This window comes from Sphingomonas hominis, assembly GCF_013328205.1.
Lineage (GTDB): Bacteria > Pseudomonadota > Alphaproteobacteria > Sphingomonadales > Sphingomonadaceae > Sphingomonas > Sphingomonas hominis.
The window spans coordinates 1-40,575 of the sequence record NZ_JABULH010000012.1 but is presented as its reverse complement, the minus strand read 5'-3'; the positions used below and the strand labels follow the sequence as shown (position 1 = coordinate 40,575).

Sequence of the window (40,575 nt, the reverse complement as noted above, 5' to 3'; positions counted from 1 at the left end):
CGCATCATCCACTTCACCGGCTTCGTCCATCTCGCCGCTGCCATGATCTGGCTACGATGAATGTCGATCCGGCCTAGGCTTCCCGCCCGTCGTATACTGCCGTGGGACCAGCCCGATCCACGCTGCCAGGTCTCTGCCGGAGCGGAAACGACGGGCGTCATCGACCGCCGCGACGAGGGCTGTCGCGATTACCGGTCCAATCCCTGGCATGGCCATGAGCCTACGGCACGACGCGTTCTCCTTGCATATGGCAACGAGCTTTGCGTCAACGCGGGAGATGCGACGATCGACATCCCGCAGCTCATCGCTCAACTCGTCGAACAAGTCGCGCGCGAGCGGCGGCAGGTCCGAGGCCGCTATCGTCTCCTCGGCTCCGGAGGTGAAGCGCTTGGCCCCCTTCGGCAACACGATGCCGTACTCCGCCATAAGGCCGCGCATGTGGTTGATAAGCGAGGTCCGCGCGTGCACCAGCCGGTCCCGCACGCAGTGTATCGACTGTAAGCTTTGCTGATCGGCCGTTTTGACCGGCACGAACCGCATTGTCGGGCGGCTGGCCGCGTCCCAGATCGCCTCAGCGTCAACGGCGTCGTTTTTGGATCCACGGACGAAGGGACGCACGAAGTAGGCGTTGATGAGTCGAACCTCCCGGCCAGCCGACTGAAACAGCCGCCCCCAATGATGCGAACTGGCGCACGCCTCCATGGCCACAATCTCGGGGTTGAGCTCCTCGACGAGGCTCGGGAGCTTGGCTCGGCTCACCTTACGCGACACGATGACGCCGTCCGCATCGACGCCGTGGACGTGAAACGACAGCTTGCCGATGTCGATCGCCAGCATGAACAGTGACATGGTCCTCTCTCCTTCCGCGTTGCTCGGCCAAAACGACCGAAGTGGCGGGAGGCGTCCATCTCATAAGGCGCTGTTCATCCTGGAGCCGAACCGGACCAGCCAGGCGCTGGCGCGCAAGCGGGTAGATGTCTGCGAGTATCCCGATGGGCGGATCGAGATCCGGCATGACGGGGAGGCTTTGCCCTATCGCGTGTTCGACAAGATGCAGCGGGTGAACCAGGCAGCGGTGGTCGACAACAAGCATCTCGACGCGGCGCTGGCGATGGCGCGGCTCCTGCAGGAAACGGCACCACACCACCGCAAGCGGAACAACAACGAGCCGGCGCGGACCGCCCAGACTGGCGGCATGTTCGCCGCCTCGGCTGCTCCGACTGCATCGAAGGTGGATCGCCGCACGCTCTGCACGCCGAAACTGAAGCGCGGACCGCGCCTTTCCGACACGGAACTCGCCTCGCGTGGACTGGCCGAATACGCAGGCCGAGTTCGGACCACGCCCCCCCCCCCAGGAACCTGCCTCACTCCCTACTGTTCTGGCGTAACCGAGCCCGCTGCTGGCGCAGCGGGTCCGTAGCCCTCTCAGAACTCACCGCATCAGCGGTGTCAGTTCTATCTGGCAACGAATGTGTCTTTTCTAACCGGCAGCAACAGGGATTAGATGACGACACTATCCCGACGGATTGGTCAGAAGCATAGGTTTTCCGATGTCAAAGATGGCACCGATATACCGTCGATCACGCTAAGCCGGAACGATCAAGATGCCTGCTTTGATACCCATCGAGTCTTACTTGCACCTCGACTTGATCGCGTCTCCTGCGACAACCGAACTTGTATCGCGTTCGACGCGGATCGGCATGGCTGCGGTCTCGACGATCGTCTTGTTGGCGTAGGTCGCCAGGATCAGTGGCTGTACCTGGTAGGCGATCTCGACGAACATCACGGGTTGCTCCGCATCGGCGGTGATCCGTCCGCCACTCGGTCCCATGCCGGTCACCGATTTGCCATGCTCTCCGTCATTTTCTTCCCCCCACGAAGATTTATGTACCAGAGCGCCGCGGCACCGTTGCCAATGGAGCCATTGCCCACCCTCCTTGTTGGCCTCGAGCGACGTCAAGATGACGCGGGCCCTGTCGGGCAGGTTCAGCTCCGGTTGCTGGATATCGGCGCTGATCAGAGCGTCGTTTATCTCATCCTCCGTAACCCGCTCAGGACCTGTCATGCCCATGTTGCCGATGCGACCCGCGTTGTCGGCGATCAGCAAGGCCGCCTGACTGACACGCTGGCGTTGCAAGGCTATATTCGCCAGCTCCAACAGGCCGAGAATGGCCAGCAGGAGCAACGGCACGATCAGTGCGAACTCGATCATCGCGACACCGCGCTGCTCTTGTGTCACCCGCGAGATGAGACGACCGCTCATCGGCAGGTCCGCTCGGGCCGGGTTGCCTGTTGATCGAACGGCTGATTACGCAGGGCGGTCTTGGCCTGCAACTTGGCCGATCTGGTCCAGCCCAGCAGGTTCGCGCTCAAGAGGCGCTCATAATCGATCGAGGCGGTGAAGACCACGATGTCTCGTGCTCCTCCATCACTGCCTTCTATTCCCGCGTCACCCCAGACGCCATTGTTGTTCAAATCCTCGTACACTTCTTTGGCGTCACATATGCCGTTGCCATTCGCATCCTTGAACGGCTCCTTACCGGTCATGGCCCCCGTATAGTCCCGGTAGACCTTTCGCGAGAACGTGACCTCCGCGTTGGGCGCCAGCGTATGTACCGCGTCCACGACCCGCTTTTGCAGAAAGGCGCGCTGCTCGTCCGAACTGGCTGTTTCCATCGTGCGCGATCGGCCGACCCTCTGCATCTCGCCTTCGAGCATCGCTTTCACGTAGCTCGTGTAGCCGAGCTCCAGACCGCCGACGACGATAAACAGGAACAACGGCGCGACCAGCGCGAATTCCAGCGCGCTGACGCCCCGCTCCGCGCTCGCGAGGGTCCCGAGCCAGCTACGCACGCGCTCCCCGATGGTCCGCGAGTACGCGATCACTTGATAAGCCTCAGCTGCGAGATGCGCGCGGCGATGTTGCTGAACGCGTCCTGCAGCTGGGCCGCATTCTTCGCCTCGAACGCGTGACCGGAATTCGCGCAATCCGACAACAGCGGCGTCAGCGACGTACCGAACGCGATCACCCACACGGTGACGCCCTTGGCCTTGGCGATGGAGCACAGGCCTGACAGTCGCTGTTCGACGATGGCGTTCTGCTCCACCGCGGTCGGCAGGCGGTTGGCCGGTGTCCGACGCCGGTCGAGCGCCGACAGGCCGTAGGCGTCATAGTCACCGATGTTCGTTTCCGTCTGTCCGTCGGTCATGAAGATCAGGTGACGCGCGACCTTGCCCGTGGATGGCGCCTGGTTCTCGTTCGCGAAGATCCCCTGCGCGGAAAGAAGGCGCAATCCCCACAGGAACCCGATGTCATGGTAGGTGAGACCCGCCGGCTTCAGCGCGTTCATGTAGGTCTGCAGCGTTCCCGCATCGATCGACTGGAGCTTTCGCGCGTAGGTGGGGCAGGCGCCGCGAAGCCCCAGACTGTCGTTGGGTGTCGCGTAGTTCGAGGAGGTATTGACCACCACGGTCGGCGACCCCCACGACGAGTCCGGCATGGTGGTGAGACTGGTCTGCTTGCGCGCGTACACCAGGCCGGGAAGCGCGGGTCGCCACTGCGTCGCCGGATTGCCCGCCCGCGGCAAGGCGTCGACGTCGAGGTCGGATTCGGCTGTCGCGGCAGCGGGTGTGTTTCCGCCGCTCGTCTGGCGCTCCTCGATGCAGGCGTTGCTTTTATCCCATTTGATCTCCCGCACCTTGTTGTCGTTCGCGACCATGGCGTTGAACGTGCCCCCGACGACCGCGCCGTCTGACCCTGTCGCTTTCAGGGCAACGAGACCGTATTCGACCGGTTTGTATTTCCACCAAGTGCGATTGGAATAGGACACGGATCCCGCATTCTTGTTCGGTGTCTGCGTGACCGTCTGCTCGTCGACGTAGTCGTTGTACGTCGTCTCCGTGACCGTACAAACGCTGTTCGACAGCGACGCGGAATAACTGACACCCTTGGTGGTGCGGGTTTCGGTCCAGACGCGCTTGCCATCGGCGTCGGTGGTGACGGGTCCCTTCTCCGTCTTTGAGCTGCTGGTGCCCTGGGGAGCGACGCAATTCTCGGGCGGGATCGTGTACGTCCTCGACGATTTGCTGCCGCTGACCTGTCTCCAGCTGGACCATGACGTGTTGTAGTCGGCGGCCTTGCTCTCGACCTGCTCGGTGCGGTCGTACTCGCGCGACTGGTAGGTCCAGCGATCGGCGATCCAGTCGGGCCGCAGAAGCGTTCCGACGTTCACGGTGGAGGCGTACGGGACGAAGCCGTAGCGGACCCGCGTCTGCGGCCCCCGCGCATTCTCCAGAATGGCGTGAAAGCCGACAACCGAATTGCGCAACGCCTGTATACGGCTGACGCTGTCGCCGGCGTTCGTTTCCGACATGGACAAGGTGGTATCGAGCACGAACATCACGTCGGAGTTCGGCAGTTCCAGTTTGGCGTCGCAGGTCGCCGTGATCAGCTTGTCGCCGTAACCGAACATTTGCATGATGGCCATCGGCAGGGACACGCTCGCCGCGCCCTTGACCACCAGATCGCTGCCGACCTCATAGTCGATCTTCGATCCCGATGTCCCGTAGCGGCCGGGGTCGAAATTGGCGGTGAAATACCGGTCCGCCACTGCTTTTGAACTATTGTCCCAGGTGCGGTTGCCCATTGCGGCCCGCCCCGACATGACCGACGCGTCGCATGCCTGCTGGAGGCGCGTGCGGACCATGTACATTCGCGTCAGGTCGAGTGCGCCGCCCAGAAGCCCGAATAACGGGATAAGACTGGCGGCTCCGATCAGGAGAACATTGCCGCGACGATCCCGCCCGAATGCTCTCGCAACGTTGCCGGCGACCGCGATCTTGCGCGGTAATCGGCGATAGATTGGGGAACCCTAGGCTTTGGACATTGGCTTGTCCTAAGGCAACGTAGGTTAAGATAATCTGCTATAAATTACGCCAATTACGTACAATCGGGATCAATGCCGATTGAATATTGCGCGTGACCCGCCGCTGATTCACCAGACACTGGTACCAATCGCTTCGGCGTTTCTCCGCGCGCAACACCGTGATGATCAGCCATGTCACGGCCGATCTGGGGGGTCGGGTGCTGCTTCATATACCCACCCCATAGTAGAATAACACCAGTTCTACCGCCTAAAATTACCAGCAACCAAAATCGATAACATAGGTTGATGCGTCCGAACCGGCTGTGTTGCGCAACCGTAACGGAGTTGATGGTGACGCACGCCCCTATCCCCGCCCGCTCGCCGCGATGTGGCTCGTGTCCGCGGGCGGGAAGTGGCGCGTGCGTTCGTCCGGTGGAGGAACAGGCATGAACAAGAACGAACTGCACGGCGGTGCGCGCTACCTGGGCGGCAAGGTCGAGAAGGCGGTCGGCGACGCGGTCGACAGCCGTGAGTGGCAGGTCGACGGCGTGGTCGATCAGGTCGCGGGCGGGGCGGAGAACCTCTACGGTCGCGCGCGCTCGGTCGCCGAGGACGCGATCGACGCCGCACCGGGATTCGTCGACGAGGCAAAGGAGCGGTTCGACCAGGCACGCGAGCGGCTGGGCGACGCGGCCGATGACGCCGGCGATCGCGCCCGCGACGTTACCGATCGCGCAACCGACCGCGCCCGCGACCTCGCCGATCGTGCCGGCGACGCGGCTGCGCGCGGCACCCGCAAGGCAAACGCGGCGGTGTCGGACAATCCCGCGTCGTGGGCGGTGCTCGCGGCAGTCGGCGCCGGCATCGGTGGCTACCTGCTAGGCTGGCTGATCCACGGCGATCGCGCCTGAACGCATGGCCGCGTCACTGACTTCCCTGCGCGAGACCGCCGATCTGCGCCACCTGCGCCAGATCATCGCGGGGCTCGACGAGGGCGTGATCCTGATCGATCCCGACCAGACGTTGCTGTGGGCGAACGACGCGGCGCTGAAGATGCACGGCGTGTCCGCGCTCGAGGAGCTGGGCCACGACGTCGACGATTATCGTCGGCGTTTCCAGCTGCGCTATCGCAATAACCGCCGTGTCGCGGCCGACGATTACCCGATCGAGCGTGTGGTAGCGGGCGACAGCTTCTCCGAAGTGGTGGTCGAGGTCACGGTCGCTGGCGAGGAAGATCCGCGCTGGGTCCACCAGGTGCGCAGCCTGGTGCTCAACGACCGCGACGAGGACGCGCCGACCTGCGTCGTGCTCGTGATCCAGGACGTGACCGCGCAATATGAGGCGGAGGACCGGTTCGAGCAGTCGTTCAATGCCAATCCCGCGCCCGCGGTGATCTGTCGCCTGTCCGACCTGCGCTTCGTCAAGGTGAACCAGGGCTTCCTCGAGATGACCGGCTTCGCGCGCGACCATGTGCTCAGCCGCACCGTCTACGACATCGACGTGCTGCGCGACGCCGACCGCCGCGACCTCGCCAAGGAACGCTTGGCCGAGGGCACGACGATCCCGCAGATGGAGGCGCGGCTCGATCTGGCGGAGGGCGGCACCAAGCTGGTGATCGTCGCCGGGCAGCCGATCGAGCTCAACGATCAACCATGCATGCTGTTCACCTTCGCCGACCTCGAGCCTAGGCGTAAGGCGGAGGAGGCGCTGCGCCACAGCGAGGAGCGCTTCACCCGCACGTTCCAGATGGCACCCGTCGCGATGGCGATCGGCGCGCGCGACGGGCATCTATTATGCGAGATCAACGCCAGCTTCACCCAGCTGACCGGCTATGCCGCCTCTGCAATCATCGGCCGGTCGCTGAGCGAGGTCGGCTTGTGGGCGGGTAAGGAGACCGGCCGCGAGATCGAGCGCGCGATCGAGGAAGGCAATGGCTTGCGCGGTCACGAGGCGGGGATCGCGACGCGCGAGGGCGGGCATATCGACTGCCTCGTCTCGACCGAGGCGTTCACCCTCAACGGCGACGGATGCCTGCTGTGGGCCTTCCAGGACATCACCCAGCGCAAGGCGACCGAGCTCGAACTGGTCGAGGCGATCGAGGCGGTGATGAAGGACACCAGCTGGTTCAGTCGCTCGATCATGGACAAGCTCGCGCGGTTGCGCGCACCGATGCCCGACGAGCGCGGCGCCTCGCTCGACGATCTCACCCCGCGCGAGCGCGAGGTGCTGGCGCTGATCTGCCGCGGGCTCGACGACAAGAGCATCGCGCGGGCGCTGGGCGTGTCGGGCAACACCGTGCGCAACCACGTCGCGCGCATCTACGCCAAGATCGGCGTCAACCGCCGCACCGCCGCGGCCGCCTGGGCGCGCGCGCGCGGGTTCGACGGCGAACGGCTGTTAGCGGAGGCGAACGCGTGAGCGACGACACACCCGACAAACGCGAGAAATCCGCTCCCCCTGCTTCCGCCCCCGTACGCGAGGCCAAGGGCGCCGCGCAGGAGGCGATCGGCAAGCTGCTCGGCGACGACCAGGCCGTGCGCGACGGCCGCAGTGAGCAACGCGACGCCGCGAAGCAGCGGGACGCCGAGGTGCCGAAGACCCGCGCGCGCGACACCGACACCAACAATCCGAAACAAGAACAGGAGTGAATATGGCGACCAATGTAACGGGGGTTCGGGACGATTACGTCGCGACCGACACCGCGCTCACCGCGCGTTTCGCGCGCGTGTCCTGGGGGGCGATCTTCGCCGGCGTCGTGATCGCGATTGCGGTGCAGGTGGTGCTCGGCATCCTCGGCACGGGCATCGGCCTCTCGATGGTCGATCCGACCGAGGGCACGACGCCGGGCGCGGCAGGCTTCGGCATCGGTGCGGGCATCTACTGGCTGATCACCACCGTGATCGCGCTTGGTGCGGGCGGCTATACCGCCGCGCGCGTGTCGGGTGTGACCGACCGCTTCGACGCGCTGGCCCACGGCCTGGTCGTCTGGGGCGTGACGCTGATCCTGACGATCTATCTGCTGACCTCGGCGGTCGGTGGCATCATCGGTGGCGCGTTCCGCACCGTCGGCAGCGTCGCGAGCGCGGCGGGCTCGACCGTCGGTGCCGCAGCGCGCGTCGCGCCGCAGGCTGCCTCGGTCGCAGGCATCGACCAGAACGACGTCCGCCAGGAAGCGTCCGACTATCTCTCCGACGCGCCCAGCGATCCGGCGCAGATGACGCCCGAGCAGGCGCAGAAGGAAGTCGCGAAGGAACTGCCCGCGCTCGCCCGCGGCGGGGCCGACGGCCAGCGTGCCGAGAACCGCATCGTCGACATCGTCGCCGCACAGCGCAAGATCAGCCGCCCGGAGGCGCAGGCGCAGGTGACCCAGGCCAAGCAGCGCTTCGTCCAGACCAAGAACGAAGCGGTTCAGACCGCCAAGAAGGCTGCCGACGCGGCCGCGGGTGCGGCGTCGAAGACCTCGTTCATCCTCGTGCTCGCGCTGCTGGTCGGTGCCGGTGCGGCCGCCTTTGGCGCCACGACGGCGACGCGGCGCCGCCTGCGCTGAGTGCCCGCGACGGGGCGGCGTACCGGCCCGGCCATACCTTTCATCAAGGAGGTAGTTCCATGAAGAAGATCATCCTAGCGACCGGCCTGACCGCGATGCTGGCGCTCGCCGCATGCAACACCGTCGACGGCGCGGGCCGGGACCTGAAATCGGCCGGCGACGCCGTCTCGGGCGCCTCGGGCAAGGACGGCAAGTAATCCCATTCCACCGCGCGGGAGGTGCAAGCACCCCCGTTCTCCCCCTCTAGCGGGTCCCCGCCTGCGCGGTGGGATCGCGCCCGGATGCCGGTTCACCTGCTCGAACCCGCGTCCGGGCGCGTTTTCTTACGTCATGCGACAGCGCGAGTTATCGAGCAGGACGTTCACCCCCGCACGCGCGACAGAACGCGGGCGGCAACACCGCTCTGCGCCTGCAATCGACGTCCGTAACGAAGCGCCGTCGACGGTGACGACCAGCGCAGCGTGAGCGCGATCCCCGCACCGTCCTCGCCCGCCGCGAACAGGTCCTGCGTCAGCCCGACGCGCAGCGAGTGCGTGGACAGCGCCGCGATCGCCCCATCGAGTTCGCCCGCGGGCAGGTCGACCAGCCCGGCGTCAGCGGCCGCGCGCGCGATGCGACGGTAGATGCCGGTCACACCCTGCCGGGTCAGCGGCGCGCTTCCAATCGTGTAGGTCACCAGCAGCGCTGCACCCTCCGCGTCCTCGTCGCCCCAGCGCGCATCGGCGAGCTCCTTGGACCGTTGCCGACGTCGGTCGACGCCGACACGGCGGAACAGCACGCCCTCGGTAATCGCAGCCTCGGCCAGCCACGCGGCAACGCGGCGCATCGTGTCGGCGGACAACCACGCCCAGGCCCCGATCCCTTCCTGGTCGGTCTTGGAGCGCGGCAGGTGAAGCAACCCGGTGCCGTCCGACTGCGGTCTGAGGTCGGCAACCGCGACGGCGATCAGTTCGCTGACCCGCAGGCCGGCGTCGTAGCCGAGTGACAGCAGCGCTGCATCGCGCAGGCCCTGGGCATCGCCGGTACAGGCGGCGAGCAGCGCCGACAAAGTGAAGCCACCCGCCTCACCGAGCCCGCCGCCAAAGCGGAGCGGGGCGGCCTGGCGTTGCGCCGCGCCCTGGCGCCGGCGGTTGCCGCGCAGCGCGTTGCGGACCATCGGCGCCGACGTCGGCAAGGCGTCGCTGCCGAGGCCGAGCAGCCGGTGCACCGTCGCAAGGCTGGCGATGCGGCGAGATAGCGTTGCGGGCTTCTTGCCGTCGGCTTCGAGCGCGCGCAGGTAGCGCACCAAGTCCTCGGGATCGGCGGGACACGGGCGCCGGTGCTCGCCGGCGCACCAGTCGAGCCAGCAGTCGAGGTCGGCCGCGACCGCAAGCTTGGAGGCGTCGGCCATCGCCTCGAGCGCGGTCTCGACGCCGAGCGCGCTAACCGGGGGCAGGCCGGCGGGTGCGGCGCGGCCGAGCACGGTCAGCAACCGCGCGTCGGGTGTGGCGGCATCGTCGCCGCCGGCGCGCCGCGAGCGGCGCGTCGGCAGCACGGCGTGGGTCCGGACGAGCAGCAGCGTGGTCGGCACGGCTTGTTCGCTGGTGGCCGACATGATGGTGTCACTTGTGTCTTTAGATTCCGGTTGTGGCACGTCGCCGACCGTGAGACTCAAAGGATCTCGCTTGCCCTGATCGGGCGCGCTCGGCGCTGGTGTATTGCTACCTTCGTACACCACCCTGCCCCGCTATCCTGTTCTGAGCAATAACCGCCTTGTTCCTACCATAAGCCACGATTATGGAAAGTGCCTGCACGAAGCGTGGCATAGGGGAGGGGGCGTGTCACGCTTCTGCACGTGTGGCACGGCATCACCGACGTTGAGGGTCGGCAATGATGCGCCTATACTGTCCCCAGCGACACACCGAGCAACAGGCTGCCACCATGACCGTCCAAGTCAACATCACGTCCAACGGCCGCATGAGCCTGCCGGCCGACATCCGCAAGCGGCTTGGGCTCACCGGCGGCGGTGCGGTTTATCTCGACGAGACGGCCGATGGCGTCGTGCTGCGCACCGTGCCGCAGATCGTGGCGCAGGCGCAGGCGCTCGCGCGACGCTACCGCGACGCCCCCGGCGCGAGCGTCGACGATTTCCTTGCCAGCCGCGCCGCGGAGAACGGCGAATGAGGGTCGTGCTCGACGCCTCGGCGCTGCTCGCGCTGCTGCGCGGCGAGGCTGGCGCCAAGAAGGTCGAGGGCGCGCTCGCCGGCGCGCGCATGTCGGTGGTCAACATGGCTGAGGTTGCCTCGCACTACCACAAGCTCGGCATGCCCGACGACGAGGTCGACGCCATGCTGCGCCCACTCCCCGTCGAGCTGGTCCCCGCCGATGCGGCGCTCGCGCGCGAGGCGGGGCGGCTGCGGCGCCACACCGTCGAGGGCGGGCTATCGCTCGGCGATCGCTTCTGCCTCGCGCTCGCCAAGCGCGACGGACTGCCGGCCTGGACCTCCGACCGCAAGTGGAAGGAGATCGCAGCCGCAGCCGAGGTCAAGGTGGTGGTAATTCGCTGAGTGCGAGTGACCACGTATGAAAAGGGGCCGCCTCTCGCGAGACGGCCCTCAATTTCTTGATCGTGGCGCGGATCAGAAGCGCGCGGTCGCACCTGCGTACAGGAAACGCCCGGTGTTCGGGTAGATCGCGCCGTCGCCGTTGCCGGTCTGGTCGTACGGCGGCAGTTCGTTGGTGAGGTTGTCCACACCGAGGTAGAAGGAGAACTGCTTGGTCGCGTTCAGGTTGAGCCGGACGTTGTGGTAGACGATCGGATCGTAATATTTGAATGGCCGCGCATCCGGGTTGAGCGGCGGACGCCCCTGCACCGAGAAGAACGTGTCGTACGACAGCGCCGAGACGATCTGCTTTCCGATGTAACGCGCGTTGTAGTTGATGTCGAAGTTGCGGAAGCGCGCGTTGATCGTCGCTTGCGCCTGCCACGACGGATCGCCCAGCGTGTCGTTGATGCGGTCGTACCGGCTCGGCTCGCTGATGTAGTAGAACGAGCGACGTGTTATCAGGTAGCTGGCCAGACCGCGCACGTTCAGGCCGAAATCCTCGCTGAAGGTGTGCGCGTAGGACACGTCGACGTCGATGCCCTTCGTTTCCAGCTTGGCGAAGTTGAACGGCTGGTTGAGGAACGAGATGCCGTCACCCGCGGTACCGAAGGTGTAGTTGGTGCCTTCGATGTTGCGTGAGTTCTGGCCATTGAACGCGCCGTTCTGGACCGCGTCGGTGCTGGTGCGACGGAATACCGCAGCGCAGAACACGTTGTCGATCCCGACCGGGTCGTCGTAGCAGCGGTTGATGATCGTCTGGCCGGTCAGGCCCGAGATCACGTTCTTCACTCGAATATTGTAGTAATCGACCGTCAGCTTGAACCCGGGCAGGAAGGTCGGGGTAAAGGCGCCACCCACGGTGAAGCTGTAGCCGATTTCCGGTTCGAGGTCCTGGTTGCCCTGGTTGACGCCTGCCGGGGTCGAACCCGGCACGTTGCTCCACGGACGCGTGGTGACGATGCCGTCGGGGTTGGTGAAGGTCAACGTCGTCGGGATCCCCGCGGCCGCGCAGTTGCGACGGCGGTTAGGGTTCGAGTCGATGTTGTTGCCCGCGTTGCTGCCGCCCGGCTGATCGCAGGGGTCACTGATGGTGGCGTAGGTGATCGCACGCGACGCATACAGGTTGCTGAGGTTCGGCGCGCGGATTGAGCGCGAATACGTGCCGCGAAAGCGCAGGTCGCGCACCGGCGCCCAGATCAGGCCCGCGTTCCACGCCGTCACCGACCCGATACGACCGCCGTAATCGGACACGCGGCCCGCACCCTCCGCCGTCAGTTCGTGGATGCCGAACACGTCGCTGAGCAGCGGCAGGCGGATTTCACCGTACGCTTCCTTCACCTCGACCGCGGGGGGCGAGAAGGTGGAAGCCGGGTTCAGGAAGGTCGCACCCGATTGCGTGACCGGATCCTGCGTCGAGTTGGCGTCCTCGCGACGGTACTCGCCACCGATCGAGAAGCCGATCGGACCGCCCGGCAGGCGGAAGAAGCCGCCGGTATCGCCCGCGACGAACGCAGTTGCGTCGATCTGCTCGGCCCACTGATTGCGGGTCGAGGTATACAGCACGTAGTTGAGCGCGCGCTGGTCGTAATTGCGACGGCCGAACAGGTTGAGCGGCACGCAGTTCGGATCGTCGTTGGCCGTGCTCGCGTCGGCGTTGATCGCGCAGACCGCACGACCACCGCTCGGCGTGGTCACGAAACTGGTGCCGGTGTAGCCGGCGGGCGCCGCGACCGCATTGAACGCGTTGTTGTAGTTCTGGATCAGGACGTTGCCGCCGGTACGATAGAAATTCTCGGTCCGGCCGTAATTGCCCGCCACTTCGTAGCGAATGTTGTTCGTGATGTTGCCGTTCACGCCGACCACGCCGCGATAGGTGTCGCGGCGGTGGAACTCGGCACGTGTGCCGAAATCGTTGTTGAAGCGGTCAAGCCCGAAGGTGGTCGCGCCCGGTGCCAGGATCGTCGTCAGCGTCTGCCGCGACTGCGCGGTCAGGAACGGGTTGTTGATGCTGACGGTGCGGCTGAGCGTACCGCCGGTGAAGGTCGGCTGCGTGCTCTGCTGCGTCACGTCGATGCGCGCGAATGAGAATTCGGCGAACGGCTTGAACCCGGCAGAGAAGTTGCCGGTCATGAACACCGAGCCGAGATAGCGATCGACGCCCGGAAGCAGCATCGCGTCCTCAACGCCCGTCGCAGTCAGGCCGCCGAGCACGCCACCACCGATGCCGCGATTGTCGACCAGCCCCTGCGAGGGGTCGTTGCGGATCAGCGTGCCGTCGGGCTGGAAGACGTAGAAATAGGCGAGCGGCGTGCCGAGCGGATTGTTCTGCCCGGTGCAGTTCGCCGCGCGGCGTGCGGCGTTGGTCGCGGTCGCGGCCGGGCAGCTGGTCTGCACCAGGCCGCCGGTCGAGATGTTGGTGAACTTGATCCCGCCATCGACGAATACGGCGTTGGGAATGCCGTCGAAGTTGCGGTTCGGCGCCGTGGTGATCTGCGAGGTGATAAACCCCGGTGTGCCGTTGAACGCGCCGAGATACTCGCGATCAGCGTAGAACAGCGGCTCCGAGTGGCTGTACTCACCCGCGACCGTGATGTTGAGCCGGCCATCGAGGATCGTCTTTCCGACCATACCCGAGGCGAGATAGCTGCCGCGATCGCCGTAGGTCGTGGCACCGCCCTGGACGCGGAAGCGTGCGCCGTCATACTCGCGTCGGGTAGTGATGTTGACGACACCTGCGACCGCATCGGAACCATAGATCGCCGAATTGCCGCCCGTCACCGTATCGATCCGCTCAACGAGGTCGAACGGAATGGTGTTGATGTCGGGGGTGTACTGACCCGGCTGCGAGGTGACGATGCGGCGGTTGTTGAGCAGCGTCAGCGTGCGCGCGGTGCCGAGGCCGCGCAGGTCGAGTGCGTTGATGCCCGCGGTGCCGATCGAGCCGATCGAGTTCGCCTGGGTGAAGGAGCTGCGCAGCTGCGGCAGCTGGCTGATCGCGTCGCCGAGCGAAATGTCGCCGCGCGAGCCGAGCAGTTCGGTCGCGGTGACGGCGGTGATTGGAACCGCGGCGTCGATCGTGTTGCGGACCGGAATGCGCGATCCCGTCACGATAATGTCGGCCGTGCGGCCAGACTCATCCCGCAGCGGCTCGGTCGTGGCGACGCCTTCGTCGTTCGTCTGCGCGACACGCTGGGTCGAGCCATCCGAATTGATGCGGAGACCGTCGGGCGTCACCTGCGCGTCGGGCGTGGTGGCATTGGGTACGGCCGATGGCGACAGCGCGCCACTGTCCGGCAGCGTCTGCGTCGCAGGCGCGGTCTGCGCCCAGGCATTGGCGTGAATGAACAACGTGCCGGCGAGTGCGGAAGCGCCGAGCAGACTGCTGAACGTCATGTACTGATCCCCTTTTGACGACCCTGTCAGGATTCGTTCATCTAACAGAAAGGTTCGAACCGGCCATGACAAGCAGCTTTGTTACCTTGCGCATTGATCCAGCGTAATTTTTTGCGCGATGTTGCAGATATACGACACCATTGTTACGCAATAGCGATATCATAGCTAGCGGGTCGACGAGGCCGATCGAGCAACGCGAGCGTCACCCGTGCGGGTTTCGAAAAGCGACCACGTGCGAGTATAATCGTCGTCATGTATGGTTGTCGACAAAGCGACATAGTGGTGCAAAAGCTAACATAAGCCAGTGTTCGAGTGCCCATGCCCGGAACCACAGCCGCGCTCGTTCGATGACTCGTCCGGCGCCTTTAACCGGCGCCCTCCCCCCAGATCGGACGAACCAGCATGAAGCTCGAAGGTAAGAAGATCGCGATCCTGATCGCGCCGCGCGGCACCGAGGAACCGGAGTTCGCCAAGCCCAAGGCGGCGGTCGAAGAAGCCGGTGGTCAGGTCACCGTCATCAGTCTGGAGACGGGCGAGGCGGAGACGTTCAACAACGACCTCGACCCCGGTCAGAAGTTCACCGTCGACGAGGCGATCGGCGACGTGTCGGCGGACCAGTTCGACGGGCTCGTCATCCCGGGCGGCTGCGTCGGCGCGGACAAGCTGCGCGGGTCGGACAAGGTCGTCGCCTTCGTCCGCGACTTCTTCGCCGCGAAGAAGCCCGTCGCCGCGATCTGCCACGCGCCCTGGACGCTGATCGAGGCCGATCAGGTCCGCGGCCGCACGCTCACCTCGTTCCCGACGCTCCAGACCGACATCGAGAATGCGGGCGGCACTTGGGTCGACCAAAAGGTGGTCGTCGACCAGGGTCTCGTCACCAGCCGCAACCCCGATGACCTTCCCGCCTTCTGCGCCAAGCTGGTCGAGGAATTTTGCGAGGGCAAGCACGCGGCACAGGCGGAAAACGCGTAAATGGCGCGCTTCTCCGACAAGGTCGTTGTCATCACCGGTGCCGCCTCCGGCATCGGTGAGGGCGCCGCGCGCCGCTTCGCCGAGGAAGGCGCGACTCTGGTGCTGGGTGACATCGACAAAGCCACGCTGGACAAATTGGCCGGCGAGCTGGGCTGCACGGTCGAGACGCGTGAAACCGACGTGTCCGACCGTGCGGCATGCGAGGCGCTGGTCCAAGCCGCGGTCGATCGCTTCGGGCGGATTGACGTGCTGGTCAACGACGCTGGCGTCGACCACCTCGGCAAGCTGGACGAAGGCGACTTCGCCGAGTTCACCAAGGTGATCGAGACCGACCTCTACGGCGTCGTCCACATGAGCCGCGCCGCGATCGCGCATCTGCGCCAGTCGAAGGGCTGCATCGTCAACATCTCGTCGGTGTCGGGGCTGGGCGGCGACTGGAACCACAGCTTCTACTGCGCGGCGAAGGGTGCGGTGACGAACTTCACCCGCGCGCTGGCGATGGACGAGGCGAAGCACGGCATCCGCGTCAACGCGGTTAACCCGTCGCTCACCTACACCGCGCTGACCGCCGGCATGAAGGAGCAGCCTGAGCTGATCGCCAAGTTCGAGGAGCGTATTCCGATGGGCCGCGGTGCCGAGCCCGCCGACATCTCGGGCGCGATCGCATTCCTAGCGAGCGAAGACGCGCATTTCGTGACGGGCGTAAACCTGCCGGTAGACGGCGGGCTGACCGCCTCGAACGGCCAACCGCCGCTGTCGTGATGTGACGGGGCGAGCCTACGTGCTCCGCAAATCACCCCTCCTTCCACGAAGTTGAAACGAAGAAGAGCCGCACCCGTCAAGGTGCGGCTCTTTGATCGTTCTTCGCCGGCGGTGCTCGATGGATACCGGCGTAAGCCGGCATCCTCAAGCATCGTGACTCAGAAGTTTGCCTTCACACCGGCGTAGAGGAAGCGGCCGACGTTGTCGAAGATCGCTCCACCATCACTGGTACCCAGCAGGCCCAACGGGGGCTTGCGATCGAAAGCATTGTCGACACCGGCGTAGAAGTTGAACTTCTCATTGATGTCGTAGCCGAGCCGGAAGTCGTGATACCATACGTCGGGGTAAAAGCTGGGATCTGAGTAATCGGGATCGTAGGCCGGCCCTTGCTTGCTGTCGTGCGTGGCTTCCCAGTCGGTCACGCTCTGCTTGCCAATGTACCGGACATTGTAACCCAGTGTCAGACCGCTCAGCTTCACGTTGGCGGAAACGTTGAAGCTGTAGATCGGATCGCCCAGCTCGCCACGATTGCGCTCCGGCAGATCGGGCTGATCGAGGTACGGGAAGTCGCTGCGATTCTTCACATAGGTGCCGATGAAGCGCAGCGAAGCGGAGTTGTTCTCGTCGAACTGATATTGATAGTTCGCGTCGACGTCGATGCCCTTGGCGCGCAGCGCGGAGAAGTTCACCGATGACACCAGCAGCGCCGGGCTTGCGAAGAAGCCGTTCGCCTGACGCGGGTTGATGAGCGCGCAATATTGGTTCTCAAGCGTCGCAGAGTCGAAGCAGCTATCGAGGGTCTGCTGCGCCGAGATCGCCGAGATCACGCTTTTGACCTTAATGTCATAGTAATCGGCCGTCAGCGAGAAGCCACGCAGGAAGCGCGGCTGCAGCACAAACCCGACGGTGTAGCTGTCCGACTTCTCTTCACGCAGATTCGGGTTACCACCCGAAAGGTATGACAGGGTTGCGGCGCGCGCAGCCGAATTCTCGAACGTCGCGGGATCAAGGCCGATTGCGCGGCAATTCGCCTGCCTGTTGGCGCCATTGTTCGGACCGTTGGTGCTGAAGTTGCGGTCGCATGGATCCTGGAGCAGCGCAAAGTTCTGCGACGCCGTGGAGTAGAGATCGCTCAGCGTCGGCGCGCGCACCGCGCGCGAGTAGCTGCCCCGGATGCGGATGTCCCGGATCGGTGCCCACACCACGCCGGCATTGTACGAGTAGACCGTTCCGGTCGCACCCTTGAAGTCCGAGATACGGCCTGCGCCCGTAACCGTCAGTTCCTTGAACGCGAACACATCCTTCAACAGCGGGATGTTGATCTCACCGAATGCTTCCTTCACCTCGAACGCTGGCGGATTGAACGGCGCGATGGCGTTCAGGAACGTCTGACCCGACGATACCAGGTCGTCGTACGCATAGCTGGCCGTTTCACGCCGATACTCGCCGCCCAACGAGAAGCTGACCGGGCCGCCGGGCAGCTCGAACAGCTGCGACGAGTCACCCGATACGAAGCCGTTGACGACATATTCCTCTGCCCGACCCTTGTAGTTGGTATCGGTCATGAAATAGCCGAGCGCCTGCGGCGTCAGCGTCGAGTTGGCGGTGCCGAGCAGGCTGATCGGAATACAACCCGCGTCGTCGTTCGTTGTCGACGTATCGGCGTTTATACGGCAGACGATTTGCCCCGCGGCATTGCGCACCGCGTCGGCCGCGTTGCGGAAGCGCGATTCAATACGGTTGTTGCGCGACACCAGACGGTTGTCGAAACGGCCGTAGTTAAACGACACGTCATAGTGCCAATCGTCGTTGAAATCGCCTTCAACACCCGCGACGACACGGTAGGTCTGACGCTTGGCGAACTCACCGCGCGAACCGAAGTCGAGGTTGTTGCGCGACAGGCGGAAGAACGTCGGGTTTGGGTTGGCGGCGGACACCAGCGTCGAACGGATGAAGGCCGCGTCTGCGGGGTTCAGGAACGCGTTGTCGAAGAAGATCGGCACGCCGACCGAGTTGCTGGAATAGGCCGGATTGGTTGAACTGCCGTTCTGCGCAAACGTCGGCGAGCTTTCCTGCGTCGCCTTGATCTGCACGTACTTTGCCTCGATGTATGGCTTGAACGCGTCCGATACGTCGAAATGCGCGAGCAGATTGGCGGAATAGCGCTGCAAGCCCGGATCCAACACGCCGTAATTGCTCAGCGTCGAGCCACCAACCGCACCAAGCGCGTTACTGGATCCAAACGGGCGGAAGTCGATCGTGCCGTAATTGGCTTCTTCCAAGCGCCCCGCAGTGTTGAAGCGGAACACGCGGGGGAAACCGTTGGCGAGGCAGGCAACCGGGTTGGCGCGTACGCAGTTGGTCGACGTCGAACCAGCATAGGGGATGAACGTGCCCCCCTCGCTCAGGCCCAGGCTGTACACACCGCCGTTGAAGAAAGTGCGGTCGGGCACGTCATCGTTGTTGACCGGCGACGACAAGTTGAACTGCCGGCGTCCGGTATAGGCACCGGTCAGCTCCGGCCGGTCGGTGTAGCGCAGGGTGTTGTTCTTAGAATATTCCAGTGCGACGGCGATGTTGCCGCGGCCATCGGAAAAGTTCTTACCGAAGGTACCAGCGGCGAAATATGCGCCGCGATCACCTTTATCGGTGACGCCGCCCTGTGCGCGCAGCGAAATGCCTTCATAATTGCGCTTCAGGATGAAGTTCACCACGCCTGCGATCGCGTCTGAACCGTAGACAGCCGAGGTACCGCCGGTCACCGTGTCGACGCGCTCGATCAGATCCGCCGGGATGGTGTTGGTGTCGACGGTGAAATCGCCTTCTGACGATGTGATGTGCCGTTTACCGTTCACCAGCACCAGCGTGCGGCTGGTGCCCAGACCGCGCAGGTCGAGAGCATTCAGGCCGACCGTGCCGATGAAGCGGGTCGAATTGGCCTGGCTGAAGGTGGAGCGGAGCGCCGGCAGGTTGTTCAGCGCATCACCAACCGAGATGTTACCGCGCGACAGCAGCTGATCAGCGGAAAGCGAGGTGATCGGCGATGCCGAGTCAAGCGCGGGACGCGCGATACGGCTGCCAGTGACAACGATGGTGTTGTCAAGGCTGGCATCGTCTGCTGGCGTGCCATTGTTGTTGGTTTGCGTGACCGTTCCGACCTGCGTCGCATCACCGGTAGACGGCACTTCCTGCGCCATTGCCGCGAAGGGAACGATCAGCCCCGCTGCGAGCGCACTACCTGCCAAAAGGCGTAACTTCATTTGGAAATCCCCCAAAAACCTCGCCTGCATCTATCGATGTCAGATTGCTTTCAATTGAAACGGCTTAGGTCAGCATTGCAACCGTAAGTCGAAAGTAGATGGATGATTACAAACAGTTTCCAATGCCTTGTTGCACAAAAGTGACGCTCAGGGTCATTCGCGCTGCGCCTTGGACTCGGGGAGCTGGCTACTGACGGCGTCAGCTGTGTACCCATCCTCGCAAACGAGGATCAGAACAGGCGCGTCCGCATCAAGATTGGCATTCACACTCTGCAAAGAGCCGATGAAAATTGGAGTTATTCGCGGCTTGACAGCCATATGGGCGGAGATCAGCCCCTCGTCTTATGCTTACCTTGATGCTCGCCGCACTAACCCAGGTCGCCGCTCCACAGCCAACCAAGGCAGACGACATCATCGTCATCGGCAACCGCGCGGAAAAGGAGCTCGCTGCCTGCCTGGCGCGCAACTGCCCGCCCGCCGAGGAGGTGGAGAAATCGCTGCAGGCGTCGGTCGAGCAGTTCGGTGCCGCACGCTACGACGATGCGCAGCAAACGCTGCAGCGCGCGATCGGGCGTAATCGTCGCTACGCGGCGCAGCTGCCCGGACCGGTCTCCAGCCTCTACGCGACGCTGGCGACGGTCGCCGAGCACCAGGGCAGAGAGGATCTGTGGCGTAGTGCCGCGCGCGAGAACGTGTCGCTGCTGCGCCAATATGTCGGTGAGACCCGGCCGGAGACGCTGCAGCAGGAACTCGCCTTCGCTGACACGATCACGGGGCTGCAGAACTTCCAGCTGGCGTCGGGCATGTACCGCTGGATCCAGGAAAAGGCGGCGGGCAGCGGGCAGCGCGAGCTCGCCGCAATGTCCGCCTTTCGCCGTGCCTGGCTCGCCATGCTTGAGGAGCGCGACGATCAGGCGGTGCGACTGGCCGATCAGGCGGTCGCCATCGCGGGGCCTGACGACAAGATCACGCCGCAGCTGGGTCAGATCTTGCGCGCGCGCATCGCCATCCGCCGCGGTGACAAGGACGCGGTCGATCAACTCGCCTCCACCTTGCGCCAGTCGGCCACGACCACGCCCAGAATGCTGTGGCAGCCAAAGCTGGAGGATCTGAACCTGTCCAGCGACTTGGGGTTCTTCAACACGAATGTCCGGTTGAAGGGATCGGACCTGATGTACGCCGATGTCGGCTACTGGGTCAGGCCCGATGGCCGCACCTCGGGCGTCGAGATCCTGCGCACGTCGGGCCTGGGCCAGTGGAGCGGTGCCATCACGCGGCAGGTCAGCGGCCGTCGCTACATCCCGCTCGATCTGCCCGCGTCCAGTCAAGGCATCTACCGGATCGACCGCTTTACCGTGCGCGCAGCATTCGACGTGCCGACCGGCACACGTATCGCGCAGCGGATGGGTCGGATGGAAGTGCACATCATCGACCTGACCGACACCGATGCGATGAGCGCTGCCGCCCGCGAGCGGGAGAGCGAGGCTGCAGCGGCTAAAGCGGCCACGCCAACGACCTGAGCCAGGCGACCGATTACGGCGATCCGATAGCGCGACTTGCCGCTGCCATCTGGGATGTTCGGCCTTGATCAACCACATGCGTGCAGAGCGGAGCACGGTTGCCGCGTCCGTCTTCGGTGACGGGCATCGACCGCGTGCGCGGAGCGGACGTTGTTGAGGCACCCGTCCTACGCGCTACGGTGCGCCATCAGCGTCCGCGTCGCCGATCGGAGCCGGTGAATGTCGACATGGACCAGGATCGCCGTTTCCGCTGCGCTGATAGCCCCGATCGCCCTTGCCGCCCCCGTTGCGCTCGCCGAACTCGCCGCGTCGCCGGTGCAGGAGCAACCGCGGTGCTGCTCCTTGTGCGCGACACGGGTGGTGCGGCGTCCGCGCGGCACGAGCAGGCGGTGCTGCTGGCGCGTGTGGAGCGGCTGGACGAGGCGACCGCGATACGCGATCGGTCCGTCCCCTGGTCCCGATGCCCCCGACCGCGCGACGCTGGATTTCACGCGCGCGACCAGTGCGCTGGACCGCGGCGATCTCGCGCTCGCCCGGTCGCTGCTCGACGACGTGGTGGCGGCGCGCCCGCTCGCGGGATCTGCGTGGCTGGCGCGGACGACCGCGGGTGACATGGCGCCCGCGCAGGAGGACCGCCTGCTGGCGCTGCACGACCGCGCATTCGCAACCGTGCCGACAGCCGAGCGTGCGCCAGCACTCTACGCGGCGGGTCAGGTCCTGCATCGCCGCGGCGCGCACGACCGCGCCTTCGCGCACTTCGCCGCAGGTGCGGCGATGCGACGACAGTCGCTCCGTCACGACAGGGTGGCGGACGCCGCCAGCGCTGCGGTCGCCACGCACGGCACCACGCGCGCGCGTCCCGCATCGAACCAGGGACGCGCGATCTTCGTCGTGGGGTTGCCGCGGTCGGGCACGACGTTGGTCGAGCAGATCCTGACCGCGCACTCGCACGTCGCCGGGGGTGGCGAGCTGAACCTGATGCGGCTGGTCGCGCAGGACGCGGGCGGCCCCAACGCCGCGGCGGTCGAGGCCTATGAGGCGAGAGGAGGATCGCGCGCCGACCTGTCCGCGCTCTACCATCACCTGCTCGATCAGCGTTTCGGACCCGACGGGCGGATCGTCGACAAGACGCTCAACGGTTCGCGCCTGCTGGGGCTGATCGACGCGGTGCTGCCCGACAGTCCGATCATCTGGGTCCGACGCGATCCGCTCGACTGCGCGTGGTCGTGCCTTCGCACCCACTTCGCCCTGGGCGCGGCGTGGAGCCTCGATCAGCGCGACATGGCGGATCACATGAAGCTCGAGGATCAGCTGTTCGCGCGCTGGTGCGACCTGCTGGGTGAGCGCATCCTCCCGGTCGATTACGCCGCGCTGGTCGACGATCCCGCCGCACAGATCGCGCGCATCCTGGCGCATTGCGGCCTACCCGAAGAACCCGGTCCCTTTGCACCCGAAGACAATGCCCGCGCCGTGACGACGTCGAGCGTCGTTCAGGTACGACGCCCGATCAATCGTAGCGGCATCGGTACGGCGGGTCCGTACGAAGCGCATCTGGTGCCGTTCGTTGCCGCTTACGCGCGATAACGCCGTGACCACGGCTGCTGCTCTCAGCGGCCGGTCTCAATCGCTCACATCTCCATATCGAAGTCGCGATCGCGCGCGCCCATGCCGGGACCGTCGATCCCAAGCTGTCGTTCGGGGATGCGCGCATCGAGCGCCTTCTCCAGTGCCGGTTGGCGCGCCATCCGGTCCTCGAGCCGTTCGAGGCGGCGCTCCGCTCGCTCTTCGCTGCGCCAGGTTTCGGCCGCGCCTCGGTCTTCTGACGCGATGCGCCAGTCGGCGACGAACCGGTCGGCATAGGCGCGGAAATCGGTGCGGGCCCTGCCCTCCTCCGCCCAGACGTGTCGCAACTCACCGGGCGCAGCCTGCTCGAGACTTCGCGCCGGGTCCGGAGTGCGATCGAGCACGATGCGCAGATCCTCGGCCGCGTGGGGGCGTACCCGGTCGAGCGCGGTCGCGGCCGCATCCAGCTCGCGCGTCTCCGTGGGTGAGAGCGCCTGCCCCTCCTCGCGCCTCCGCTCGGCTGCTAGGAACAGGTGAGCGTAGCGATCCAGCGCCTGATCGAGCGGTGAGCGCACATCAGGCAGGTGGATCGGGGCAGACGCTTGGCCGCGCCTAGCGACGTCCAGCGCCGAGGTCTTGTCGCCGATGTTACGCGTGACGCCGCGCTCCACTTTGCGCCCGTCGTCGAGTACCAGCGCCACCTTGTCCGCGACGCGGGTGAGCGCGACCAGGAACGTCTTCTCGGTCAGCAGCCTCCGGTCGGAGGCGCGCAGCGCGACGATCCCGTGCTCGGTAGTGATTCCTTGCGCGACGTGGACGTTGATTGCGTAGGCGAGGTCGAGGCGCTCGGCCATGCGGTCCCCGGATGCGATCTCGTGCACGCTGCCGTCGTCGAGCGAGGACACGACCAGCCTGCCCCGATCAACTTCCTCGACCCGCGCCATGCCACCGTTGTCGAGCGCACGCGCGCGATCGTTGTCGGTCCAGCGGATGCGATCGCCGGCGTGCAGTTCGACCTGCTTGTACGCGTAGATCGATACCGCATCGTGTTTCAGGTTCTTGGCCAAACGATCCGGCCGGAACAGCTTCTCGGCTCCTGACGCCATGCTCAATCGCACCCGGTCGCCCTCGCTTCCGGTCACGACGCCGCGGTCGCCGCGAGCCAAGCCTTGGGAAGGAAGATCGGTACGGAACTCGACCACGTGGCCGGGCTGATAGGCGCGCATCTGGCGCGCGCCCTCCTTGGTCGCGTTGACCCGGTCAAGTACCTTGAACGACGTGCCGACGCTCGCGATCTGGCCCGCTGCCTTCAGCTCGGCCTGTACCGCCAGGTTCGTCTCGGTCCTGACCGCGAGGCCGGCGGTCAACAATAGTGTCGTGTCGCGTTCCTCGCGCGGCAGCGCGGCCCAGCGTGCTGCGACCGTAGCGGCCAGCTGTCCGCCCGCGACCTCCGTCGTGTCGGATTTGAGCAGTGCGAACACGCCGCCTGTATCGCCGCGGTCGAGCGCGGCGGTGACCGCCCTCATCTGGTCGGAACGCGAGCGCAGATTCTTGGTGACGTGCGCGGTGGCATGGCCCGCGCGCTGGCTCGCCTCGAACGGCTTGCCCGCATCGATCGCGCCGAGCTGGCGGGTGTCGCCGGTCTGCACCACGCGCGCGGCACCGACGATGTTCGCGAGCCGGACGATCCGCTCCATATCGCGGGTGCCGATCTGGCTGGCTTCCTCGACGATGATGATCGCGCCGCGCAGTTCGGCGTGAACGCGGTCGCGCTGCGCCAGCGCCGCGATGCCATCAATAACCCGCTCGTGCCGGGCGAGGAAGCGCGCGATCGTGCTCGCCTCCGCACCGGTGTCGCGGCCGAGCGCGGCCGCGGTGCGGCTCGCCAGCGCGAGGCCGATGACGGCACGCCCCTCGGCTTTCGCAATGCTCACGATCGGGGCCAGCGCGGCGGACTTACCGCGCCCGGCTCCGCCCTGCACGTTGACTACCCGATCCGACGAGGACAGCACCAGCACTGCGGCCGCCTCCTGACCGGGATTGAGCCGGCGCAGGCCCAGCTCACGCGCGGCCTCCTGCGAGCGCGGCGCGGCGTCGATGGCGGGCACGAGTGGGGTCGAGCGCTCCCGCCCCGCCTCGACTGCAGCCAGATACGACTGCTCGAGCTGCACGGCACCCCGAGTGGTCACCATGCGGTCGCCGTCGCCGAGCAGCAGTCCTTTCCCCTGCAGTGACATCAGCCGGTGCTCGACGTCGGCGACCGTCACCGGCCCGCCGCGTGACAGGCTCTCGCGGATCAGGTCCAACCGGTCGAACGCCGCCTCGCGCTCACCGAGGTCGCGCACCGCGGAGGCGACCGCCTGCGCCGCGGCATAGGCGGTGGGGCTCAGCCGCCCGAGGCGCTCGGGGACGAGCGGGTCACCGTCGCGTGAGGTCAGTCCCATACGGCCAGCGACGGCTAACCCGCGCGCGCCTACACCGCGCACGCCCCGCATCGCGCGCGTCCACACCGTCTCACCGCGCGCCGCTTCCGCCAGCGCGTCCTTCACCAACGCGGCCGGATCCAACCCCTTCTCCGCGGCCAAGGCCCGCCACCTTTCCGCGCGCTGCTCCGGCGCGGGGTCGGGCGACTTGGCGTCGCGGGTCGCCAGCGCCGCGATCTCGCGCGACTGTGGCGTGCTCTCAAGGCTATGCTCCTTGAGATAGGCGTCGATCTGGGCGGAGCGGACCGAAAAGGCCTCCACCACCTCGCGCGACACGCCGGCGATTTCGAACACACCGTTGCGGCCGTCGTGGCGCGCGTTGGTGGCGAAACCGAGCGCCTCGACGCGGTGCCGCAACGCGGACAGGAACACCGCGTCCATGACGTGCTGGCGCTCGTAGAGCTGATCGGCGTGCAACGCACGCCACTTGCCGTCGGCGGTGCGGGTCACGTTGGCAATCACGTTGTGGACGTGGAGCTGCGGCTCGCCGCTGCGGTTCACGTCGTGGAGGAAAGTGGCGGCGACGAACCGGCCGGTCGCTTCAGGCATCTGGCCTTTACCGTTCCAGACCCGTCCTTCCGCGAGATTGGCTTCCGTCCACGCGAGCGTCGCCGCGGTCGCCTCTCGCACCGCACCGACCAGCCGCGCGTCACCGCCGACCAGCGCCAGGATCGACACCGATTTGGGTACCGACATGGTAATGTCCCAGCCGGGGCGATGATCGCCGCGCTTGGCATCGAGCACGACGCCGTTGGGCAGCTCGCCCGCGAGCACCTTCTCGAACTGTTCGGCATCGACCGGACCCGACAGGCCGAGCTCGGTCGCGCCCTCGCCTACCCAGGCGCTGGCACCTTCTGCTTGGGTTTCGGTATAGTAATTGTCGCGCGCGTAATAGCCGGCCGCATCGGATGCCGAGCCGATGACGCCGACCGAGATCACCGTCGCTTCCCGCCGGCAGCGGGCGTCGATCTGGGCGGTGTGCGGTCGATCCGATGCAGCGCGGGCACCTGGCAGTCGGGGCGACCGTACCGATACTCGAGCAGCCGGCACATGCCGGGATCACCGTCGAGCGACCTGTTGGCGACGAACAGGCCCCACGACGGGATCACCGCGGTGAGACAGAGCGCTATTACGCCCCCGATCAGCAGCAGCAGCCCACCCAGTTGCGCAAGAAACCGAAACGAGAGCATGCGATCGTCGCCGAGCACCAGGTTGCGCTGCGTTCGCGGGCTCGCCACCAGCCGCTTGAGCTCGGCCTCCATGGCGTCCAGGCGCGGGTTGTCGAGCTGCGCGGCCTTGAGCTCGTTCTTGAGTGCGGCGATCTCGGCCCGGAACGGCGCCAGTTCGCCGTCGAGTTGCTCGCGGAACTTACGTTCGGCGCGCTCGCGCGCGGCCACGACGTCGCGTTCGAATGCGGCCTGCGCGTCCGCCAGCTGCGCCATCGCGGCCTGTAACTGCTTCTCGCGACGATCCGTCGAGACGCGAAGGCGGGAGAGCTCGCGGCCGGCCGCCCCCTGCTCGCGCGCGAGATGCGCCAGATCCTCGGCGCGGATTTCCTGCAAGGGCGCGCTGAAGAGCTCTCGGCCGCCGCTCTCCGCGTCAATCAGCTCGCGGACCGTGCGGCGCAGAAGCTCGGGTCGCCGGATGCTCTGCTTGGCCGCGATACGGTCCAGGTTCCTCACGGTATCCTCGTCGAACTCGACGTTGACCTGCGGCATCGCGCGCTCCCCTCGTCAGGCGGGAGCCGACCTCGCGATCATGCCGGGCGGGCTCGCCTGTGCGTCGTATGCCAAGGTGCGCCCGTATTCGGGCACGCGTCAAGCGGCACCGCGTCTATATTGTAAGTGCCTGATCTAGGCTGTTTCTAGGAAGGGCCTCTAGGCAACCGAGACGCTGCCGATCAGCTTCGCAAGCGAGTCTAGTGACCTGCCTAGACACCTAAGTAATTGATATCAGTTCGTACCTCGCCTCCTGCACACTCGCTATCCATAGCGTGGTGTGTGACCCTTCCTTGCACATCCAGACGCTGCCGTGCCGATGCCGTGCTGCTTCCTAGGTTCGCCCTGGTTTCCGGCGAGGCACCCGGGCCGGCGTGTCAGCCGGCCAGCCAGATCATGGTTGTTCTGCGAAGGCGTCGTTGCCGAGTGTGCACGACAGCTGGCTGAATGCGCGGGCGCGTTACTCTCGGCTAAGTGAAGGTACCTGCCCCAAACTTGGGGCGGGATCCGCTTCCTCCACCAACCGCACGCCCTCGTCACGTCGTGCCGCATCCTTGCGCCTGGCACGCTCCTGCTGCACGGCGCTCGCCATGTCGTATCGGAGCACGACATAATCGGGCTCATACCGATGCTGCCGGATCAAATCGGCGAGCGCGTGAACGGCGACGTCGTCACCCACCGCGGCATGAACCGCGCGCAGCCAGCGCGGCGAGGCGTAGCGGTGCCGCAGCGTCCAGAACCCGCGCCCCATCTCAGTCACGAGCAGCGCCACCCAGACGACCAGCATACCCCGGCCCAGCACGAGCGGCTCGACGCCGATCGCTTTCGCGACGCCAACCATCACGATCAGCATCGGCCAGAAGGACACGACGCTGATCGCGTAGGGTAAGATGTTGAGGCGGCTCACTTCCCAGCGCGCGATCAGCCGATCGAGCACCGGAACGCTGTCAGTCACGCCAGGGATCATGGCTGCTCACCGACCAGTTGTCATCGTGGGAGGGGTCGTAGACGCCGCTATCCCAGCGCTCGTGACGTTGCCAATCATACTCGCTGTCATTCGACCAGGCAGAGCCATAGGGATTTACGGCAACGTCGGGCGTCCCCGCCCCGCCGATCGTCGGCAATCCGGTCGCCGGGTTAACGTCCACATGTTTGGCAACGGTTCTCGGATCAGTAGGCGCTGCCTCGTCTAACCGGGCAGTGATGCGCTCGAACATTCTCATGTGAACACTCCCGATCGGCAAAACGCACGATATACGTTTTCCGTATAAAGCACAAGCCGGTCTAAATGCGCCGAGGTGTCTGCCTCCCCTGCATCGCCCGACCTGCACGCCCGCATCGTCGCTGCGCTAACCCTCGCACGCCGTAACGCCAAGCTTCGTCAGGTTGACCTCGCCAAACGGCTCGGATGGCAGCAGGCCTATGTGTCGAGGCTCGAGACCGGCGAGCGCCAGTTGAGCGTGGACGAATATGTCGCAGTCGCGCTGGCGATCGGGGTTGATCCGGTTGTACTGCTCGGCGAGGTAATGGCTGCGGACTGATGCCGGCATCAGGCCATTGCATATCCAGAACGCGCCTGTGGTGCCAACGCACGTCCGACCGCGCTGTCAGATCGCTTCTTCATTTCCGAAGATCCGACTGAACGTCATTAATCGCAACAGGACAAGGGGCGACGGGTATCGGCCCGCCCCCCCTCCTTTCTACCTAAGCGATGATGAAGTCGGTCACCGTGACCGGTGGGGTCGGCACCTCGAACACGTAGTCGCCGTCCGCCTGGTACCCATCGATACCGTTAGCATCGACCACCAGGAAGGTCTGCCCCGCGTGGTTGCCCTGATCGACTGCGAAGAATACCGCATTGCCGTTCGTCAGTTGCGCACCGAGTGCGGTCTGCAAATCGGCGTCGAAGGTCGCGTCATCTAGCCGGCCACCCGCGACCGTCTGGTAGCTGTCGTGCACCTGGCCCGCGATCTCGATCCGGTCGCTGGTGTAATCGAAGTCGAGCAGGCGGTCGTAATCGCGACCGCTCGACTGGCTCGCCGCATCGTAGACGAACACGTCGGTGCCGGCTCCACCCCGCAGGGTGTCGCCGCCCTCACCGCCGAAGATGCGGTCGTTGCCCGCCCCGCCGGTGATCGTATCAGCCGCCTGTCCGCCGAAGATGCGCAGGTTGCCGTCGCTCTCGGCCGACGCGTTGATCGTCAGCGCGGTGACAACCGGCAGCGCGAAGATCGTCTTGGTCGCACCGCCTGCGACGAAATCGTCGCCGACCGTGATGTTGAAGACGTTGCGATCGCCTTCGGGCCCTGCGAGCAGCGCCACGACCTCGACGTCGAACCGCGCGTCGAGCGTCAGCGTATAGTCGCCGTCGAGGCCAACCTGATCGTTGCTGCCCCCGCCTCCGTGGACAATGTCGCTCGCACCGAAGCGATCGGGACCGAAGTAGAAGCCATCATTGCCTGCGCCACCCGTCAGCGTGTCGACGCCCAATCCACCGTAGATGGTCAGCGATCCCGCGGTCACCGCCGATCCGTCGACCGTCAGGTTGTCGCCTGCCCCCAGATTGGTCCCAAACACGGTGAACCCGCCGGTCGCCCCCGTCACTCCGGCGTTCAGCACCACGTCGTAGCTGCCACCCGCCAGCACCGCGAGCAGTTCGACATCGACCAGGGTCGTCGCGTTCAGCATGAGCCGGTTGGCACCGGTGTAGTCGCCTTGAATGCCGACCTGATCCATGCCGGAGCCACCGTTGACGCGGTCGGCCGCGGTCATGGCAGCGCTGAAGAAGAAGGCGTCCTCGCCCGCCCCGCCGGACACGCGGTCGACGCCGCCCGCCGATAGGTCGAAGTAATCGGCCTGCTGCGTGCCGCCAAAATTGTCGTTGCCGCTCGTTCCTTGAATATGCCCCTGCGCATCGGCTGCAGGGGCAGCAACCCCCGTGATCGTGATCGTCGCGGAGGCGGTGGAGCCGCCCGGCAGCGTGTAGCTGAACGTGTCGGTCGCGGTCTGTCCGGCGCCGAGCGTCGCATAGGCACCATCGGGATTGTAGGCGAACCCGCCCCCGGTCGTAAGCGTGAGCAGCGCGCCCGAGGCGAGCCGGAGCGTGTCGCCCGCGGCTACGGCCGCACCGTTGATCGCGGTGACCGTCAGCGACGGATCGCCACCGGTGTCGTTGGCGATGAGCGAGGCACGCAGCACGCTGGCCGCGGTGACCGCGAAATTGTCGGCGACCGCCGTCGCCGCGCCACCGATCCGTGCCAGCCCGATCAGCGCCACCGGTTGATCATGGTCGGTCGCCGACAGCCCGTCGTTGTAGCCGGCGTTGTAGTGAACCACGTCGATGCTCGACGCGCCTGCCACCCGCTGCGACACGATGACGTTGTCGAACGACTGGTAATAGCCGTCAAAATAATAGGTGTAGCGCTCCTCAACCGGCAGCGTGTTGATGAGGTTGACGAGCGCACCCGTACCGTCGACCGGTGCGAGGCTGTTGAGCGCGGTTTCATACGGGAAGCCGTTGAAGTCGCCGTTGACCATGAACAGGTGGTTCGGATCGTTCGCCAGCACGCCGTCGATGTACGATTTGACCGCCAGCGCCTGCGCGGTGCGTGCGCCGTCACCCGCCTGAACGGGCGGCTGGGTCGAGCCGTAGAGCGGGCCCGAGCCACCACGCGAGGTCGAGTGCATGTCGATCGCGGTGAAGACCTGCCCGTTGAACTGGAAGTCGGCGACGAGCGGCCGGCGCGTGCCGGTGAAGATCGCGTCGCCCAGCGCGCGCGCCGACCCGTCGATGTAGGTGACCCGTGCCGGATTGTAGAGGAAGCCCGGACGGATGAAGCCGCCCGGCTCGCCACCGGTGTTCTCGGTCGGGGTGACCTCGACATAGGCGTAGGTTGGGCCGCCCGCCGCCTCGATCGCGGCGATCAGCTTCGCCGCGGTGGCATAGCCCGACAGATCGGTGCCGGTGCCGATCCCGTCGGCGTCCTGGATCTCCTGCAGCCCGATCACGTCGGGATTGCGTAAGCCGTTGACGATCTCGGCCGCGTGACGCGCGAAGGCCAGGTCGACCTTTTCCTGCGTGTTGCGATCCTCGACCGTCGAATCCGCCACCGGCGCCAGATTCTCGACGTTGAAGCTGGCGTAGCTCAGGCTCGACGCGGTGCCGGTCAGCGACGTCGCCTCGCGCGCCGGATGGTCGCGGTCGACCGCGACCGTCACCGCGTCGGTCGGGTTGACCTGATACGAGCCCGACGAGGTCGATGAGCTCGAGAAATAGGTCAGCACGCCCGTGACGTTGTTGAGCGTGTCGCCCTGCGTGTGCGTGCCCCCGCGGAAGATCTGGATCGTCTCAGGGTTGTTGTCGCCCGCCGAGATGGTCATGCCCGAGCGGCTGTTGAGTCCGGTCGCGCCGACGCCGTCGGAGGCGACGACGTAGGTGATCCCGACGCTGGTCGTGTCGGCGACGACGCGCGGCGTCTGGATCGTGACCAGCATGCCTTCGAGTGATTCGTAGAAGTCGATGCCGTCGTTGGTCGGATCGTAGCTCGTCAGCCCGTCGTCATCGATCGCCTGCGTCGGCGCGGCGCGGCCGCTGCCGTCGGTCGCGATCACCGTTGCCGCGGGCAGTGCCACCAGGGCTGTGGTGACGGTGATGTCGCTCGGGTTGGCGAGCCGCGTCAGCGTCAGCGCGCCGGTGTGGCCGCGGGTTTCCTCCACCATGCCCGACAGCGTGATCGCGTTGCCGACGGTGACACTCGGCGCGGCGTTGGTGAAGACGAAGATGGCGTCGGACGTGCCGACCTGCCCGTCGCCGACCGCGTCCTGCAGGTAGAAGCCGTTGGTGGCGAGCGCGGTGACCACGCCCGAAGTCTGCACCACTTGCCCCGCGAAGGCCGAGGTGTGGCCGAGCCCCTGAATGTCGTAGATCGCGACCGGACCGGCGTCGTCGTTGACGATCGTCGCGGTGGCGCGCGGCTGCGGCACCTCGAACCCGACCGGGTTGGACAGGACGAGCTGGAAACGCTCATCCGCCTCGCGCACGGCGTCGCCGATGATCGCGACCTGGATCGTCTTGCTGACCTCGCCCGCCGCGAAGGTCAGCGTGCCGCTGGTCGCGCCGTAATCGCGTCCGGCGACCGCGCTGCCGTCGAGCGTCGCGTAGGCGACGCTCGCCTCGGCGGTGCCGTTCGAGCGGGTGACCGTGAAGGTCGCGAACCGTTCGCCGCCATTGCCCTCGGTGACGCTCACGTCGGCGATCGACGCGGTCGGGGTCGAGCTCAGCTTTGCATCGACCACCAGATTGTCGATGCCGACCTCGTCGCGGCTGCCGCTGCCCGCCGACGACGCGTGGATCCAGCGCAGGTAGAGGTAGCCGCCATCGGCGACCGTGCCGGTGATCGTCACCGTCTCGGCCTGCGTCGAGAAGGCGTTGGGGACGGCGATGGCGGTGCCGCCCGACACGCGCGGCGCGGTTGCGGGGGTGGTGAAAGCCGCGCCGTCGACGCGGGTGTAGTTCACCCCGTCGGTCGAATAGGCGAGCTGCAGGCTGCTCGCGCGGTCGGCGCTGTTACGATACGCCCAGTCGAACGCGACGTCGAAGCTGGTGGCGGTCGCACCGCTGGTGTTCTCGATCCGCGCCTCGATGAAGCCGCCCGCGTCCATCTCGGCGCCGGTCGCCTGGAACACCAGCGCAGCGTTGGCGGCCGGGGAATAGACGCCCGCGGTGACGGGATCGGCGGTGCCGATGATCTGCCCGCGCGCGAAATCGCCCGTCGTCAGCGTCGCGCCATAAGCGGGGTTGGTGTTGTCGCTCAACCCGACGACGCGCCAGACGTCGGAGTCGAGCTGCCCGGTGCCCGGCGTCGGCGCGAAGCCCGCCGCGGTGAAACCGGCGAAATCGGCCGCGAAGATACGCGCGCTGGCGGGCACCGCGTCGTCGTTGACGATCGTGCCGATCGCGGTCGCGCGCGCGATCGTCGCGCCGACGGCGTTCGACAGTATGACGGAGAGTGTTTCGTTGCGCTCGAACACCATGTCGCCGCTGACCGCGACGGTGACGGTGGTGCTCGTCTCCCCAGCGGCGATGGTGCCGGCGACGTTGGCGAGCGCGGCATAGTCGCTGCCCGCCGTCGCAGTACCGTCGGCGGTGCTGGCGTTGAAGCTGATGCCATCAGCGCCGGCGGGCTCGCTGGCAGTAATGGTGAAGCGCAGCAGCGCGGTCCCTTCATTGCCCTCGATCACGCTCGCGTCGCTGATCGACAGCGCGGGGAAATCATCGTTCACGATCGTGCCGGTCGCGACCGCATTGGTCACCACCTGACCCGGGGTCGCGCCCGACAGCGTGACCGTGAAGGTTTCATCGCCCTCGATCAGCGCGTCGTTCGCAACCGGCACGTTGAGCGTCGCGGTCGCGGAACCGCTGGCGAAGGCGATGAAACCGCCGGGCAGCGCTCCGTCGGGAAAATCGGCGAGGCTGGCCGTGTCGCCGCTTTCCAGCGAAACGTCGAAGCGCAACGTCGCCGCGACGCTCAGGTCACCGGTTCGGGTCATGACCAGCGGGATCGCGCCGGTGCCCTCCACCGCCTGCCCCGACGCGATGCTGAAGGTCGAATCGTCGTTCAGGATCGTCGCGGTGGCACTCGCCTGATTACCCAGCGTGCCGGCGCTGGGCGTGCCGAGTGAGACGGTGAAGGTTTCGTCCGCCTCGAGCGTCGAATCGCCCTGGACCTGCACGGTGATCGTCTTGGTCGCCGCGTCGCCGTCCGCAAAGGTGACGGTGCCGCTCAGCGGTTCGCCGGCAGCGAAGTCGGACACGTCGGCGGGGTTCGTGCCGGTGAAGCCGACCGTATAGGGGATGCTGACCGCGCCCGTCGTGCCGTCGGTGCGGCTGACCGTGAAGCTCACCACGGTGACGCCGCTGTTGCCCTCGCGCACCAACGAGGTCGCGGGCGCGATGTCGAAGCTGCCGACCGCGGCGGGTTCGTCATTGTCGAGGATCGTGACCGTCGCGGTGCCCCGCGCGATCGTGGGCGCTCCGTCGCCGGTGGTCAGCGTGACCGTGAAGGTTTCGTCCGCTTCCTGGAGATTGTCGTTGGTGATCGGCACGTCGAAGCTGACGGTGTTGACGCCTTCGCCAAGGGTCGCGGTGCCGCTGGTCGCGGTATAATCGGCGCCCGCGGTCGCGGTGCCGTCGGCGGTCGCGTAACCGACCGTGATCGCGCCGGTGCCGTTCGTGCGCGTCAGCGTGATCGTCGCGACGCCCGCGCCCTCGTTGACCGAGACGTCGGCGACCGAGACGCTGCCGGCGGGATCGCTCGCCAGGATCAGTGCCTGCGCGCTCGCCTGCGCACCAAGCATGCCCGTGCTCGGCGCGCCGAGCGTCACGGTGAAGCTCTCGTCACCCTCGGGCGTGGCATCGTCGGTCGTCGCAATCGCGATCGTCTTCGATGTCTCGCCTGCGGCGAAGGTGACGCTGCCCGACGGGAAGCTGCCGCCGAAATCGGTCGCGTCGGCGCTGGTTCCGGTGGTGCCCGCACCGACCGTGTAGCCGATCGTCACCGGTCCGCCATCGCCGCCCGTGCGGGTGATCGTGAAGCTAGCGGTGCCGCCCTCGCTGGCATCGCTCAAGCCTGCAATGGTGAAGGTGCCGCCTAGGTCGTCGTTGGTGATCGTGCCGGTGGCGGTGCCCGCGCTGCCGCTGACGACATAGCCGGTTCCGGGGTTGCTGAGCACCAGTCCGAACGTCTCGTCGCCCTCGATCAGGCGGTCGCCCGCGACGGTGATCGTGACGGTCGCGGTGTCGCTGCCCGCAGCAAAGGTCGCGGTGCCGCTGGTCGCGCCGGTGAAGTCGGACGCGTCGGTCGTGTTGCCGCTGGTCGCCAGCGCATAGGCGACCGTGGTCGACGCGGCGGTGCTGCCGCTGCGCGTCAGCGTGTAGGTGAACGCGGTGTCGGTGCCGCTGCCCTCGGCCTGCGTGATGCTGGGCGTCGCGAACGCGATCGTCTCGGTGGTCGGCGCAGGCGTGCCGGCGAGAGTCGCGGTGATCGAGAAATCGTCGATTGCGAGGCCGTCGTCGTTGCCGACGACGTTGGTGTCGGCCCAGCGGATGAAGATGCTGCCACCTGCAGGGATCTCGACCGCGAGATTGGCGCTGATCGCCTGCCGGTTGGCCGCGGCATTGCCGTCAAGCGCACCCGCGGTGGACGGCAATGCCGACGGCGACACGAAGTCGAGGTCGTTGAAATCGGTGAAGCCCGTGCCGCCGATCGTCGTCGCGGTGGTGCTGTAGCTGAAGTCGAGCCGATCCGGGCCGTTGGCGGCCGTTCGGCCTCCGGCACGCCACTGCTCGCCCGTGAACGCGATCGCGAGCGAGGTGATCGTGGAGCCGGTGTCGTTGGTGAACAGCGTGCCGTAATAGATCGTCGCCACGCCACCGCTCGCCAGACTGCCGATCGCACGATCGGTGCTGCCAGCGGTACCGAAGCTATAGGTGTCACCAGTGTTAACGGAGCCATTACCCGCGGTGTAGCTCGTGTTTGCGCTGGTCCCGCTCGCTTCCAGGAAAACGAACCTGGTCGAGCCGAGCGGGGTGCCGCCATCCACGGTGCCAGTGCCGGCGGTCGTGCCCGACGATGCCAGACTGTCAAAGTTCTCGCTGTAGGTCAGCGTGTTGGCGGTGAAGGTGAAGCCGTTCGCGATCTCGCCAGCTGCGGCCGCCGGCGCCGCTTGGTCTGGCCCGGTCGCGCTCGCGACACGGGCGTTGCCAACGGGCTGGCTCGTCGCCGAATCGACATAGCCGAATTCAAACGCGTCGTTCGTCCATTCCAGCTCGGTCGCGGGCTCACCTGCTGCGTAGGTCCCGTTGAAGCGCTTTGCCGCCATGTCGACTACCCCTGTTCGGGGCCGTTGCCCATGCGCGGACAAACCCCTGATCCGGCGCGACTATCGCTGTAGAATGACAGCGACATGACGACATTTTAATTAATCGTAAAAGGCTTGCGCATTTCGCCCTTTATTCACGCAGCGCATCCTCGCGCAGGCGGGTGAAGGGCGTCAGGATGTAGGCCATCACCGAGCGCTTGTCGCCGATCAGGTTCACGTCGGCGGTCATGCCCGGGCCGATCACCAGCCGCTCGCCGGCGGGTCCGCGGAAGTTCTGCGCGTCGGCGCGGACACGGACGGTGTAATGGCTTTCACCGGTGCGTTCCTCGACGGTCGCGTCGGGCGAGATCGTGACCACGCGTCCGTCCATCCCGCCGTAGATGCCGCTTTCATACGCGGTCACGTTGACGCGCGCGTGCTGGCCGATGCGGACCGATGCGATGTCCTTCGGGCTGACCATCGCTTCGACGGTCAGCGCGTCGGCTGAGGGAACCACCTCGACGATCGGCTGGCCCGCGGCGATGCTGGCGCCTACCGTAGACACGAGCACGCGGTTGACGCGGCCGTCGACCGGTGCCGCGACCGTGGCGCGGCCGAGCTTGGCGGCGAGTGCAGGGACGGTCTGACGCCGCGCGGCGAGTTCGGCCTGCGCGGTGGCGAGGTCGGTGCCCGCCTGCGCGCGCCACGCGCCGCGCACCTGCGCGAGGCTTGCGCGCGCTTCGGCGACGCCGCCCTGCGCGCGCGCGATCGCGGCCGCTGCCTGCGCCGCATCGGTGGTCGCGACCGCGGCCGTGTTCTCGAGCTGGATCAGCGTCACCTGCGGCTCGATCCCGCGCTCCACCAGCGGGCGGATGAGCTCGAGCTGGCGCCGCGCGGTGTCGCGTGCCGAGACGCGCGACTGGTACGCCGCCTGCGCCTCCGCCACCGCGCGATTGGCCTGCGCCTCACGCGCAGCCGCGGCCGAGCTCAGGCTGGCGAGATCGCTGATCCGCGCGGCATGAAGCGAGCGTTCGATCCCGATCTGCTCGGCGAGTTCGGGGTTGGTCGCGGGCGGGTAGCTCGGCTCGCGTCCCGCGATCTCGGCCTGGAGCCGCGCGATCTTGGCCTCCAGCGCGCCGACGGTCGCTTGCGAGCTGCCGAGGTCGGCACCCGCCTGCGTGCGATCGAGCCGGACCAGCGGCTGCCCCTGCCGCACCAGGTCGCCGGCGCGCACCAGGATCTGCGACACGATGCCGCCTTCCAGGTTGCTCAGCACCTGCAACCGGCTCGACGGCACGACGCGGCCGGGCGCGTGCACGGTGCGATCGAGCTTCACCACGCTGGCCCAGATAATGAAGATCGCGACAAAGCCGAGGATCAGCCACAGCAGCAGGTTGGACAGCGCCTTGGGCTTGATGCGGTCGGCGAGGTCTTCGAGATGAGTGTCGGTCATCGGTCCGGTCTCAGGCCGCTGCGCGCGGCCGCTGAAGTTCCTGCAGCACCGCATCACGCGGGCCGTCCTGCACGACGCGGCCGTTCTCGATCACCACGATCCGGTCGACCAGCTTCACCAGCGCGGGACGATGGGTGATGAGCACAAAGGTGCGTCCCTTCAATTCGGCCTCGAGCCGCGCGATCAGCTGCGCCTCGCTGCCCTGATCCATCGAGCTGGTCGGTTCGTCGAAGATCAGGATCTGCGGTTTCCCCGCCAGCGCGCGCGCGAGGCTGATCGCCTGACGCTGCCCGCCCGAAAGCCCCTCGCCGCGGTCGGTGAGCTGGAGGTCATAGCCGTTGGCGATCCGGCCCATGAAGCCGTGCGTGCCCGACAGGTCGGCGACGCGCAGCATCTCCTCGTCATCAACCGCCTCGCGGTCGAGTACGATGTTCTCGCGCACGCTGCCCGACAGCAGCACCGGTTCCTGAAGCGCAGTGCCGATCAGCGCACGCATCGCGTGCGGATCGAACTGGCGCACGTCGGTACCGTCGATCATCACCAGCCCTTCCTGCGGCGGGTAGAGCCCCAGGATCATCCGCGCGATCGTCGACTTGCCCGACCCGACCTTGCCCAACAGCGCAACGCGCTGTCCGGCGGGAATGACGAGATTGAGCCCGTCAAGCGTCTTCTCCGCCGCGCCGGGATAGCGGAACTCGACCCCCTTCAACTCGATGCGACCCTCGAACTTCGCCGGGCGCAGCGCGCCGGCGCCCGGCTCCTCCGACCCCGTCTCCATCATGCCGTTGATCTGCTTGTAGGCGGTGCGCGTCGCCGACAGGCGCGAGAGCAGCGCGGCGATGGTGGCGAGCGGCTGCACCGCGCGGCCCGACAGGATCGAGCAGGCGACCAGCGCACCCGTTGTCAGCTTGTGATCGGCGATCAGGAACACGCCCGCGACAACGGTGCCGGCGTAGGACAGCGTGTTGGCCGAGGCCGCGACGGTGGTCGCGATCGTCGACACCAGCCGCTGGCGGGTCGAGCTGGCACCGTGCGCGACATTGGCGCGGCTCCAGCGGCGACCAAGCAGGCGTCCGGCGCCGCTGGTCTTGACCATCTCGAGCGCGCCGACCGTCTCGACCAGCACGCTCTGCTTCGACAGGCCCTCGCTCATCGACTTGGCCGACAACCGGTCGAGCGCGGGGCGCGTCAGCCAGCCCGCGCCGATCACGACCGGGATCGTCGCCAGCGGCACCCACACCACCGCGCCGCCTAGGATGGCGATGAAGACCAGTGTCACGACGATGAACGGCACGTCGACCAGCGCGGTCATCGTGGCGGACGCAAAGAAGTCGCGCAGCGTTTCCAGCTCGCGCATCATCCCGGTCAGCGCGCCGGTCGAGCCCTTCTTCTGGTCGAGCCGGATCGCCACCAATCGCTTGAACACACGGCCGCCGACGTCATGGTCGATGTCCGCCCCCGCCAGATCGGTGAAATAGGCGCGCAGGATGCGCAGTAGGAAGTCGAACACGACGACGATCACCAGCCCGATCGAAAGCGCGACCAGCGAGGTGAAGGCGTTATTGGGAACGACGCGGTCGTACACCGTCATCGTGAACAACGAGGTGATCAGCCCGAAGATGTTGATCATCGCCGCGGCGAGCGCGACCTTTAGATAGGTCGACTTGTTGCGCAGCATCGGCTCCATCAGCCACGGTGCGAAGCGCGGGCGCGGATGATCGACCAGATCGTGATGGCGGTCGTGTGCGACGGTGTTCATCGGGGTTCCAGGGTTGCGGCGTCAATCCCGAGCGCGGGGAGCAGCCGGCCGGTACGGGCGAGCAGCGCGTAGCGCGCGCTGTCGAGTTCGATCACGGTCTGAAGATAGCGCGCGGCGACGCTGAAGTAATTGCTCTCCGCGCCGAGCAGGTCGAACAGCGTCCCGCGCGACACGCGGAACCGCTCGGCAAGCACGTCGCGCGACTGGCGGCCAGCAAGGTAATTGGCGCGGATCGCGGCTTCCGCATCCTCCAGCGCGGCGACATCGGACAGCGCGATCTCGGCATCGCGCAGCGCCTCGATCCGGGTGCGGCGCAGCCGCGCATTGGCGCCATCGGCGCGTGCCACCGCCTGACGCATCCGCTGCGACGCACCGCCGCCCAGCCTCAACGACAGCGTCAGATTGCCGCGGATGTCGTAATCGCGATCGGTCTCGATGATGCCGTAGCGCCCGGCGTCGACGCCGACCGTGACCTGCGGCAACAGGTCCGAGTTTGCAGCCTTCGCATCGTAGCGCGCGGCCTGCGCGCTCGACCGCGCGGCGCGCACCGCAGGTAATCGGTCGGCATCGTTGCCGAGCGTCCCGCGTGTCACGGCATTCAGCGCTGGCGCGGGCGCACGGCCGAGGTCGCCGGGCGGTGCGCTGCCGATCACCGCGGCATATTGCGCCTCCGCGCTCACCAGCTGGCGGCGGAAGTCGGCGACCTGCGCGTCGGCGGAGGCGATATAGCCATCAACCTGCACCACGTCGGCGGGCGCGGCCGCACCCTGGCGAACCCGGTCCTGCAATGCGGTGCGCAGGTCGCGCTGGCTGCCCGAGAACGCGCTTGCCAGCCGCACCAGCGCGCGCAAGCCATAGACCTGGTACCACGCCGACACCGCGACCAGCGCGACGCGCGTGCCGCTGTCCTCCACCCCGGCGCGCGCCGCCTCCAGCCGCGCGTCGCCGGCGCGGATGCGGTTGCGGCTGGCGCCGAAGTCGACCAGCGGCTGCTGGACGCGTAGCAGCCCGTCGGTGCGCCGGCGCGGACGCGAGCGTTCGAGGACGTTGCCCGGATCGTTCGAGAACGCGCGGCTGAGCACGCGAAAGGTCGACACCGATGCGTCCAGCGTCGGCAGCGATCGCGCAACCGCCTCGTCGCGGACGGCGTCAGCCTCCTCGACCTGCGCGGTCGCCTCGTCGAGCGCGGGGTTGCGGCGTACCGCATCGGCGATCGCGGCGTGGAAGGCATCGGGATCGGTCGAGGCGCGCGCGAGGCGCAGCACCGGATCGGTCGCGGGATCGATCCGCAGCGGGTCGGTTGCGGGAAGCGGCAATCCGCCCTCGACGCTGCGGCGGGGCAGCGACTGGAGCGGGGCTGGACGCAGATCGATCGCGCGCGTCGGCTGCGGCAATTGGTACGCGGGCAATGTCGTGCTCGGCACAACGGGCGTGGTCGCGGCGGGCAGCGAGGAACTGGCCGGAACCGGCGCGGGCAGCGGCGGAGTGGACGGTGCCGGCGCGGGAGAAATCGGGCGCGGCGTCGCGCCCTGCTGCGGATTGACCACGAGCGAACCCGACGGCGCGCCCGATGGCGCAGGCGTGACCTGCGCGGCCATCGCCGGCGTCAGGCTCGCAGCCAGCCCTCCCAGCAGGGCGATATGCGGCACGCGCCTCCCCCGACGCCCACCGGTTCGTGTCACCGTCATGCGCTCCCCAGTCGGTGCGGCGTTGCCCAATGTTGCTTGTTCACGCAAGAGCCTGATTGTTGGGACGAAAACAAGTCCCCCAACGCGCAGGGCCGGCGCGGAAGTGTTCCCGTGCCGGCCCTGGTTGTCGTGTAGGTGTGTTGATCAG

The 40,575-nt window shown here is 66.5% G+C and carries 26 protein-coding genes and 2 pseudogenes; 13 read left to right on the top strand and 15 right to left on the bottom strand.

Annotation, left to right across the window (positions count from 1 at the left end; genetic code table 11):
* Positions 1-75 precede the first annotated feature (75 nt).
* Positions 76-843: pseudogene (locus HRV97_RS16210) on the bottom strand (IS110 family RNA-guided transposase); the annotation flags it as partial.
* Between HRV97_RS16210 and HRV97_RS16205 the strand changes: the two are divergent.
* Positions 821-1,420, top strand: coding sequence for a hypothetical protein (locus HRV97_RS16205; protein ID WP_174195179.1), 600 nt, complete (start codon positions 821-823; stop codon positions 1,418-1,420). The pseudogene HRV97_RS16210 and the gene HRV97_RS16205 sit on opposite strands and share 23 nt — an antisense overlap.
* Positions 1,421-1,630: 210 nt before the next feature.
* On the opposite strand, the gene HRV97_RS16200 is transcribed toward HRV97_RS16205, so the two are convergent.
* The 3 genes from HRV97_RS16200 to HRV97_RS16190 are packed head-to-tail and all read right to left on the bottom strand — an operon-like array spanning position 1,631 to position 4,778.
* Complete coding sequence (locus HRV97_RS16200; protein ID WP_174195178.1) at positions 1,631-2,212, bottom strand: TadE/TadG family type IV pilus assembly protein; 582 nt, start codon at positions 2,210-2,212, stop codon at positions 1,631-1,633.
* 47 nt (positions 2,213-2,259) lie between these two features.
* Positions 2,260-2,853 (bottom strand): TadE/TadG family type IV pilus assembly protein, encoded by a 594-nt coding sequence (locus tag HRV97_RS16195; protein WP_223176907.1) that lies wholly within the window; start codon positions 2,851-2,853, stop codon positions 2,260-2,262.
* Positions 2,854-2,882: 29 nt separating this feature from the next.
* Positions 2,883-4,778 carry a TadE/TadG family type IV pilus assembly protein gene (locus tag HRV97_RS16190; RefSeq protein ID WP_223176908.1) on the bottom strand — a complete coding sequence of 632 codons (1,896 nt, stop codon included), beginning with the start codon at positions 4,776-4,778 and terminating at the stop codon, positions 2,883-2,885.
* A gap of 533 nt (positions 4,779-5,311) precedes the next feature.
* On the opposite strand from HRV97_RS16190, the gene HRV97_RS16185 reads away from it, so the two are divergent.
* The 5 genes from HRV97_RS16185 to HRV97_RS16165 are packed head-to-tail and all read left to right on the top strand — an operon-like array spanning position 5,312 to position 8,609.
* Complete coding sequence (locus HRV97_RS16185) at positions 5,312-5,776, top strand: CsbD family protein (RefSeq protein WP_174195176.1); 465 nt, start codon at positions 5,312-5,314, stop codon at positions 5,774-5,776.
* A gap of 4 nt (positions 5,777-5,780) precedes the next feature.
* Positions 5,781-7,283: a PAS domain S-box protein gene (locus tag HRV97_RS16180; RefSeq protein ID WP_174195175.1), complete on the top strand. Its 1,503-nt coding sequence runs from the start codon at positions 5,781-5,783 to the stop codon at positions 7,281-7,283.
* Complete coding sequence (locus HRV97_RS16175; protein ID WP_174195174.1) at positions 7,280-7,513, top strand: CsbD family protein; 234 nt, start codon at positions 7,280-7,282, stop codon at positions 7,511-7,513. Before HRV97_RS16180 ends, HRV97_RS16175 begins: the two co-directional genes overlap by 4 nt.
* A 2-nt stretch (positions 7,514-7,515) precedes the next feature.
* Positions 7,516-8,412 carry a hypothetical protein gene (locus HRV97_RS16170; protein ID WP_246248808.1) on the top strand — a complete coding sequence of 299 codons (897 nt, stop codon included), beginning with the start codon at positions 7,516-7,518 and terminating at the stop codon, positions 8,410-8,412.
* Between the two features lie 59 nt (positions 8,413-8,471).
* Positions 8,472-8,609 (top strand): entericidin A/B family lipoprotein, encoded by a 138-nt coding sequence (locus HRV97_RS16165; protein ID WP_174195173.1) that lies wholly within the window; start codon positions 8,472-8,474, stop codon positions 8,607-8,609.
* A gap of 164 nt (positions 8,610-8,773) precedes the next feature.
* Here the strand turns inward: HRV97_RS16165 and HRV97_RS16160 are convergent, their stop codons facing one another.
* On the bottom strand, positions 8,774-10,006 hold the full coding sequence (locus HRV97_RS16160) for a tyrosine-type recombinase/integrase (protein WP_174195172.1): 1,233 nt from the start codon (positions 10,004-10,006) through the stop codon (positions 8,774-8,776).
* Positions 10,007-10,332: 326 nt separating this feature from the next.
* On the opposite strand from HRV97_RS16160, the gene HRV97_RS16155 reads away from it, so the two are divergent.
* Positions 10,333-10,575, top strand: coding sequence for an AbrB/MazE/SpoVT family DNA-binding domain-containing protein (locus HRV97_RS16155; protein WP_174195171.1), 243 nt, complete (start codon positions 10,333-10,335; stop codon positions 10,573-10,575).
* A complete protein-coding gene (locus HRV97_RS16150; RefSeq protein WP_174195170.1) occupies positions 10,572-10,958 on the top strand; it encodes a type II toxin-antitoxin system VapC family toxin in 387 nt (128 codons plus the stop codon). The genes HRV97_RS16155 and HRV97_RS16150 overlap by 4 nt, the downstream gene beginning before the upstream one ends.
* Before the next feature lie 186 nt (positions 10,959-11,144).
* On the opposite strand, the pseudogene HRV97_RS16145 reads toward HRV97_RS16150, so the two are convergent.
* Positions 11,145-14,390: pseudogene (locus HRV97_RS16145) on the bottom strand (TonB-dependent receptor domain-containing protein); the annotation flags it as partial.
* Positions 14,391-14,792: 402 nt separating this feature from the next.
* Here HRV97_RS16145 and HRV97_RS16140 point away from each other — a divergent pair.
* Both HRV97_RS16140 and budC read left to right on the top strand, forming a co-directional pair.
* Positions 14,793-15,362 carry a type 1 glutamine amidotransferase domain-containing protein gene (locus HRV97_RS16140; protein WP_174195168.1) on the top strand — a complete coding sequence of 190 codons (570 nt, stop codon included), beginning with the start codon at positions 14,793-14,795 and terminating at the stop codon, positions 15,360-15,362.
* Complete coding sequence (gene budC, locus HRV97_RS16135; RefSeq protein WP_174195167.1) at positions 15,363-16,124, top strand: meso-2,3-butanediol dehydrogenase; 762 nt, start codon at positions 15,363-15,365, stop codon at positions 16,122-16,124.
* A 158-nt stretch (positions 16,125-16,282) separates the two neighbouring features.
* Here the strand turns inward: budC and HRV97_RS16130 are convergent, their stop codons facing one another.
* Entirely contained in the window at positions 16,283-19,384 is a 3,102-nt protein-coding gene (locus HRV97_RS16130; protein ID WP_174195166.1) for a TonB-dependent receptor domain-containing protein, read from the bottom strand.
* A 356-nt stretch (positions 19,385-19,740) separates the two neighbouring features.
* On the opposite strand from HRV97_RS16130, the gene HRV97_RS16125 reads away from it, so the two are divergent.
* Together HRV97_RS16125 and HRV97_RS16120 are read left to right on the top strand one after the other, a co-directional pair.
* Complete coding sequence (locus tag HRV97_RS16125; protein ID WP_174195165.1) at positions 19,741-20,904, top strand: hypothetical protein; 1,164 nt, start codon at positions 19,741-19,743, stop codon at positions 20,902-20,904.
* A gap of 219 nt (positions 20,905-21,123) precedes the next feature.
* Complete coding sequence (locus HRV97_RS16120; protein ID WP_174195164.1) at positions 21,124-22,488, top strand: sulfotransferase family protein; 1,365 nt, start codon at positions 21,124-21,126, stop codon at positions 22,486-22,488.
* 44 nt (positions 22,489-22,532) lie between these two features.
* Here the strand turns inward: HRV97_RS16120 and mobF are convergent, their stop codons facing one another.
* The 4 genes from mobF to HRV97_RS16100 form a co-directional block, all read right to left on the bottom strand.
* Positions 22,533-25,889 (bottom strand): MobF family relaxase, encoded by a 3,357-nt coding sequence (gene mobF, locus HRV97_RS16115; RefSeq protein ID WP_174195163.1) that lies wholly within the window; start codon positions 25,887-25,889, stop codon positions 22,533-22,535.
* Positions 25,886-26,668: a DUF4200 domain-containing protein gene (locus HRV97_RS16110; RefSeq protein WP_174195162.1), complete on the bottom strand. Its 783-nt coding sequence runs from the start codon at positions 26,666-26,668 to the stop codon at positions 25,886-25,888. Before HRV97_RS16110 ends, mobF begins: the two co-directional genes overlap by 4 nt.
* Before the next feature lie 460 nt (positions 26,669-27,128).
* Positions 27,129-27,623 (bottom strand): hypothetical protein, encoded by a 495-nt coding sequence (locus HRV97_RS16105; RefSeq protein WP_174195161.1) that lies wholly within the window; start codon positions 27,621-27,623, stop codon positions 27,129-27,131.
* Positions 27,616-27,891 (bottom strand): hypothetical protein, encoded by a 276-nt coding sequence (locus tag HRV97_RS16100; protein ID WP_174195160.1) that lies wholly within the window; start codon positions 27,889-27,891, stop codon positions 27,616-27,618. The genes HRV97_RS16105 and HRV97_RS16100 overlap by 8 nt, the downstream gene beginning before the upstream one ends.
* A gap of 75 nt (positions 27,892-27,966) precedes the next feature.
* Here HRV97_RS16100 and HRV97_RS16095 point away from each other — a divergent pair, with 75 nt between their 5' ends.
* On the top strand, positions 27,967-28,209 hold the full coding sequence (locus HRV97_RS16095) for a helix-turn-helix domain-containing protein (protein ID WP_223176906.1): 243 nt from the start codon (positions 27,967-27,969) through the stop codon (positions 28,207-28,209).
* Positions 28,210-28,372: 163 nt separating this feature from the next.
* On the opposite strand, the gene HRV97_RS16090 is transcribed toward HRV97_RS16095, so the two are convergent.
* The 4 genes from HRV97_RS16090 to HRV97_RS16075 form a co-directional block, all read right to left on the bottom strand.
* Entirely contained in the window at positions 28,373-35,548 is a 7,176-nt protein-coding gene (locus HRV97_RS16090; RefSeq protein ID WP_174195159.1) for a Calx-beta domain-containing protein, read from the bottom strand.
* A 130-nt stretch (positions 35,549-35,678) separates the two neighbouring features.
* The gene (locus tag HRV97_RS16085) at positions 35,679-36,980 is read right to left on the bottom strand and encodes an HlyD family type I secretion periplasmic adaptor subunit (protein WP_174195158.1); all 1,302 of its coding nucleotides are present in this window, start codon (positions 36,978-36,980) and stop codon (positions 35,679-35,681) included.
* A 10-nt stretch (positions 36,981-36,990) separates the two neighbouring features.
* A complete protein-coding gene (locus HRV97_RS16080) occupies positions 36,991-38,739 on the bottom strand; it encodes an ATP-binding cassette domain-containing protein (protein ID WP_174195157.1) in 1,749 nt (582 codons plus the stop codon).
* Complete coding sequence (locus tag HRV97_RS16075) at positions 38,736-40,388, bottom strand: TolC family protein (RefSeq protein ID WP_174195156.1); 1,653 nt, start codon at positions 40,386-40,388, stop codon at positions 38,736-38,738. Before HRV97_RS16075 ends, HRV97_RS16080 begins: the two co-directional genes overlap by 4 nt.
* Positions 40,389-40,575: the final 187 nt, after the last annotated feature.

Bases quoted from the DNA above. Each gene is read 5' to 3' on its own strand.
- HRV97_RS16080 (WP_174195157.1), bottom strand. From the start codon at position 38,739: ATGAACACCGTCGCACACGACCGCCATCACGATCTGGTCGATCATCCG.
- budC (WP_174195167.1), top strand. From the start codon at position 15,363: ATGGCGCGCTTCTCCGACAAGGTCGTTGTCATCACCGGTGCCGCCTCC.
- HRV97_RS16200 (WP_174195178.1), bottom strand. From the start codon at position 2,212: ATGATCGAGTTCGCACTGATCGTGCCGTTGCTCCTGCTGGCCATTCTC.
- HRV97_RS16100 (WP_174195160.1), bottom strand. From the start codon at position 27,891: ATGAGAATGTTCGAGCGCATCACTGCCCGGTTAGACGAGGCAGCGCCT.
- HRV97_RS16205 (WP_174195179.1), top strand. From the start codon at position 821: ATGTCGATCGCCAGCATGAACAGTGACATGGTCCTCTCTCCTTCCGCG.
- HRV97_RS16180 (WP_174195175.1), top strand. From the start codon at position 5,781: ATGGCCGCGTCACTGACTTCCCTGCGCGAGACCGCCGATCTGCGCCAC.
- HRV97_RS16165 (WP_174195173.1), top strand. From the start codon at position 8,472: ATGAAGAAGATCATCCTAGCGACCGGCCTGACCGCGATGCTGGCGCTC.
- HRV97_RS16130 (WP_174195166.1), bottom strand. From the start codon at position 19,384: ATGAAGTTACGCCTTTTGGCAGGTAGTGCGCTCGCAGCGGGGCTGATC.
- HRV97_RS16125 (WP_174195165.1), top strand. From the start codon at position 19,741: ATGCTCGCCGCACTAACCCAGGTCGCCGCTCCACAGCCAACCAAGGCA.
- HRV97_RS16155 (WP_174195171.1), top strand. From the start codon at position 10,333: ATGACCGTCCAAGTCAACATCACGTCCAACGGCCGCATGAGCCTGCCG.
- HRV97_RS16150 (WP_174195170.1), top strand. From the start codon at position 10,572: ATGAGGGTCGTGCTCGACGCCTCGGCGCTGCTCGCGCTGCTGCGCGGC.
- HRV97_RS16085 (WP_174195158.1), bottom strand. From the start codon at position 36,980: ATGACCGACACTCATCTCGAAGACCTCGCCGACCGCATCAAGCCCAAG.
- HRV97_RS16110 (WP_174195162.1), bottom strand. From the start codon at position 26,668: ATGCCGCAGGTCAACGTCGAGTTCGACGAGGATACCGTGAGGAACCTG.
- HRV97_RS16160 (WP_174195172.1), bottom strand. From the start codon at position 10,006: ATGTCGGCCACCAGCGAACAAGCCGTGCCGACCACGCTGCTGCTCGTC.
- HRV97_RS16185 (WP_174195176.1), top strand. From the start codon at position 5,312: ATGAACAAGAACGAACTGCACGGCGGTGCGCGCTACCTGGGCGGCAAG.
- HRV97_RS16120 (WP_174195164.1), top strand. From the start codon at position 21,124: ATGTCGACATGGACCAGGATCGCCGTTTCCGCTGCGCTGATAGCCCCG.
- HRV97_RS16170 (WP_246248808.1), top strand. From the start codon at position 7,516: ATGGCGACCAATGTAACGGGGGTTCGGGACGATTACGTCGCGACCGAC.
- HRV97_RS16090 (WP_174195159.1), bottom strand. From the start codon at position 35,548: ATGGCGGCAAAGCGCTTCAACGGGACCTACGCAGCAGGTGAGCCCGCG.
- HRV97_RS16140 (WP_174195168.1), top strand. From the start codon at position 14,793: ATGAAGCTCGAAGGTAAGAAGATCGCGATCCTGATCGCGCCGCGCGGC.